This window comes from Microcoleus sp. Pol12B4, assembly GCF_036701385.1.
Classification (GTDB): domain Bacteria; phylum Cyanobacteriota; class Cyanobacteriia; order Cyanobacteriales; family Microcoleaceae; genus Microcoleus.
The window spans coordinates 1-47,958 of sequence record NZ_JAUBQR010000021.1; the positions used below are offsets into that span (position 1 = coordinate 1).

At 45.3% G+C, this 47,958-nt stretch carries 40 protein-coding genes and 1 tRNA gene; 24 read left to right on the top strand and 17 right to left on the bottom strand.

Translation table 11 applies throughout. From position 1 onward, the window contains the following. Nucleotides 1-892 precede the first annotated feature (892 nt). Nucleotides 893-1,042: an isochorismate synthase gene (locus tag QUA38_RS05010; protein ID WP_333049849.1), complete on the bottom strand. Its 150-nt coding sequence runs from the start codon at nt 1,040-1,042 to the stop codon at nt 893-895. Between the two features lie 108 nt (nt 1,043-1,150). On the opposite strand from QUA38_RS05010, the gene QUA38_RS05015 reads away from it, so the two are divergent. The 10 genes from QUA38_RS05015 (at nt 1,151) to QUA38_RS05060 (ending at nt 10,770) form a co-directional block, all read left to right on the top strand. After that, a complete protein-coding gene (locus QUA38_RS05015) occupies nt 1,151-1,330 on the top strand; it encodes a hypothetical protein (protein ID WP_333159745.1) in 180 nt (59 codons plus the stop codon). A gap of 210 nt (nt 1,331-1,540) precedes the next feature. Beyond that, nucleotides 1,541-2,944, top strand: a complete 1,404-nt coding sequence (locus tag QUA38_RS05020; RefSeq protein WP_333159747.1) for a nicotinate phosphoribosyltransferase — start codon at nt 1,541-1,543, stop codon at nt 2,942-2,944. A 94-nt stretch (nt 2,945-3,038) separates the two neighbouring features. Beyond that, a complete protein-coding gene (locus tag QUA38_RS05025) occupies nt 3,039-3,638 on the top strand; it encodes a nicotinate-nucleotide adenylyltransferase (RefSeq protein WP_333159749.1) in 600 nt (199 codons plus the stop codon). Beyond that, nucleotides 3,599-4,348 (top strand): NrtR DNA-binding winged helix domain-containing protein, encoded by a 750-nt coding sequence (locus QUA38_RS05030; protein ID WP_333159751.1) that lies wholly within the window; start codon nt 3,599-3,601, stop codon nt 4,346-4,348. The genes QUA38_RS05025 and QUA38_RS05030 overlap by 40 nt, the downstream gene beginning before the upstream one ends. A 70-nt stretch (nt 4,349-4,418) precedes the next feature. Then, nucleotides 4,419-4,712 (top strand): isochorismate lyase, encoded by a 294-nt coding sequence (locus QUA38_RS05035; protein ID WP_333159752.1) that lies wholly within the window; start codon nt 4,419-4,421, stop codon nt 4,710-4,712. An 87-nt stretch (nt 4,713-4,799) separates the two neighbouring features. Continuing rightward, the gene (locus tag QUA38_RS05040) at nt 4,800-6,530 is read left to right on the top strand and encodes an NAD+ synthase (RefSeq protein ID WP_333159754.1); all 1,731 of its coding nucleotides are present in this window, start codon (nt 4,800-4,802) and stop codon (nt 6,528-6,530) included. 19 nt (nt 6,531-6,549) lie between these two features. After that, nucleotides 6,550-7,479, top strand: a complete 930-nt coding sequence (locus QUA38_RS05045; protein WP_333159756.1) for a DUF192 domain-containing protein — start codon at nt 6,550-6,552, stop codon at nt 7,477-7,479. 43 nt (nt 7,480-7,522) lie between these two features. Next, the gene (gene crn3 / locus QUA38_RS05050) at nt 7,523-7,855 is read left to right on the top strand and encodes a CRISPR-associated ring nuclease Crn3/Csx3 (protein ID WP_333159759.1); all 333 of its coding nucleotides are present in this window, start codon (nt 7,523-7,525) and stop codon (nt 7,853-7,855) included. A gap of 371 nt (nt 7,856-8,226) precedes the next feature. Next, the gene (locus QUA38_RS05055; protein ID WP_333159761.1) at nt 8,227-9,924 is read left to right on the top strand and encodes a calcium-binding protein; all 1,698 of its coding nucleotides are present in this window, start codon (nt 8,227-8,229) and stop codon (nt 9,922-9,924) included. A 234-nt stretch (nt 9,925-10,158) separates the two neighbouring features. Beyond that, nucleotides 10,159-10,770: a hypothetical protein gene (locus tag QUA38_RS05060; protein ID WP_333159763.1), complete on the top strand. Its 612-nt coding sequence runs from the start codon at nt 10,159-10,161 to the stop codon at nt 10,768-10,770. 137 nt (nt 10,771-10,907) lie between these two features. Here the strand turns inward: QUA38_RS05060 and ureC are convergent, their stop codons facing one another. From ureC to QUA38_RS05095, 7 genes are all read right to left on the bottom strand, one after another. Next, entirely contained in the window at nt 10,908-12,644 is a 1,737-nt protein-coding gene (gene ureC, locus QUA38_RS05065; RefSeq protein WP_333159765.1) for an urease subunit alpha, read from the bottom strand. 178 nt (nt 12,645-12,822) lie between these two features. Beyond that, on the bottom strand, nt 12,823-13,950 hold the full coding sequence (locus tag QUA38_RS05070; RefSeq protein ID WP_333159766.1) for a glycosyltransferase family 61 protein: 1,128 nt from the start codon (nt 13,948-13,950) through the stop codon (nt 12,823-12,825). 328 nt (nt 13,951-14,278) lie between these two features. Beyond that, nucleotides 14,279-14,596 (bottom strand): urease subunit beta, encoded by a 318-nt coding sequence (locus QUA38_RS05075; RefSeq protein WP_333159768.1) that lies wholly within the window; start codon nt 14,594-14,596, stop codon nt 14,279-14,281. 33 nt (nt 14,597-14,629) lie between these two features. After that, nucleotides 14,630-14,932 carry an urease subunit gamma gene (gene ureA / locus QUA38_RS05080; protein WP_015179363.1) on the bottom strand — a complete coding sequence of 101 codons (303 nt, stop codon included), beginning with the start codon at nt 14,930-14,932 and terminating at the stop codon, nt 14,630-14,632. Between the two features lie 162 nt (nt 14,933-15,094). Next, nucleotides 15,095-15,970: an urease accessory protein UreD gene (locus QUA38_RS05085; protein ID WP_333159770.1), complete on the bottom strand. Its 876-nt coding sequence runs from the start codon at nt 15,968-15,970 to the stop codon at nt 15,095-15,097. Nucleotides 15,971-16,044: 74 nt separating this feature from the next. Further along, entirely contained in the window at nt 16,045-17,190 is a 1,146-nt protein-coding gene (locus QUA38_RS05090; protein ID WP_333159771.1) for a photosystem II assembly protein, read from the bottom strand. A 160-nt stretch (nt 17,191-17,350) separates the two neighbouring features. Then, nucleotides 17,351-18,271 carry a radical SAM protein gene (locus QUA38_RS05095; RefSeq protein ID WP_333159773.1) on the bottom strand — a complete coding sequence of 307 codons (921 nt, stop codon included), beginning with the start codon at nt 18,269-18,271 and terminating at the stop codon, nt 17,351-17,353. A gap of 557 nt (nt 18,272-18,828) precedes the next feature. Between QUA38_RS05095 and QUA38_RS05100 the strand changes: the two genes are divergently transcribed. Beyond that, a complete protein-coding gene (locus QUA38_RS05100; protein ID WP_333159775.1) occupies nt 18,829-20,604 on the top strand; it encodes an ATP-binding protein in 1,776 nt (591 codons plus the stop codon). A 244-nt stretch (nt 20,605-20,848) separates the two neighbouring features. On the opposite strand, the gene QUA38_RS05105 is transcribed toward QUA38_RS05100, so the two are convergent. After that, nucleotides 20,849-20,933 (bottom strand) — tRNA-Leu (locus QUA38_RS05105). 198 nt (nt 20,934-21,131) lie between these two features. On the opposite strand from QUA38_RS05105, the gene ndhL reads away from it, so the two are divergent. The 6 genes from ndhL to QUA38_RS05135 all read left to right on the top strand — a co-directional run bounded on the left by ndhL (nt 21,132) and on the right by QUA38_RS05135 (nt 27,627). Continuing rightward, nucleotides 21,132-21,347 (top strand): NAD(P)H-quinone oxidoreductase subunit L, encoded by a 216-nt coding sequence (gene ndhL, locus QUA38_RS05110; RefSeq protein WP_193972727.1) that lies wholly within the window; start codon nt 21,132-21,134, stop codon nt 21,345-21,347. Next, nucleotides 21,348-21,653, top strand: coding sequence for a DUF3007 family protein (locus tag QUA38_RS05115; protein ID WP_333159777.1), 306 nt, complete (start codon nt 21,348-21,350; stop codon nt 21,651-21,653). A 295-nt stretch (nt 21,654-21,948) separates the two neighbouring features. Continuing rightward, complete coding sequence (gene trpA / locus QUA38_RS05120) at nt 21,949-22,746, top strand: tryptophan synthase subunit alpha (RefSeq protein WP_333159779.1); 798 nt, start codon at nt 21,949-21,951, stop codon at nt 22,744-22,746. 539 nt (nt 22,747-23,285) lie between these two features. After that, entirely contained in the window at nt 23,286-23,921 is a 636-nt protein-coding gene (locus QUA38_RS05125; RefSeq protein ID WP_333159781.1) for a DUF6658 family protein, read from the top strand. A gap of 832 nt (nt 23,922-24,753) precedes the next feature. After that, on the top strand, nt 24,754-24,963 hold the full coding sequence (locus QUA38_RS05130) for a hypothetical protein (protein ID WP_333159783.1): 210 nt from the start codon (nt 24,754-24,756) through the stop codon (nt 24,961-24,963). Nucleotides 24,964-25,215: 252 nt separating this feature from the next. Further along, on the top strand, nt 25,216-27,627 hold the full coding sequence (locus tag QUA38_RS05135; RefSeq protein WP_333159814.1) for an ATP-binding protein: 2,412 nt from the start codon (nt 25,216-25,218) through the stop codon (nt 27,625-27,627). A gap of 276 nt (nt 27,628-27,903) precedes the next feature. On the opposite strand, the gene QUA38_RS05140 is transcribed toward QUA38_RS05135, so the two are convergent. The 3 genes from QUA38_RS05140 to QUA38_RS05150 all read right to left on the bottom strand — a co-directional run bounded on the left by QUA38_RS05140 (nt 27,904) and on the right by QUA38_RS05150 (nt 32,260). After that, a complete protein-coding gene (locus QUA38_RS05140) occupies nt 27,904-29,235 on the bottom strand; it encodes a serine/threonine-protein kinase (protein WP_333159785.1) in 1,332 nt (443 codons plus the stop codon). A 154-nt stretch (nt 29,236-29,389) separates the two neighbouring features. Continuing rightward, nucleotides 29,390-30,385, bottom strand: coding sequence for a pentapeptide repeat-containing protein (locus tag QUA38_RS05145; protein WP_333159787.1), 996 nt, complete (start codon nt 30,383-30,385; stop codon nt 29,390-29,392). 183 nt (nt 30,386-30,568) lie between these two features. After that, nucleotides 30,569-32,260 (bottom strand): hypothetical protein, encoded by a 1,692-nt coding sequence (locus QUA38_RS05150; protein ID WP_333159789.1) that lies wholly within the window; start codon nt 32,258-32,260, stop codon nt 30,569-30,571. Between the two features lie 70 nt (nt 32,261-32,330). Between QUA38_RS05150 and QUA38_RS05155 the strand changes: the two genes are divergently transcribed. Continuing rightward, entirely contained in the window at nt 32,331-33,830 is a 1,500-nt protein-coding gene (locus QUA38_RS05155) for an NAD(P)/FAD-dependent oxidoreductase (protein ID WP_333159791.1), read from the top strand. A gap of 460 nt (nt 33,831-34,290) precedes the next feature. Here the strand turns inward: QUA38_RS05155 and QUA38_RS05160 are convergent, their stop codons facing one another. Then, nucleotides 34,291-35,301, bottom strand: coding sequence for a leucine-rich repeat domain-containing protein (locus QUA38_RS05160; protein WP_333159793.1), 1,011 nt, complete (start codon nt 35,299-35,301; stop codon nt 34,291-34,293). A 178-nt stretch (nt 35,302-35,479) separates the two neighbouring features. On the opposite strand from QUA38_RS05160, the gene QUA38_RS05165 reads away from it, so the two are divergent. Next, nucleotides 35,480-35,938: an ABA4-like family protein gene (locus QUA38_RS05165; RefSeq protein ID WP_333159795.1), complete on the top strand. Its 459-nt coding sequence runs from the start codon at nt 35,480-35,482 to the stop codon at nt 35,936-35,938. A 26-nt stretch (nt 35,939-35,964) separates the two neighbouring features. Here the strand turns inward: QUA38_RS05165 and QUA38_RS05170 are convergent, their stop codons facing one another. Together QUA38_RS05170 and QUA38_RS05175 are read right to left on the bottom strand one after the other, a co-directional pair. Further along, nucleotides 35,965-36,093 carry a hypothetical protein gene (locus tag QUA38_RS05170; protein ID WP_333159797.1) on the bottom strand — a complete coding sequence of 43 codons (129 nt, stop codon included), beginning with the start codon at nt 36,091-36,093 and terminating at the stop codon, nt 35,965-35,967. Between the two features lie 189 nt (nt 36,094-36,282). After that, nucleotides 36,283-39,204, bottom strand: a complete 2,922-nt coding sequence (locus tag QUA38_RS05175; protein WP_333159799.1) for a GAF domain-containing protein — start codon at nt 39,202-39,204, stop codon at nt 36,283-36,285. A gap of 231 nt (nt 39,205-39,435) precedes the next feature. Here QUA38_RS05175 and QUA38_RS05180 point away from each other — a divergent pair, with 231 nt between their 5' ends. After that, nucleotides 39,436-40,599, top strand: a complete 1,164-nt coding sequence (locus QUA38_RS05180; RefSeq protein WP_333159801.1) for a quinone-dependent dihydroorotate dehydrogenase — start codon at nt 39,436-39,438, stop codon at nt 40,597-40,599. Nucleotides 40,600-40,978: 379 nt separating this feature from the next. Here the strand turns inward: QUA38_RS05180 and QUA38_RS05185 are convergent, their stop codons facing one another. Further along, nucleotides 40,979-41,203 (bottom strand): hypothetical protein, encoded by a 225-nt coding sequence (locus tag QUA38_RS05185; RefSeq protein WP_333159803.1) that lies wholly within the window; start codon nt 41,201-41,203, stop codon nt 40,979-40,981. Between the two features lie 279 nt (nt 41,204-41,482). On the opposite strand from QUA38_RS05185, the gene QUA38_RS05190 reads away from it, so the two are divergent. The 4 genes from QUA38_RS05190 (at nt 41,483) to QUA38_RS05205 (ending at nt 46,411) form a co-directional block, all read left to right on the top strand. Beyond that, nucleotides 41,483-42,121 carry a transaldolase family protein gene (locus QUA38_RS05190; RefSeq protein ID WP_333159805.1) on the top strand — a complete coding sequence of 213 codons (639 nt, stop codon included), beginning with the start codon at nt 41,483-41,485 and terminating at the stop codon, nt 42,119-42,121. A gap of 230 nt (nt 42,122-42,351) precedes the next feature. Continuing rightward, on the top strand, nt 42,352-44,070 hold the full coding sequence (locus tag QUA38_RS05195; protein WP_333159807.1) for a calcium-binding protein: 1,719 nt from the start codon (nt 42,352-42,354) through the stop codon (nt 44,068-44,070). Nucleotides 44,071-44,151: 81 nt separating this feature from the next. Beyond that, the gene (locus tag QUA38_RS05200) at nt 44,152-45,846 is read left to right on the top strand and encodes a calcium-binding protein (protein ID WP_333159809.1); all 1,695 of its coding nucleotides are present in this window, start codon (nt 44,152-44,154) and stop codon (nt 45,844-45,846) included. 49 nt (nt 45,847-45,895) lie between these two features. Continuing rightward, the gene (locus QUA38_RS05205; protein WP_333159811.1) at nt 45,896-46,411 is read left to right on the top strand and encodes a GUN4 domain-containing protein; all 516 of its coding nucleotides are present in this window, start codon (nt 45,896-45,898) and stop codon (nt 46,409-46,411) included. 131 nt (nt 46,412-46,542) lie between these two features. On the opposite strand, the gene QUA38_RS05210 is transcribed toward QUA38_RS05205, so the two are convergent. Beyond that, a partial coding sequence (locus QUA38_RS05210; RefSeq protein WP_333159813.1) for a WD40 repeat domain-containing serine/threonine-protein kinase occupies nt 46,543-47,958 on the bottom strand: 1,416 nt, incomplete at its 5' end.

Genomic DNA, 47,958 nt, shown 5'->3' on the forward strand with positions numbered 1-47,958 from the left:
GGCAGCCACGATCGAGGACTAACCACCTGCATCATTTCGTCGAGGCGTTCCGGTGAAGATAAGCGATCGATCGCTTCAGTAGTGAAAAGTTTGTTTTGTTTTACCTGCATCAGCTAGTCCTTTCGAGAGTGCGATCGCGGCTTTAAGCAGGGGTGTATTTGAAGGGGAAATTCATTGCAAGTTAATTGAGGCCCAAACAATTTCCCAACAAACGTTCAAAGCTTCCGTGCAATTACTTGAATGTTCTCACTCCTGTTTGCAGCTTGCCTGTAAAATCACTTTACGGCAATTAACCCTGGTAATACCCTAACCCGCAGTAGAGTTTTCAGCTAACAAAAAGACCAGCTTGCAGCCGATCTTCCGACGGGGGAATGACCCGAACTTTCGGCTAGGTATCGCCCGCGGCCAGTCCCTACACATTGGTCACCAGTTAAGCTAAAAACACTTTTGTCAATGAGTAGAATTACTCTAAGGTATCGAAGTAGCAACTTAAAATGTGGTGGGATTTGTCCAAGGAGGTGGGGTAAAACATTTACGACTCCTGCAAGGATTGTTATATAGTTTGATTTTTGATAAAATTACTGAACCAACCCTTGTGCAACAAAAAATTCTAGTTTGGCTTGGTGTTTCTCTAATTTATACGCAGTAAACCGGGGGCAAAAATCTTTATTTCAAAAGCTTACTCTACACTGAATATACCTTTTGTCAATTGTGGAAGTTCAATGTAATTGATGATTGGTAATTGTAGATTGGGTAGAACGAAGAGAAACCCCACATACAATTACTATTAACAGTCAAAGTCAAAAGTTAACAGTCAACAGTTAATTTTTAACTGTTGACTGTTAAACTGAATGCGTGTGCCGAACTCACTAGAAAATGCCTGAATGGCTGTTCATTCTCTCGATTTAGAACTTTTGGAGAGCTTACCCTCAAAAGGTTGAACTCCACTATTTGGATAGTTGTCATCGCTGGGGCTAAAAATCCGCACCGCTGCTTCCGAGACGTAACGCATCGCGTTTGCCAAAGATTTAGAAAGATTCATAGAATCTGCCTCTCTTGTCTGGGTTCTGATACTTTTAATATTACTCGAATTTTTGGCCAGTGGATGAGTTTAGCAATATTTATTTGAATTACTTATTGGTCTGCAACAATGAAGCAAGCTGAAGGTTTGAGACATTACGCATTATTGGACGATCGACCTTTTGCTGGTAGATTTTTCCTTGCTCAACTCAAGCACTCGCGATCGCCCTCCGACCCTCAAAAACCGGGTTGTCTCACTCTATTCAAAGGCTGCAACAAAATATTTTCGCACAAAACCCGCAACGCTTGAGTGTTTGTGGTTAATTCCTGAGTTTGTTAAAGTAAGTATTTATATTGATTTTACCATAATATTAATGTATAAATTAACCTAAATCAGGTGTTAAAGGGCATAATCAGCGAATTTTTCCGACAATATCTGGAATCTTTATCAAAATTTTATAGAAAGATATGGTATTATTCACTATAATTAAAAAAAAGAAGTTTGTCCGGGGTTTTTCTTATGGAAACTGCGACAGAAAGCCTGCAGCTCACAGGTTTTGAAGAAATATTAGAAGACCGGGAACTGACGGTTTCTTCAGCAGATTACAGCCTTTTGACCGATCTCTACCAGCTAACGATGGCCGCTTGTTACGTTGGGGAAGGACTCGATGGGCGGGCCGCGAGTTTTGAATTATTCGCGCGCAGGCTGCCAGAGGGTTTTGGCTACGCGATCGCGATGGGTTTGGCGCAAGTTATCGATTATTTGGAAAAATTTCGGTTTTCGCCGGCGCAAATTGAGGCTTTGCAGTCCACTGGAATTTTTGCCGGTGCAGGAGAGCGATTTTGGACTTTACTCGCCACAGCCCGCTTTACTGGCGATGTTTGGGCGGTGCCGGAGGGGACGGCGGTGTTTGCCAACGAGCCTCTGCTGCGAATTGAGGCTCCTCTGTGGCAGGCTCAGTTAGTGGAAACTTATTTATTGAATGCCATAAATTATCAAACTTTGATTGCGACGCGGGCAGCGCGGCTGCGGGATGCGGCGGGCCCGGAGGCTAAGTTGCTGGAATTCGGGACGCGCAGGGCTTTTGGGCCTCAAGCTGCTGTTTGGGCGGCTAGGGCGGCCCTGGCTGCGGGGTTTGATGGAACTTCTAATGTTTTGGCTGCTTTGAAGTTGGGCCGCAAGCCTGTCGGTACGATCGCCCATGCTTTGGTAATGGCTGTTGCTGCCCTCGAAGGCAGCGAGAATCAGGCGTTTGCAGCTTTTCACCGCTATTTTCCGGGGGCGCCGCTGCTGATCGATACTTATGATACTGTGGCGGCGGCGCGGATGTTGGCCGATCGAGTAAACAGCGGTGAAATGCAGTTGGAAGGCGTGCGCCTGGATTCGGGCGATTTGGCGGTGCTGTCGCGGGAAGTTCGATCGATCCTTCCGGGCGTTCCAATTTTTGCTAGCGGCGATTTGGACGATCGAGAAATTGCTAAATTAAAAAGTAGCGGTGCTTGCATTGACGGTTACGGTTTGGGAACGAAGTTGGTCAGCGGTTCCCCTGTGAACGGTGTTTATAAGTTGGTGGAAATTGACGGAATTCCGGTGATGAAAGAGGCAAGCGGCAAGGTAACATATCCAGGAAGAAAGCAAATTTTTAGACATATTGAAAATGGGCAAATTCTCGGAGATTGTTTGGGATTGTCAGCAGAAACTCTTCACAATTGCGATTCTTACTTACCATTAATGGAGTTGGTTGTCAAGGATGGGAAACGAGTGCAGAAGCCGGAAAGTTTGGACGATATCGCGAAACGAACTGCTGCTTCTGTCGCCAGTCTTCGACCCGAAACTCGTCAACTTGACAACCCAATTTCGCCGTCAGTGGAAATTTCTACAGATTTGCAGAGTCTCACCCAAAAAACGAAAAAGAGTCAGTAGTCATAAATCAACGCCGTCAACAGTCAACAGTCAACCGTCAACAGTCAACAGTCAACAATTCCCCATTAACTATTAACAATATTACCGATTCCCTATGCAGAAGATTGCTCTTTTTGGAACCAGTGCCGATCCGCCCACAGCAGGACACAAAACAATTCTGAGTTGGCTTTCCCAACATTTTGATTGGGTAGCAGTTTGGGCATCGGACAATCCTTTTAAGTCACACCAAACTTCTCTAGAACACCGATCGGCAATGCTGCTGTTAATAATTCAAGAAATTAATTCTCCGAGACACAATCTTTGCTTGCATCCAGAACTCAGTAGTCCGAGGACGGTGGAAACTGTGGAACAAGCAAGATTGCTGTGGCCGGATGCAGATTTGACGTTGGTAATAGGTTCGGACTTGGTGGGGCAACTGTCTCGCTGGTACCAATTTGAACAATTGTTAAAACAAGTGGAGTTGCTGATAGTACCGCGACCGGGTTATCCGTCAGAACAATTAGATTTGTGGCAGTTGAGGCGCATGGGTGCAGACGTGGCGATCGCATCTTTGAGTGCTCCCAATGTTTCTTCTACTTCCTATCGGGAAACAGGAGACAGGGAAGCTCTGACTCCGACCATCGAAGATTACATCAATAGGGAGCATTTGTACGCATGGCACGAGGCACGAAAAAGGGCGAAGGTTGCTCATTAGCGGACTTTAAAGTAGGAGTAGATAATGTGATTTTCTCCGTCGATGCCGTGCAGAACCGTTTGTTGGTACTGTTGGTAATGCGGCAAGACGAACCGTTTATCGATTCTTGGAGTCTTCCTGGTACTTTGGTGCGCGAGGGAGAGTCTCTTGAAAATGCGGCTTACCGGATTTTGTCTGAGAAAATCCGGGTAAAAAATTTGTATCTGGAGCAATTGTATACTTTCGGAGAACCGGGGCGCGATCCTCGGGAAATTACCAGGGGCGATCGTTATCTTTCGGTGAGTTATTTTGCTTTGGTTCGCTTTGAGGAAGCTGAGTTAATTGCTGGGAGTGTAGTGGCGGGTGTGGGCCACCGCGTCGGTGGCATTGCTTGGTATCCCGTGCAACAAGTTCCTAAGCTGGCCTTCGATCACAATCAAATTCTCGAATACGGATACCGGCGACTGCGTAACAAACTTGAATACAGTCCGGTAGCTTTTGAAGTTTTGCCGGAGCTTTTTACTTTGAGCGATTTGTATCAGCTTTATACAACTATTTTGGGGGAAAATTTTTCTGATTATTCTAATTTTAGATCTCGATTGTTAAAATTGGGTTTTTTGTGCGATACCGGTGTTAAGGTTTCGCGGGGGGCTGGCCGCCCTGCTAGTTTGTACCGCTTTGATGCGGTCGCTTTTGCTCCTTTCAAAAATAAGCCACTGGTGTTTATCTAGCTGTTTCTTGGATGACATTCGGGGATCAATTTAGTAACATTAGAATAGAAGCTATTAAGGAGTGCAGACTATGAAAGACCCTGATGAATGCGCTAATATTCACGAAGTTCGGGAGGAAATTGATATCATCGATCGAGAAGTGATCGACGCTTTGAGCAAGAGATTTAAATACGTCGTCGCGGCAGCAAGGTTCAAAACGAGTGAAGCTGGCGTTAGAGCGCCCGATCGCTTTCATGCTATGTTACAGCAGCGGCGCGAGTGGGCTTTAGAATCAGGTTTGAATCCTGATGTGGTTGAAAATATTTACCGGGATTTGGTAAATTATTATATTGAGGAAGAGTTGAAACATTTCAAATCTGAGTAAGGTTTCTATACATTCAAATCTAGAACTATAGGAAAGTGAGTCCGCGCGGGCGGACTGTTAGCAATATTTATGAGGTGATTTGGTGATATGAAAATTGCGATCGCACAACTCAATCCTACTATTGGTGATATCTTGGGCAACTCCCATCTAATTCTGGAGGCTGCGAAAAAAGCTGAGGTTGAGGGCGCAAACTTATTGCTAACACCGGAACTTTCCCTGATCGGTTATCCGCCGCGCGATTTGTTAATTAATCCGAGTTTCATTGCAGATGCAGGTGCACAGTTGCAGCAACTGGCGCAAGCTTTGCCACAAAAGTTGGCAGTTATAGTAGGCACTGCCGTACCTAATGCTAAGGCTGTTAAACTCGGTGGAAAATCATTGTTTAACAGCGCTGTTTTGTTGCAAAATGGCGTTGTCAAACAAGTTTTTCATAAACGCTTGTTGCCTACTTATGATGTATTTGATGAAGATAGATATTTTGAACCTGGAGAAAACAGCAATTACTTTTCTATTGGCGAAGTCAAAATTGGCGTGACAATTTGTGAAGATTTGTGGAACAATGAAGAGTTTTGGGGTAAACGCAGTTATGCGGGCGATCCTGTTTCCGATTTGGCAAAATTGGGTGTAGATTTAGTGGTTAATTTGTCGGCATCGCCTTACTGTGCCGGGAAGCGGGGAGTGCGCTCGGCGATGTTGCAGCACAGCGTCATCCGCTGCGCGATACCGATTATTTACGCTAATCAGGTAGGGGGAAATGACGATATTATTTTTGACGGCAGCAGTTTTGCTGTGAATCGAAAGGGTGATTTGATTCAGGTATTAGCTTCTTTTGAAACGGATTTTGCGGTGCTGGAATATGACGCCGCTAAACAAGATTTATTTGGTAGCAATCAGCCAAGTGCAGCAGGAAGTGAGGCTGCGCCGTTGAGTTTTCATCCGGCAGAAGGAGATGCAGAGATTTGGGCTGCTTTGGTTTTGGGAGTGCGAGATTATGTTCGCAAGTGCGGTTTTTCTAAGGTTGTACTCGGTTTGAGTGGGGGGATAGATTCGGCTTTGGTGGCGGCGATCGCCAGTTGCGCGATCGGGCCCGAAAATGTTCTAGGGGTGCTGATGCCTTCTCCTTATAGTTCGGATCATTCGGTTAATGATGCTTTGGAATTAGCCCGCAATCTGGGCATCGCGATCGAACTATTGCCGATCGGCGATTTAATGAAAACTTACGATCGCACTCTCGCCGATTTGTTTATCAATACAACTTTCGGGATTGCTGAGGAAAATATTCAATCGCGGATTCGAGGCAATCTGTTGATGGCAATTTCTAATAAGTTCGGACATTTGCTGCTTTCTACGGGCAATAAGTCGGAAATGGCGGTGGGTTACTGCACTCTCTACGGCGATATGAATGGGGGATTGGCGGTGATTTCTGATGTCCCAAAAACTCGCGTGTATTCGCTTTGTAGGTGGCTGAATTCTGGGAGTGAGAAGATTAAAAATCAGGCTGACTTGGGAAAGGAAATTATTCCGGTTAATATTATTACTAAGCCGCCGAGTGCTGAACTGAAACCTGGGCAAATTGACAAAGATTCTTTGCCGGATTACGATGTTTTGGATGATATCTTGCAGCGGTTTATAGAAACTCACGAATCGGCCCAACAAATTATTGCTGCAGGACACGATGAAGCCGTGGTTAAACGTGTAGTAAAATTAGTGAGGCAAGCGGAGTTTAAACGGCGGCAAGCAGCCCCTGGTTTGAAAATTAGCGATCGAGCTTTTGGTACCGGTTGGCGGATGCCGATCGCCAAATCTTCATTCTATTAAACGCATCATTAAACGCAAAATGGTTAACATCGACGGTACTTTCGGCTTCGATTTTCTCCTGGGAACTCTCAGCAACGATACGATTAGAGGATTTGCGGGTAATGATACTGTTCAAGGTTTGGGGGGGAACGACCGGATTTTTGGCGATCGGGAAAATGATTTGCTGGCAGGAAATGAAGGCGCTGATACGCTGTCTGGCGGTCAGGGAAGCGATACAATCTATGGAGGACAAGACTCCGATTGGATTTTTGGCGATCGGGGTAACGATTTGCTAATAGGTGGCGAAGGCCGGGATATCTTGACAGGAGGGGCAGGCGATGATTTATTTGTGATTGAAAGAACCGCCGCCGCATCTACTATTACTGAAGCCGATATAATTACAGATTTTGGCAACGGCAATGATAAAATTGTCTTGACAGAAGGCATGAAGTTTAGCGATTTAGAGCTTTCTGTTGCCGACAACCAAACTATTATGAAAGATAAAAACTCTGGGAATTATTTAGGAGTTGTTTCGGGAAATTCTAATTTGACTGAATCCAACTTTATTTCGCTGTTTGGCGGAATAGATACGGGTCAGCTTTTGCCAATTTCAGTTAACACGATTATAGCCGATCGCGCGATCGGACTGGAAGTGGCGAAAACTCCCCAAGAACAAGCCACAGGTTTAATGTTTCGCACAGAATTACCGGAGGACAGAGGAATGTTTTTCCCGATCGAACCAGCGCGAAACGTGCGTTTTTGGATGAAAAACGTGTTGATTGAACTCGATATGGTTTTTCTGCGGGAAGGCGTAGTGCAGGCAATAATTCCTAACGTACCGCCGTGTTTGAGCGAAATTTGCCCCAACTACGGCCCGGATGTTCCCGTTGACGGAGTGATAGAACTAAGAGGCGGAAGGGCGGCCCAATTGGGGCTCAAAGTTGGCGATAGGATTCCCAATTTACCCTAAAAGATATATGATTTTATCGCAGCATTCAACATTTGTGCATCCAATGAATCCTATTGAATTAAAAATAATCCCTAATCAAACTCAAGACGGTTTAGCTTACCAACATTTGCGCTTGCGAATTACAACTCAAGACGGTATCATCACACCCGATGATTTACAAGGTTTGAAACTTCCTCAAGACGTTCTATTCAGCCAAGGAATTGTCATTGAAGGTAGAGGAGCAATTTGGCTGTACGGGTATTTAGTGCACGAATGTCATCCTGCAGCTTGGGTTGGATGTTACGATCCGCGATTAGAAGGTGCGGTGGTAGTAGCGACGCACAAGCATGAGGTATCTGTGGGACAGGTATTAAAATTGAGTTTACCGAGCGATTAAAACTCTCCTGAGTTTGAGGTGATAATAAATAAAAATAAAACTTCCCGTGGTGGGGGGCATCTTACCTGCGTTAGCGACACGCTAACACTAATGTTTCTATCACAAATCCAGGAGAGTCGCGATTAAATTAGAGCGTATTAAGTGAATAGTCCGAACTATTGTGTACCAGACTATCCAGCTATGAATGCCGCTCCAGAAATGCAAGTCTTGAACAGGCAGGATGTCTGTGCCACAATAATATAATTTTTGGAGAAGTCTATTCAGAAACATTAGTCGATCGCCCTACAAGCGCGCGAATCTTTTTTGTCAGAAGCTTCGGGCGATCGAACACTCGTGAATTTACCAAATTTGCAATTTTAGTGTGAGGACTTATGACTATTACTCGCGTCTCTGTAGACTCAGCAGGCAATCAGGCAAACGGCTTCTCCAGCGCTTACTCCATCTCAGCCAACGGGCGGTTTGTGGCGTTTCAATCTCAGGCATCCAACCTCGTGCCGGGAGACACCAACAATAAAAACGACATCTTCGTGCGGGACTTGTTAACCAATACTACCACCCGCATCTCTTTAGACTCAGCAGGCACTCAGGGAAACAACGACTCCTCCAATCCCTCAATCTCAGCCGACGGGCGGTTTGTGGCGTTTACATCTTTTTCCAACCTAGTGCCGGAGGATACTAACAATCGCGACGACATCTTTGTGCGGGACTTGTTAACCAATACCACCACCCGCGTCTCTGTTGACTCAGCAGGGAATCCGGGGAACAGCGACTCCAACAATTCCGCCATCTCAGCCGACGGGCGGTTTGTGGCGTTTCAATCTTATGCCTCCAACCTAGTGCCGGGAGACACTAACAATCGGTTCGACATCTTCGTGCGGGACTTGTCAACCAATGCCACCACCCGCGCCTCTGTAGACTCAGCAGGCACTCAGGGTAACAGCGACTCCCTCACCCCCTCCATCTCAGCCGACGGGCGGTTTGTGGCGTTTACTTCTTATGCCTCCAACCGATTGGGAGAGACGAACAATCGCGACGACATCTTCGTGCGGGACTTGTTAACCAATACCACCACCCGCGTCTCTGTAGACTCAGCAGGCAATCCGGGGAACAGCGACTCCTCCAGTCCCTCCATCTCAGCCGACGGGCGGTTTGTGGCGTTTGAATCTCAGGCATCCAACCTAGTGCCGGGAGACACTAACAATTTTTTTAACCAAGCTAAGATCTTCGTGCGGGACTTGTCAACTAATACTACCACCCGCGTCTCTGTAAACTCAGCAGGCATTCAGGGGGACGAAAACTCCTTCAACCCCTCCATCTCAGCCGACGGGCGGTTTGTGGCGTTTACTTCTGCTGCATCCAACCTCGTGCCGGGAGACACTAACAATAAACAGGACATCTTCGTGCGGGACTTGTCAACCAATACTATCACCCGCGTCTCTGTAGATTCAGCAGGTGATCGGGGGCAGTATGACGAGGCGTTATTTCAGCCCTCCATCTCCGCCGACGGGCGGTTTGTGGCGTTTGCATCTGGTGCATCCAACTTCGTGCCGGGGGATACCAACAATACCACCGACATCTTTGTTGCTGACACTCCCAACACTTCAGGCGGCATCAATAACCCTCCTGATAACAACATCAACGGCACTCCCGGCAACGACAAGCTGACAGGCACTCCCGGCAGCGACACCATCAACGGTTTGGCAGGCGATGACGTGCTGACTGGTTTGCGGGGCAACGATATCATCAATGGTGGCGACGGCAGCGATAACCTGTCTGGGGGAAAAGGTTTTGACACCCTCAACGGCGGTTTGGGAAACGATAATCTTGGCGGTGGCGCGGGCAACGATGTATTTGTTTTAGGTACGGGATTGGGAATTGATACCATCTCTGATTTCGGCAACTCTCAAGATACCATTCAATTAATCAACGGCTTGACCTTCGGACAGCTATCAATTTCCCCTGGAACCAACGGCACATTAATTAGAGTAGCCAGCAGCGGTGAAGTTTTAGCTGCTTTGACAGGCGTTGCTCCCAATTTCATTGGCCCAGAAGATTTCGTGTCTGTTTAGATATCTGCAGATGCTCAATTGTCTGCTGTGTCCTTTCACCGAATATCTCACCTTTACTCAAAGAACACGATCGGGAATTACGCACTCCGACAGAGAAACCGAGTTTTTTACCGAATCTGCAGGTCACAACGCAGTATTTTCGTAAAAAACCCGGTTTCTGAACCCCCATACACCAGCCCTAGCAAAAAATGGTTTGACGCGCAATATACTGTTGTTGGCTTTTAGTTATTAATTATGGCAAATTACAGAACTGTATTGTTGTTCAATAGTCTAACTTTAGTGCTAGTTGGGTTAGTGACGGCGTGTCTGATTTTGTTCGGTTCTTCAGTAAAAGGGTTATTTTTGCCGCCTTGCTCTGCCACTTATCCGGGTGCAGGTTTCTTTTTTTTGGCGTTTCAAATGTTATTTTATTTATCGGTAATGGTGTGCGCTTTTACCTTTGGATTGCTGAGAATTATTCAACCAGAGCGCCCAGAAAATCGATTTATTTTATATTCGGCACTGTTTGTAGGTTGCTTTCTGTTCAATGAAGTTTTTCGCACCCACGTTCATCTGGGACGTGCGGGTTTCCCGAAAGTGACAATTGTCATATTTTACGCCGTGCTGGCAATTGCATACGGATTAGCTTTTCGGAGACAAATTCGCTCGACTCCCTATCCTTTAATGCTGAGTGGCGTTGGTTTGTTATTTGTTGCCTTTTTTGCAGAAGCGCTGCCTTTAAAAAACGAAATAATTTCGAGCTTGCTGGAGGGAATACCGAAGCTGTTGAGCGGAATTAATATTGCACTTTATTTTTGGTTCTTGTGTCACGGTTTGATAGTGCGATCGCTCAATTTGTCCAAATAAAATTATATTCAGAATACTTGCTTCACTTCCTGGGAACACCAGGACATTTTATTTGTTAGTAATTACGCTCATTAACCCGGTTTCTACGAGGAATAAGAGGTTGATGAGCGAATCACCTATTTACAAAAGATTGAGCATCAAAACAAAAAGTATCGCTGCGCCATTGGCAAAACTGTTGCCGGTTCGCAAGTTAACAATTCCCCATCCGCCCTGACTTCATAAGTTTCTGGATCGACTTCCATTTGTGGCAAATAATCGTTGAGTTTCATGTCTCTTTTGCTAATTTGTCGCGTCCCGGAAACTGCTACAGTGGGCTTTTGCAAACCGAGCTGTGCGGCAATACCTCGATCGCGCGCAGCTTGGGAAACGAACGTCAGACAAGTCGCCCCAATCGCCCCGCCAAAACTGCCAAACATCGGCCTCATATGCACTGGTTGTGGCGTCGGAATGCTGGCGTTAGCATCTCCCATCTGCCCATAGGCGATCGCCCCTCCTTTAATTACCAGTTCCGGTTTCACCCCAAAAAAAGCCGGCCGCCACAAACATAAATCCGCCAATTTTCCCTCTTCCACCGAACCCACATACTGACTAATTCCGTGAGTAATCGCCGGATTAATGGTATATTTCGCAATGTACCGCTTTACCCTAAAATTATCATTAATTCCCTCTGTTTCTCCCGCTTGGTTAGGGGGAGTTAGGGGGGGTAAATTCCCCCGCTGCACTTTCATCTTATGTGCCGTTTGCCAAGTCCGAATAATCACCTCTCCAACTCTTCCCATCGCCTGAGAATCAGAAGAAATCATACTAAACGCACCTAAATCGTGGAGAATATCCTCAGCAGCAATAGTTTCCCTTCTAATTCTCGATTCAGCAAAAGCCACATCTTCAGGAATGCCTCGATCCAAATGGTGGCAAACCATCAACATATCTAAATGTTCTTCTAAAGTATTGACAGTGTAAGGGCGAGTCGGGTTAGTTGACGAAGGCAAAACATTAGCTTGTCCGCACACTTTAATAATATCCGGTGCGTGTCCGCCGCCAGCACCTTCGGTGTGGTAAGTGTGAATAGCCCGATTTTTAAATGCGGCAATTGTGGCTTCTACAAATCCCGCTTCATTGAGAGTGTCGGTGTGAATTGCAACTTGCACGTCGTACTCTTCAGCGACACTCAAACAAGTGTCGATCGTTGCTGGTGTAGTTCCCCAATCTTCGTGGAGTTTCAAACCCATTGCACCGGCAAAAATTTGTTCGACTAATCCTTGAGGTTGACTGCTATTTCCTTTACCTAAAAATCCTAGATTTATCGGGAAAGCGTCGGCTGCTTGCAGCATTCTGTACATATGCCAAGGCCCGGGAGTGCAAGTAGTCGCGTTTGTACCCGTTGCAGGGCCAGTGCCGCCGCCGATCATTGTAGTGATGCCGGAGGCGATCGCCACTTCTATTTGCTGCGGGCAAATAAAGTGAATGTGAGTGTCAATTCCCCCGGCGGTGAGAATCATTCCTTCACCGGCAATTACTTCAGTACCAGGCCCGATAATAATATCTACCCTATCTTGAATATAAGGATTTCCGGCTTTACCAATTTTGTAAATTTTGCCGTCTTTAATGCCGACATCTGCTTTAACAATTCCCCACCAGTCTAATATTAAAGCATTAGTAATTACAGTGTCAACAGCGCCATCTGCATTAGAAATAGGCGACTGTCCCATGCCATCGCGAATGACTTTGCCACCGCCAAATTTAACTTCATCCCCGTAGGTTGTGAAGTCTTTTTCAACTTCTATGAATAATTCTGTATCGGCTAACCGGACGCGATCGCCCACAGTCGGCCCGAAGGTTTCCGCGTAGGCGCGACGATCCATTCTGTAACTCATGCTCGCTCCTAATATTAATAAATTTTTAGTTAGCAGTTGAGACCCACTTGAATTATAGTATGTGACGAGTTCCTCAATCGGAAACAGTAAAAAAAATACAACATTAGGCAAGCTTTAAAACCCCGATAGTCATCAATTCTTGCCAATCGCAAATCTAAAATGCTATGAAGGGACAAATTTAGTCCAGCATTTTCTGGATTTCCATTTTCAAAATCTCCACATCCACCGTCATATCGATGCCAATTAAACTCCAATCTTCCGCTACATTGTTGTCATCAACCATACGAGAGTATTCTAATCCCAATAGCTGGCAAATGTAATAGAAATATGGCGGAGTGTAGCCTCCATAAAAGCATTCCAATACTTTCGTTCCCGGCTGACACCACAGCAAATTTGTAAAACCAGCCCCGTGAGGGCCGACAACCACCGCCGCTTCTGCAAACAGACAAATTTGTTCATCAACAGTGCGCGAGATATCTTCCAAAATTTCAAAATCAAATTCTTTCAAAACCTCTCGCACTTGTACTTCATTTTTAACCTTGCGCCGGCCGCTTCTAGACAGATAAAGTTTTCTATAAGGCTTTACCTTTTCCTTAAGACAGAATTTTTCCCGCAAAAGCTCTATATCGTAAGGACTGGGAAAATACCAGTCTTGATTGTTTCCCACCACCAGACTTTCTGCATGATATCCCGTATCTCTAGCCCGAGTGTCAATTAGTGAACTTTCAGGAATACCGAGTTTGGTCATAAAGCCCAACTCAAAATCTGTATGTCGTAAAGGATAACAAATTTTGGCTTCTTGCCAAATTTCCTTACCTAAAGCCTCCTCAATTCGACAAAGTTTAGCCAGCACAAAAATGATAAAATCATAATAACTGCACCACAAATGCGACCAAGGAGCAACTACCAGCGGATAGGTAATTTTATTAGGTTTGTAAGGCCATTCGAGAATGCCCGCACCGCTAATCCGAAAATCCAAGTCTAAAAGCAACTTGTTATTCACCAGCGTGTTGCCCGACGTACAAATAGTTAGAGAATTTATTTTTTGATTCAGGGAAATCTTCCACACATAATCTGGGTCAAAAGACACGGTTTTTTCCGTGGCAAAAAACCGAGAAGGCACTTTGTTTACCGAGGTTAATGCGGGTATGTTGATAGGTTGGTGCTGCTTTTTATAAACGATGCTGTCATCTAACAGTTTGATGCTGGTGCGTCTGTCTAACGGGGTTCTCCAGACACGCCTTGATGTTTCCAGCAAGCTCTGCTTCAATGCCTGTTTTATCTGGTCAACTAATTTTGGGTTCATCACGCACTTTTGCTGTATATTCTTGCAGTTTTAATAACCACGCTATATCCCAAACAGCAGATTGTAACTAGCTCAAAAGTCTGAGATTGAACTAACAAAAAAAAGGCAGAAGAAACTTATACAGAAGGCAGAGAAAAAGTTGTGATATGGCTTTGTCACTCTTCAGGCATAGGGCTAGAAGTGATACCATTTTCGATTTGGGATTGGGATGGCTGATCACTCTCATAGTGTGGAGAGGACCTACCGTTGCATTCTTTTTTTAAACTGCTTTGACTTTTAAGTTAAAAAGTTTCAAATTAAAAGCTCAATCGTGAACTACCTTCTGGCTTCATACTTCAGCATCCAGATGACCGTTAACTTTTCCATTAAAGCCGTAGACTTGACGACTACCAACAAACGGCACTAATTGAACTTCCCTTTCATCTCCTGGTTCAAACCTGACTGCTGTACCTGCGGGGATATCCAACCGCATTCCTTTTGCTTGTTGTCGATTAAATTCTAAGGCTTCGTTTGCCTCATAAAAGTGATAGTGTGAACCAATTTGGATGGGTCGATCTCCTTTATTTCCTACCAGCAATCGCACCGTTGGGCGCTCGGCATTTAATTCTATTTCACCTGCTGAAACAATCATTTCTCCTGGAATCATTTTTTCCTCCTCTGAGTCTCTGTGGTTGATTTTTTAACGGATCGGATCGTGCACTGTTACCAACTTAGTTCCGTCGGGGAAAGTCGCCTCAACCTGGACTTCATGCACCATTTCTGGTATCCCTTCCATCACATCTTCCCGCGTCAGGAGAGTTGTTCCATAACTCATTAAATCAGCGACGGTAAGGCCATCTCTGGCTCCTTCTAAAATGGCGGCGGAAATGTAAGCTAGTGCTTCTGGATAGTTTAATTTTAAACCTCTTTGTTTCCGGCGCTCTGCTACCAGGGCGGCGGTGAAAATCAGCAGTTTGTCTTTTTCTTGGGGGGTGAGTTGCATTTTTATTCTTGTAAGTGCGATCGCATTATTTGGTTATGATATCGTTTGCGGTTGTTTCTGAATGATTAAACCGCAAAGGGCGCAGAGGGCGCAGAGGAAGAGAAGAGAGAGATGAATAATCTAGTTAGGAGGGCAACTCTACATTGAAACTCAAAGATCATCCTATTTTATCCAAACTCTGGGCAAACAGCAAGGGCGTTCTGAAAAAGATAAGCGCAGCAAGTGCCAAATGCTGACGAACCAGTCTCTCGCTGCGGTGGTGGATGTACCGCGATATCGGCACAGCAAACCGTTAGGAATACGAGTCACGCCTACGGTGGAATTACCAGGATAAATTGTTGCCTCAGATGGCAAATTTCGCACTTTTTCCACGAACTCTGTGGTGACTGGTTCGCCTACCCAAGCGAGGGTGGCGACTACCGGTTTTCCTCCGAGCCCGTGAGGACTTTCGAGCATTTTTTCTCCACCTTTGAGCAATTGTCTGTCAATCCATAAAGGGCTGTTTTGTTGCCAGACTTCGGTGTGCGAACGCCATTCTCCAGACAAGAACTTTTCGCCCCTAGCACTGCGTCCAAATCGGGTAATTTCCCACAGTAAAATCCTCGCTGTTGATGCTAATTCTACCCGCAAATTTTGCCGATATATTGCGCCGTCAAAAACTATTGTTTCCTGTGGCAGCCATTCTAAAATAGCACCGGTATCTAACTGAATGTCAATATTTTGTTGTGATTCTAGTCCGTTGCTGCGATAGATTTTACCAGCGGCGGCCGTGGTAATCAAGGCTTTGGCGTTTGGTTGGAGGTGAAAATGGCTGGAAAGTCGATCGCCCCCAACCACTCCCCCAGCCGTGTGCAAGATGACGGTGTGGCAAATCTCTTTACCTTCAGGATAAAACGGGCGCTGCACCTTCATTGGTGCTTGCATTTGATTATGAATGATTTGAGTTGCACCGCTGCGGTTAGCGTAGGCTAAATCTAGGCGGCCGTGCCATCCAGTTTGGATGTTATTTGTAGGTGTATCAGTCGATGTTTGAATCACAGATTTTTATAATTAAGTTTTTGAAAATTTACTTTTTAAAGAATTTTCTGATTAATTTGCCTCTTTTTATAAATTCATTTTTTTGCCAAAATTACATAGTCATCAAGCCCATAATGCGGATCGTAAGGTAATTTAAAGTGTTGGCGGAAAAGTGGACTTATGAATTTTTGTACTGGTAGATTTTCTCTAGCAAACTTTCCAAAGTTAGGATGGGATGTCCTGCTGCCGATTGAACTTAAATATTTATACCAAATTAAGTTTAAGCCCAGCTCATTAACAAATTTTTGTACTACACTTAACTCCTGTTGGCAATCCTCAACTCGACGAACATTGTATGGCATTAGCAACTTTTTATCTTGAATAATTAGCAAAACGTAACCCGAATCGCTCAGGCTATTTGTAAATACATCCTTGTAAATTTGAAATGATTTTTCTCTTATCTCCTCATCGTTAAAAAAACAGTGACAAATCACAATAAAATCAAAAAATTTTTTCGGCAGTGTTTTAGATTGATTGGCCCTGTCAAAGATACTAGAAGTGTCAAAGCGAAAGTAAGCATTCATCGCCTGGGGTTCCATGTACTGCCGCCAAAACTGGAGTCCGCGATATTGAAAAGCTTTTTGCTGTTCCAGAGAGTAGTAGGATATGTGCATTGGCGGCATTGAAAAAAAATCGCTACTGCTTTGCAGCAACAAACCGAGTCCGTAAGCAACAGTACCCGGCCCCGCCGCTATATCAAGGATATTAACTTTAGTTGGTAATAATCCAGCCTTGTAAATCAGGAACCAAGCTAGATATGTACAATAGACGTTATCGAGGAAATACCTCATTAAATAGATGTGAGGACTTAGTTCAAAACTGTATTGAGGATCTTGCCCTTCTTTCAGCCTTTGTATGTCCTCAACAGCTTCTTGAAGTAAAGAATCAACATTTGTTTTTTGACGGCTCAAGTTATTAATTTCGTTCTTAATGAAGCCAGCCAAATGTTTTTCAAAATCAGTAAATACCTTGTCATCAATGCCAGTGCATTGAATCATACTTTCATCGCAGTCTATCAATTTGAAAGATTTTGAAATATATTCAATAAACTTTGGGTGGGGAAACAAGGTTAATTCATCAATCCGACCCAGCGAATCGTCAAGCTGCCCGAAGCTTAGTTGCATTTCTAATTCTTCTAAATGGCGATCGGCTTCTTTGATGCGGTCATTTTTTTTCTGCAATAACTTCTCAAGCTGTACCCGCTCTTTAAATAGCTTCTGCTGCCATGAGAGTTTTGCCCCGGAATTTTCTATTTGTTTTAACAGTTGTTTGGCAACTCGATTATTTTGACTTTTAACGGCTTCGTTAAACTTATGGGAACGCCACCAATTGACTAGCGGATTACTCATAGCCAAATCCTTCTTTACCTTCCATAATCTCTACTCCCGGAAGCATCGCAATTAATTTGTTTTTAAACTTGCGATAACTCTGTTGTTCGCTATTGTACCACCAAGCGTACTTTTGTTTAAGAGCTAATGCTTCCGCTCGCGTTGACGCAATGAGCGATCGATCGTTGCTGGCATGAAAATCCTGAATCACCACCCGATCTACAACTTCCAGCTTGCTAATAAAATTAGCTTCATCTTCGGGTAAGGTAGGGAGTAGTGGCGTCAGAGTTATAGAAAATCTGACTTCGCAATTTTCTTGGTAAGGAAAGCTGTATTTCAGTTTCGCAATAGCTTTGAGTCTTGCAAGAATACTCGGCGATTTAGGCTCAAAATCTTTCCTCACTTTTTCGCTACCCGTGGGAATACTCATGTTAATTCGCAAGCGCTGAAATTGCTGTAAAATATCGATATCTCTAGTTATCATAGGACTGCGAGTTTGGATCACTAATGTCGGTTGATAGGGAATCATCACTTCTAACAAGTGTCTAGTTAGTTGTTCTTTAGATTCAATGGGCTGATATGGATCAGTGACACTACTCATGTAAATGCTAGGTGCTCGACCGGGTTGTTTTTTGTACCATTTTTGCAGCTCTTTATTTAGAAGTTCCGCTGCATTTTGCTTAATGATTACCCAATTTCCCCAATCCTGCCGCATCTCTGAATTAGGGCTAAAAGCAGCAGCATAACAATAGCTGCATCCATACTGACAACCCCGGTAGGGATTTAGCGTAAAATCGTAAGCATTGATAAATCCAGTAGCTTTGTTAAGCACTGACTGTGCATTTTGTGCATACACTTTGGCACTGCCAAAGTTTTCTCGGAGTAAAACGGTGTGTTTTTCGGCGGAATATCCCTCATACTTAGACTTGACCATGATTGAACCTGCTACCGTATTAAAATCGCAAACGTTTAGGAATGAGAAAGGCGATCGCGCTTCGATATTACTACTTTACCGCACTAAACAACTGTTAGTAAAGGAGTGGAGGATTACTCTAATTTATAACATTTTATTAATGAGCCAACAAGTCAACTTTATAAACTTCATGCTAAGCTCGATCGCGAATGTAATGCAGCTTACGGAGTTACTGACAGCGACGATATTTTAGGAAAAGTGCTGGAATTAAACCTAGAACTGGCAGAAAAAGAAAAACGGGGAGAACCCGTAGTTGGGCCTTGTGTCCCAACTAACTAAAAATACTAATCGCTGTTACCATAATTTTTGTAAATCTGGGTATAATCACATAAATAGTTGATATAGATCACAAACACTCTACTCTAAAAACAGAGATACTAGGGGAAGAGTTGAGTTTTGAGTTAAAAATTTCAAAATTCACTATTAATAAACACTCAAAACAGTTTTCCGCCTTCAGCATAAGTGCATTCTGCTTTTATTCGCTCAATTACTCCTAATTTGTTTGGGAGGAACTTCCCATGTTATTATTTACCCACAGTCATTCCAAAAATAGCAAGGTAGAGCAAAAGCACTATGCTCAAAAACATTTGTTACCGACTTCAACTATTAATCTAACTGGGCTAAAGGCAGAATGCAACCATTTGCGGATAGGCCAAAAAATTAGCTATGGCTATGCTTTAGCTATCGGCATAGCGATTTTGGGGACTGGTGCGGGACTGAGATTGGGAGACTACTTTCGCAAGCAAGCTTTAGTTCAGGTGAATGTTGCTGGGCAGCAGCAGCAACTGCTGCAAAATTTGCAAAATACCGTATTTGAAACCCGATCGCACGCGGCGAGATTGCCAGTCGTTTTGGGAAACACTGTGGCGCTGAAATACGAAAAAGATCGATTTTTTGGGCAAATCCATCAGGCGAAAATCTTGATTTCAGAAATTGAATCTTTCGCACGAGAACATCCCGATAGACTAGCAACAGAAGAGGCAGCATTGCAGGATCTATTGAAGAAATCTGCCCTCGTCATTGATTACTACGGTAAGCTAATTAAATTGCAGTTAAAAGAAGCGGATGTTTGGAACTTGCCACCCAATAGCATTGAGTCCGCACAGCTACAAATGTTGAGGACTAGCAGCGGCCAAGAGGCGATCGTACTAGATCACCTTGCTCAAAGTTTAACTGACCTAATTTCTACCGTAGAAATTCACAAACAGCAAGGAATCCAAGCATTAGAAGAAGCTGGAAGTTTGCGAAACCGAATTATTCTCGGAAGTATGCTAATTTCAGCACTCATCGCCGCCACCCTAGCGGAGAAAACCAGCCGCGCGATCGCCCAATCCCTCGAAACTCTTACTAATGTCGCTCAGCAAGTCGCTCGCGAATCGAATTTTAACCTCCAAGTACCAGTCACAACAGACGACGAAATCGGAGTTTTAGGGGCCTCTTTCAATCAATTGATTCAGCGAGTTAACGAGTATACAAAAGAACTCAAACAAACTCAATCCCTCTTAATTCAGACCGAAAAAATGTCATCTCTCGGTCAAATGGTTGCAGGGATAGCCCACGAAATCAACAATCCTGTCAACTTCATCGGGGGCAATATTGACTATGCCAACCAATACATCGAAGATTTGGCAGGTTTGGTAACTCTCTATCAAGAATATTATCCCAATCCACCAGATGCTATTCTAGAGCGCATCGAAGACATTGAACTCGAATTTCTCAGAGAAGATTTGCCAAAAACCCTCTCTTCGATGAAAATGGGAGCCGATCGCATTCGCGAAATTGTCGTATCCATGCGGAATTTTTCGCGATCGGACGACGGAAAAATGAAATTAGCCGACATTCACGAAGGAATTGATAGCACCCTCGTAATTCTCAATCATCGGCTCAAACAAGGTATCCAAGTTATTAAACAATACGGCAAGTTGCCTGCGGTTGAGTGCTATCCCGCGCAACTGAATCAAGTATTTATGAATATTATTTGCAATGCAATAGATGCGCTGGAGGAAGTGAAAAAAGCAGACAAAGGCTATTCGCCAACGATTTGGATTAGCACGGAAATTACAGCCGACAATACTGTCACCGTCAAGATTAGGGATAACGGGCCGGGAATTGCCTCCGCCAGCGCCCAACAGATATTTGACCCATTTTTCACAACAAAGTCGATCGGCAAAGGTACTGGATTGGGATTGGCTATTTCCTATCAAATCCTTGCCAAGCATCACGGCAAAATTGAGGTAAATTCTCAAATAGGACAAGGCACGGAATTTGTGATTACTTTGCCAGTTGCTGCTTAATATCACGCGGGGCGATCGGGATGAACATAAAAAATCGGTTCCGACTGTCGCAGAATTCCCCAAACCAGCCGATTTGCTCAACCAGTTGAAGACCCGACGTAAAAAGTCGGGGGCGAACTGGGCAGATATAGAGAGAGGCGCTTTTGGACATAGTAGAAAATTATTAGCGCGAAAAATGAACGGATAACAGAACTCTTGGTGACAAGAAATCTGAAACCGTTGAATCACAAATCATTGAAGTGGATGGGGGCGGAGGGACTTGAACCCACACGACCGTTTCGGGTCAACGGATTTTAAGTCCGTAGCGTCTACCATTCCGCCACGCCCCCCTTTGGTCAAGCTGCTGTGGTTTTGAGCCACTAAGAGCAACAGCCTTTTATTCTACAGCCAAAACCCCAATTTACGCAACCCCTAATCAAAAAATTCCCAAAAGTCGCGCTGGATCTCCGCAAGCGGTACAATAGTTAACCAGCTAACGGAGCGTGTCAACCGACTTACCCGTGTTATTATTCCCCTAAAGCAAATCTATGTATATTACCTTACTGCTTTACGCCGTCTTGGCAGGAGCCTACCTCCTAGTAGTACCCGCGGCCACCTACGCTTACCTGAACAGTCGCTGGTACGTCGCTACCTCTTTTGAGCGCGGCTTCATGTACTTCTTGATGTTCTTCTTCTTCCCAGGTATGTTTCTCCTAGCTCCATTTTTGAATTTTCGGCCCAAACGGCGGCAGATAGAAGCCTAAATGCGACGTATTGACGTAATTGGAATCAGTGTCGGCTTTTTTGTAGCAGGTGGGTTTGTCTACTTGCTACTGCAATTTGCCGGACTCGACAGCATGAATGCAGGGATTTGGAGTCAGTTATTTTTGGTCGCCGGCTTGATTGGCTGGCTGGTGACTTATTTATTTCGAGCAGTGACTCAAAATATGACCTACAGCCAGCAATTGCAAGACTACAAAGAAGCTGTCTTGCAGAAGCAGCTAGATGCACTCACTCCTGAAGAATTAGCCAAACTTCAAGCCGAAATTGAGCAGGAAAAAGATAATTAGTCAATAGTCATTAGTTCTCAGTTATTAGTTATTAGTGAGCTATTAGTGATTAGCAATAAACTCTGAACTAATGACTGGGGAATAACAACTCATCAATAGTAATATTGACTGCTAATTTAATGACTGATGATTGAGATCACGTTCCCTAAAATAAGCGCGATAGGTTTGTAGTGAGGACTTCAGTCCGAGGGAGTTTTATGAGGAATGAAGTCCTCACTACAAACAAATTTAATTGCGCTCGATCGAGGGGACATCCTATGATGACTGATAACCAATGACTGATGACTAATAACTAATGACTATTTCTAATTGTTTTGAAACGTTGCGAAAAAGCAACCAATGTGCATTGATTCCTTTTATTACTGCTGGCGACCCAGACTTGGAGACAACGGCTAAAGCACTGCAAATTTTGGATGATAACGGTGCAGATGCGATCGAGCTTGGCGTTCCCTATTCTGACCCGCTAGCTGACGGGCCGGTGATTCAAGCCGCTGCTACAAGGGCTCTACAGCGGGGAACGCGGTTAGATGCGGTGCTGGAAATGGTAGCGAAAGTTAGTCCGAATTTGCGATCGCCCATCATTCTCTTCACATACTACAACCCGATTTTGTACCGAGGTATAGAAACGTTCTTGCAGCAAATCAAAAGTGCTGGAGTTCAGGGATTGGTTGTACCAGACTTGCCCTTAGAAGAAGCAGACAGTCTCATCCAGCCTGCCAACAAATTAGGAATTGAACTAACATTATTAGTTGCTCCGACAAGCCCCAAAAGTCGCATAGAAGCGATCGCTCGTCAGTCTCAAGGATTTATTTACTTAGTCAGTGTGACGGGGGTTACGGGAGTACGCGAAGGCTTAGAAACTAGAGCAAAAGAGTTGCTGCAAGAACTCCGCACCGTCACCGACAAACCCATTGGCGTCGGGTTTGGTATATCGCAACCCGAACACGCTCGCCAAGTGAAAGAATGGGGTGCAGATGCTGCGATTGTTGGCAGTGCTTTTGTCAAACGCTTGGCTGAAGGAACTCCAGAACAGGGTTTAGAGGCGATAGGCGAATTCTGCAAGAGTCTAAAAACAGCGATTCAAAATGCTTAGCAACTGTGCAGATACTTTCAGCCATTAGACAGATGTGTGCGATCGGGATGTGTCGCCACAATTGCGATTAAAGACCTTGTTGTACTTGAGATCATACACCACCTTCCTTCTAGTTCCTGACTAGAAGGTTTTTTTTGAACCCAACACGCACAACATTTCAACATAGTGCGCGCATGGAGAACCAAACAGCTATCTAGGGAAACGACTTTGCCTTGTCCGGTGCGGGGTGCTGCGACTTTTAATAATTGGTACAAGATTGAGGATGATTCATTCCTTCTTCCTGATTGCTGATTTCTATCCGCTCGTAAAGCCGAAGAGCCTTCTTCGTTCTTCGTTCTTCGTTATTCGTTCTTCGTTCTTATTTCTGCCTTCTTCCTTCTGCCTTCTACTATAACTTGAGGAATGTAACTTGGGATAGATGAAAAGCTACGGTTTCTATTCGTATACTTAAAAAGTGTTTAAGTGCCTAATTTGGTAAGGCTAGACATCTACAAAGCCACAAGGCATTTGAGCATCTCACAATAGAAAGGAGCATTTTTATGAACAGACTAACTGCATTTGTGAAAAAAATTCGAGCTGTACAAATTTTAACAGTGTTTCTGGCTGGCATTTTAGTATTAGTGAGTACGGCCTGCAGCAACGGCCCTGAGATGATGGCAGGAAAAACTGATGTGATGACAGGAAAAGGAAAAACTGCCGACCAAATTAGAGAAGAAGTGCCTTCAGGGGCTGTAACGTCCGAATTCAAAGGCGGCATGAACGACTACCCCGATGTCGATCCCAGAAACAAAAAGATGACAACAACAGAAGCAAAAGCTGAGCTTCTCAAAGAGCAAGCGCAGCACCGCATCGATACCAAATCTAGCAACAATGTAGGCGAAAATGTGCGGCGGGTAGCGGATGACGCGCCTGACAAACTCGGCCAAGCTGGTGAAAAGGTGAAGGAGGATGCTCGCACAGCCCAGCGCAAAGCTGATGACTTTGGCGACAAAACCAAACAAGGCTTTGCTAATCTTAAAGAAAACACTCGCGAAGGCTTGAAGGGAGCAAAAGATATTGTTAAAGAAGCCACGCAGGGAGCAAAAGAAAGAGCAGCAGAGGGTACAGAGTCTCTGAGATATGGTACCAGCGGTGGCCAAGAAAATATCAATGATGCAGCACGAGATGCAAGATAAAACGCTCAAGATGCCTCAGACAATATTTGCTAGAAAGTGAATCTAGATATTGACTGAACTCCACGAACGGCAGAAAGAGCGACAGACGACTAATCTCAAATAACGCTGTTTCCTTTTGTGGAAGCTACATTCCGACAGGGGTTAAAACCCCTGTCGGAATGTAGGTAAAGTCAATGGATTTTAGATTTTAGATTTTAGATTTTAGATTTTAGATTTTAGCATTGACCCCACGGAGAAATTCGGGGGGCAAGTTTCATCGGATACAGGTTTTTGATTTCTGGACGGATGAATCCGGGCGCTTGCATCCTTGATGTTTTCGGTCATGTGAAGACTACTGAGTATTAATATTTGATTTGGTTTTAACCCCTGGGAGGGCTATTAGGCCGGAAGTAGAGTGGAGGAGGGTTTCACCACAATGCAACGGCCCTGTCATTTTCTAGAGGGGACTGGAATGCCACTTTTTTCACCACAGATTCTTTATAATTTCTATACATTATATTTAGATTTTTTAAGGTAATAACTTTTTGACACGCTTCGCGGAAATTTGGGCGATCGAGCTATATTAAATTTAATTAATTAGCAACTGTATTTTTTAAGACATAATACGGCAGTGTTTTTACGGTATTTCGCGTTCATTTAATCGCATTTGAGATTAACAACAGAAACTTATACGTAAGTAAAAAGCTTTAATCGCGATCGGCAACGTATAAAATGTTGTTTTTTAACAGATAATGGGATTTTTTGATCTACATCTCGAAAATTATGCTGTTTATGCCCTAAGATATATAGACTAAGTTTTGTCAAGTTAATGTCTGGGTTGAGGTCAGCCGATATGGACAAAATAATAAATGCAGTAGATTTGAATACGGTAATACCGGGCTATCGCGCGATCGCTCAATCGTACACAGATTCTCGATCGGCGATCGATAGGTTCATGCGCGGCAAAGACCGACAACCTGCCGCGGAAATTCTCAAACCTGCGCCATTGTCGCGGAGGATTTGCGGGAGGCAGTTCTGCCACAATCCCAAAAAGTTGCATTAGCTACCGTTAATTGCATCGGTAGAAATAGTCCTCAACCGAACAGACATTCTCGACGAACTCGAACGCAGACCGATTATTTACAAATACATTAAACCTTCCAATCTTTCAATTGATTTTACCTGTTACCTGCTAGATGGAGGAGTATAAATTTTAGCAAAAAGAGGCCACGGATTCGGGATATATTCGAGCCGTAATCCGCAGCCTATCGACAGGCGAAATCGAGGCAAACCTTATCTTGGGAATTGTGTTTTGATGCTAGTAACGATGATGCACGACTTTTATGATGCACTGGCACATTTGGCAATCTATGCAGATGCCGCACCGGCGGAGCGCCAACAAATCCTGAAGCGCGTTGGGGCTAGTCAGAAAAAACTCAAAGAATTCGCGCACCATACGCCGATCAATTACCAACACAAGTTCGATCTGGTTGAGGCAGAATTGCTGGGTGTTTTGGGACAGGCAGCAGAAGCCATGGAGCTTTATGATCGAGCTATTACAGGAGCTAAAGCTAACGAATATGTCAATGAAGAAGCTCTTGCTTGCGAACTCGCTGCTAAGTTTTACCTGTCATTAGGAAGGGAAAAAATTGCCAGACTCTACATGATAGATGCCTATGATTGCTATGTCCGTTGGGGAGATAGATCCAAAATAGATGACTTAGAAAAACGTTATCCTCAATTATTAAAACCGATTTTAGAACCCGCAAAACTCCCTGAACATCCATTAACAAATTTTCCAACACCTGCTGGGCAAAATCAATCGCTTCATCAATCCATTCATCCATCCATTCATCCGTCTGTTTCGGCGAGCGTCTCAGATTTCGGAAACTTTTCAACAGTGCTCAAAGCTTGTCAAGCGCTCTCTAGTGAAAGAGAACTCGATCGACTAATTGCCAAACTGATGAAACTGGGAATGAAAAATACAGGAGCTGACAAAGGAGCACTGATTTTGTCAAACGGCAATCAATGGGAAATCGCGGCTACCAGCTCGCTCGACAATTCGGGACTCGAGTGGGCGATCGACTTATCATCGGCAACACTCAATGAAAATAGCGATATCTTGCCCCTCAAAATTGTTGACTGCGTTAAAAATTTATTGAAACCTGTGATTGTTCGGGAGCTCGCTCAACAACGTGATTGGGATTCCGACTCCTACATCCTCAAATACCAACCGCAGAGCCTGTTGTGTTGGCCGATTCTCGATCGAGGCAACTTAGTTGGCATTTTGTATCTGGAAAATCGCTTAACCGCAAAAGTTTTTACCCGCGATCGCCTGCAACTTCTCAATCTCCTGTGTTCCCAGGCCGCCATCTGTTTGCAAAATGCTCTGCTATATAAAAAATATCAGGATTACAACCAACAATTAGAGCGATCGCTAGTACAAATTAGCAGAACCGAAGCTCAGCTTGCCGATCAGAAAAAAATGCTCCAAGCGATTCTTGATGTCGCTCCGATTTGGATTTGGATGGTTAATCCCAGTGGTAAAGTACAGTTTTTGAACAAAACCTTTTCTCAAAATGTGGGCGTGCCTGTGAGCGCTTTCCTTGCTGTCGAGCATTACAAAGATATACTGGGAGAGGATGCAGCCGGGTGTCTGGTTTCAGATGCCGCCTGCCTTGCCCAAGATTTGCCGCATTACTCCAGCGAATCTCTCAGATTTGTTGATGGTAAACTACACTATTTAGAAGTCACGAAAGTGCAGCTAAAAAATTGCCAAGGTGAGACGATCGGGATTATTGGTTTGGGTGTTGATGGCACCGATCGCAAGCGAGCAGCGGAACTTTTGCAAGAGCAAAACCAACAGCTAGAACAAACTTTAAAAGATTTACAGCAAGCGCAACTGCAACTCGTGCAAAACGAAAAAATGTCGGCTTTGGGCAATTTAGTCGCCGGAGTCGCCCACGAAATCAACAATCCGATTGGGTTTATTTCTGGGAATTTAAGCGAAGGTAAAAGAAGTTTAGAAGATGTTATAGGACACTTAGAATTGTATCGCTCCGCTGCATCGCAATCGGAAATAGCAGACCACGCCGAAGAGATAGACCTCGATTATCTTTTGGAAGATTTACCGAAGATGATTGATTCAATGCAACTTGGGTGCGAGCGCATTTGCAGCATCAGCAACAGTTTGCGTACCTTCTCCCGAGGCGACAAAGACTACAAAGTTCCTTTTAATATTCACGAAGGCATTGATAGCGCTGTTTTAATTTTGAAACACCGCCTCAAAGCAAACGAACACCGCCCGCAGATCGAAGTGATAACTAAATACGGCAATCTCCCTAAAATCGAATGTTTTCCCGGTCAATTAAATCAAGTTTTCATGAACCTGCTCGCCAATGCGATTGATGCCTTAGAAGAGTCAAATTTAGGACGCAGTTTTAGTGAAGTTGTCGCAAATCCAAACCGTATCACGATTGGCACTGATGTACTGGACAAAGGACATATAAAAATTAAAATTGCTGATAACGGTATCGGGATGAAAGAGGAAGTTAAACAGCAGATATTCGACCATTTGTTCACGACGAAAGGTGTCGGCAAAGGAACTGGATTGGGGTTGGCAATTGTCCATCAGATTGCGGTAGAAAAACATGGCGGCAGCATCGAGGTGAATGGCGAGCCTGGAGTTGGCACTGAGTTTGCGATCGTTTTGCCTGTGAAGGGATAAATTTGAATTAAAATTTAATGTTTTTTGGGCGATCGGGTAATTAAGATATACTGACTTTGATTGGGGTCTTTTTTTGAAAGCCTTGGCATAACGATTTTAAAGTAGGATCATTTTTTTGATCAAGCAGTCTGGTTTACAAGCTGTTGCTACTGTACTTAATGAACCTGGAATATGCTGTATTTTAGACACCCTATAAGTGAGCGCGTCACCCATTTTTATTTGGGAGGTGTTTATTATACAAAAAATTTAATCACGAAGGCTTCGCCCTACAAAAATTTATCTTAAATTTAACCAATCTTGAATTTCTTGCGCTAACCAAGCCGCCTCAACCTCTTTCAAATTTGTTGCTAAAGTATAAAAGTAAGTTCCCCTCTCGTTACCTGAACGAATCCTGATTTGATTTCCCTGATAAGTATTGTATAGAAAAGCACCCAAGATCTCAGAAACTTCCCCCCTTTGTCCTAAATAACTCCAACCAAATATCTGATGTTCCAGTTTAAAGTAGTTCCGGTTAAAGGTAATTTTAGTACCATTGCCCAAAATCTTAAGTAACATACTTGCTACCAGCGGAAAAAATCCTAATCCCATACTGAAATTTACTTGCAAATATGCTAAGACTATCGGCCAAGATAGCAGTATAGTTAATATTCCTATAAAAGCACCTAAAAAAGGCTTTCTGGCTAAAGTAGACGGAATTTTAATGTTTAACTCCGTTGCTGATTTGCTAACTTGAATGCGACAGTGAGGTGGTTTAGCAATTTTCCAAACAGTCGGAATTTGAAGATTAGCCCCTTGTATTTTTCCCGATTTAGAAGCTGCTAAAGCCTCTCTAGCCTTGCTGAAACGCTTTTCTAAGGCGATTTCCGTCATCTTCTCAATCCAGCTTACCAAAGTGGGATTCACACTCACGCGATCGCTAAACTGAATCCGAGAATCTTTCTGTGGCAAATCCGCCGGAGTCATCCCCGTTAACAAATGAATTAAAGTAGCTCCCAAAGCATACAAATCCGAAGCCGCCACCGCCCGCCCCCAAAACTGTTCTAAGGGTGCATAACCACTCGTTCCTACCACTGTAAACGTTACACCTGTCACCGCCGCTTGAGCTTGTACCGCACCAAAATCTACTAGATAAACGTGCTGATCTTCCCCCCAAATCAAATTACTAGGCTTAATATCTCGGTGCAAAACTGGGGGGCTTAATTCATGCAAATAAATTAAAATTTCCAGCACTTCAGTGGCAATCTTTCGTACTTGTTTTTCTGAAAACTTCTTGCCTTTTTCTAACAATTCCTGAAGTGAAAATCCCGGAATATAATCTTGCACTAAGCCAAACCAAGGCAATCCTGCTCCGGCTTCCCGCTCTAGGGAAAAATAATCTCGATAGCAAGGAATGCGGGGATGATTTAGCGCCTGCAAAACTTGTGCTTCTCTTTCAAAAAGCTTGAGCTCTTCCCAGTGCATTTCCGGGCTAAAAGCTAACATTTTCAGCGTAACCTGTTCTTGAGACTCTAAATCCACTGCTAGCCAAGTTTGATGACCGGCGGCTGTGCGTCCTAAACGCTGTTGCAATTGATAACGTTCTTGTAAAATTTTTCCTGTATCTAACACAGCATTGCCCTCCTGCTTTGAATTCTACAAAATGGCCTTAACTATGAAATTAATGACGGCTCTCCTACCCCGCTCATTTTTACTCATAATTGTTAAATCACACGGTCGAAGATTAACTATTTTGGCGACAGCATTAAATTGCTAATACAAGTAATTAGAGGTGCATTTCTCCATTCGGCATGATTGTACCGCGCAATTGAGCACCCGCTAAATTAGCCGTGCTCAAATCTGCCCTAATCAAAATTGTGCGGTGCAAAATTGCCTCCCGCAAATCTGTTCTAGCCAGGTAAGCATCAGTTAGATCGGCTTCACTCAAATTTGCCTGATTAAAATTAGCTCGACTCAAATCAGCCCTCACCAAATTAGCTCGACTTAAGTCAGCCATAACTAAATTAGCATTGCTCAATTTAACATCAGGAAGAAATGCACCCCGCAAGTTAGCGCCAGCAAATTCAGCATCAAGTAACACAGCTCTTTCCAACTTAGCATTTGTCATTACAGCCCAGGAAAAATTTGTTTCTACCAAAGTTGCTTCAGTCAAAAATACGCCATCTAAAATAGCTTCGCTCAAATTCGCCTGAGTCAGATTTGCTTCCCCCAGTGATGCTTCTGTCAAATTCGCGTGACTGAGATTAGCTTTAGTCAAATCTGCACCTTGCAAATTGACGCCCCGCAAATCTGCACCTTGCAAATTTGCACCCCGCAAATTTGCACCCTCAAAAAGCCGCACCTCCTTCCGCAAATTTGCAGCCCGCAAGCACGCACCGCGCAAATCTGCACCTTGCAAATTCACACCTCGCATATCTGCATCGCTCAAATTTGCATCAATAAAAACTGCCAAAGAGATGTTAGCTTTGCGAAAGTCTGCACCTTGCAAAGTCGCTCCGTGGAAGTCGGCATCGGACAAATTTGCTCCGCTCAAGTTCGCTTGATTTAAGTTAGCACCGCACAGCTTTGCATTAGTTAAATTTGCACGCTGGAGGTTAATTCGGCTTAGATATGACATCGCTAAGTTTGCACCGCAGAGGTCAGCACTGCTTAAATTGACGCCAATTAAATCGGCACCGCTCAGGTATACGCCTCGGAGATTCATACCTTGAAAATCTAGTTCTCCTGATGTATATCGCCTTAAAATTTCGCTGGCATTCATATTGGTTTTTGTTGTTAATTAGGTACAATCTGCTATTTCTAGACTGCTTAAATTTCTGTTCGCGCAGGCGGACTTAGTTTTTGTAGCCCCAGACTTGAGTCTGAGAAATTTGATGAAATTTCTTGAATTTCAGTTGACGCAGGCCGACTTAGTTGGTGTAGCCTCAGACTTGAGACGGGGCATTTAATGAGTTTGATTGACAAATTCTTGAGTCCAAAAAACTGTTTTGCTACCTAACTGTCGCCCGTGAATTTTCACATGAGTAAGATATTTTGATTTTAAAGTACACAGTTTTTTGTGAATGTAGGTAGCTGTCGCCTGTTGGTTTGGTACTTCAGTAGACTCCAGAATTATATGGAGCCAACCATCTTTAAATCCCGCTGTAGCAACAATTCCTTTAGGCTGTAGCAATTGATTAATCAATTGGGCTATCGCCTTGGGTTTGCCTTGCTTTGCCATTTCCAGAAGCTGATACTGATTTGTTTTATGGCTAGAGTTTTCCGGCGGTATTTCTGAAATATCGTCGCTCAGGTTTTCTGGGATTTCCGAAGGATATTTACCGCTTTCTTTTGACTCCAATTCGCTCAAAATCTCCAGCAATTTATCGGTAAACTTCTGAACTTTCCCTACATACCCTCTGAGATTTTTATATTTCCAGTACAAACGCTCCTCTACACTTCCCGTAGAAAATTTTCCGTTCAAAGCAGCTTCTAACTGGGTGAATATATTTTCTATTTGCGCCGTTGCGGAGTTAGCACTTTGACTGACTAATTCTGTCATTTCTTCTTCCAATTCCAACTTGCGTTTGATGGAATCGCTAATATTTATAATAACAGGAGCCGCCGGTTCTAAAATTTCGATAATAGTCGGCATTTCTGCAACTGGGAATGTTTCTACCATTTCCGGTCTGAAATCAGTAGCATAATTATGGCTGGTTTCTGGTTTTTTAAACTGTACATTTTCGGCCGTGTCCGGCACTAAGTAACTCTTTTGGGGGTCATAATGATAGTGAGCTGGAGCAGCTTGAAGGATGTGAGTAATCTCGCCTGGATCAAAATAATCGCTGCGCCTTTCCACCAGCTCGCTCTCTTCATAAACACTGTTGTTTAAATGTGTCTGATCGTAATCTTCACTACCCGAAGATTCGGCTTCATAGGATTCTTCCTGTTGCATTTTTGCATAACAAGGATTCATCGCTTTGATGATTACGCTTGCAGCTTGGTCGTTTTCATCTCTGTTGTCGAGATTGCTAGCAGTTGTGTACAATCGAGATTCGAGTTCGGCTAGGCTGCCACAGACATTAAACAGTTGTCGCAGTAGATTGTCAAGTTCTTGAGTTTTCAGCAGTAGCCAATCGCGATCGCTAAAAGTAAACTCGTGATAAAGAGTAGAAAAAATTAGGATTTTCGCCCTCAGCGGATTTGTTTGCTGCAAAATTTTTTGTCTGACATCAAATAAGTTTCCGGGGTTTCTTGCCCTTTCTTCGCTGCTGGGTACTTCCGAACTAAAGTGCTCTTCAAATGCGGGAGCTTCCTGACCGCCAAAACTAGATATGTTTATTTCTAATTTGGTAAAATCTTCAAATTCATACAGCCTGCTAAGTTGACAGACTATGAGGTCTGCTACTAAAGCATACTCGGTTTTTTTATTAACCTTAGAGACTATATTATTTAAAACTGCTTCAATATCTTCTAACCTGCTGTATTTGGCGCACAGCTCTTCAATTAAAAGTCTTACATCTGCGCTGGCGAGTTGGGCAGGATCGTTTTCCCAGGACTCTTTACAAGCAAAAAATATTATTTTTTTAATGCGCGAAAGATTCACGTCTTGTTCTAATTCGCGAACAACTTCATCTAAAATAGATAAAGCTTTCATAGTTTTCCTCCCATAAAAATACCCTGTCAACACTCAGCAAGAAATAATACAATTATACCACATTTGATAAATGCAAGACTTTGATGCGATCGTCATTGGCAGCGGTATTGGGGGCTTAGTCGCCGGCTCGATGCTAGCTCGCTACGGCAAGCGGGTGCTCGTCTGCGAGAGCCACATCATAGCGGGCGGGGCAGCTCACAGCTTTTCGCGCCGGAGATTTCACTTTGATTCGGGGCCTTCTTTTTATTGCGGTTTGACTGACCCCCGGTCGTTTAATCCTTTGCGGCAAGTTTTTGATGTTTTGGAGGAATCGATCGCAGCAATTCCCTACGATCCGCTGGGGCATTACCATTTTCCAGAGGGAAGTTTGCCGATTTATGCTGATGCGAGAAGTTACTTAGATGCTGTAGCTAAGTTCGCACCGCAAGGTGCTGTAGAATTACAGCAATTTCAACAAAACTTATTAGTTTTGTATGAAGCTTTGCGTGGAATTCCGGCTTTAGCGCTGAGATCCGACTGGCAGTTAATACCTGTTTTGCTGTCTCGGTACTCTCCTGCTTTGCTGAAGCTGTTGCCGCTAGTAGGTGCGATCGCGGGTTCAGCAGGTTCCTTGATGGATCGGGACGTGCGTGACCCTTGGGTGCGACGTTTGATCGATTTGGAGTGCTTTTTGCTGTCGGGTTTGAAAGCGCACGGAACTGTCGCGCCAGAAATAGCTTTTATGATTGGCGAACGATCGCGCTGTGCGATCGAATATCCTGTAGGTGGCAGCGGTGCGATCGTCGATGCTTTAGTCAGAGGTTTGCAGCGCTGGGGAGGAAAATTGCGCCTGGGCTCTCCCGTCGAGCAAATATTAGTTGAATCCGGCAAAACCACCGGCGTTCGCTTGAAAAATGGCGAAGTTATCCGCGCCTCCATTGTCATTTCAAATGCCACCGTCTGGGATACTTATACAAAATTACTGCGCCCTGAAGATTTGCCGGAAAGCTACCGAAAAAGCGCTTTGTCGATGCCCGCAGTAGACAGTTTTATGCACCTCCATTTAGGAATTAAAGCCGAAGGACTCAAAGGTTTGACCGGCCACCACGTCGTCGTTCACGATAGCAAGATTGACATTACAGTACCCGGAAATACTTGCATGATTTCGATTCCTACAGTGTGGGATGCAACTCTCGCGCCGCCCGGACATCACGCCATTCACGCTTATACATTGGAACCTTACGAAGGTTGGAAATATGGCGAATTGTATCAGCAGAAAAAGCAAGAGCGATCGCAATCTCTGTTTCAAGCTTTAGAAAAAATTATACCGGATTTGCGATCGCGGATAGTCTTAGAGTCGATCGGCACACCGCTAACCCACGCCCGATTTTTGCGCCGATATCAAGGAACTTACGGGCCTGCAATTGCCGCCGGAAAAGGCACATTTCCTGGGCCGCAAACACCAGTCAAAGGCTTGTATCGGGTGGGAGACAGCACCATGCCAGGAATTGGCGTCCCCGCCGTCGCAGCATCGGGTATTTTGTGCGCGAATACTTTGGTAAATTCGGATGTTACAGCACAATTTTTGTAAGGGAAGGAAGTTCGGCAACGGATTATGTAACGGATGTAACGGATGTTAGGAAGAAGGAAGAAGGAAGAAGGAAGAAGGAAGAAGGAAGAAGGAAGAAGGGAGAAGGAAGAAGGAAGAAGGAAAATTAACTGGTTCCCTGCCTCTGGCTGGGAACCGAGATCCAGAGGCTCTGCCTCGCTTGCAAAAAACAGGAGGCAGAGCAATAGTGAAATGCGTTCCCAGCCAGAGCCAGGAAACGAGGAAAACGAGGAAAAAACTACTTTTTACAAAATCTGCCTGCTGCCAAAACTGATTATCCACCAGCGGCAAAAGCGCCCATAATTGCGATCGACAAAGCCAAACCTGGCAACAGCAGCAATCCTAACATCAAAGCATCGTGTCCGCTCATCACTTTCTCCTGATATTTACCTTTGACATTATACTCTATAAACCGCCATCTTGCCTCGACCTTAATAATTAATTAAAACCGACATATAGATTCAGGATTGACAGGGCAAATTTTATTAACAATGGGATTCCCGCGCAAGTCCAGCGTAGTTAACTTTTGCAAAGATTGCAGGGAACTGATCTCAGAGATTTGATTGTTGTACAAGTCAAGTAAAAATAAGTTATTTAAAGCTTGTAGCGCGCTGCTATCCGAAATCGGATTGTTGAACAGATAAAGTTCAGTCAAATTAGTTAACGATCTCAGCGGACTGATGTCTGATATTTGATTGTTACCGAGGTTGAGTTCAATTAAATTAGTTAGCGATTTCAAAGGACTAATATCTGATATCTTATTTTGGAATAAAACCAATTTGTTTAAGTTAGTTAGAGATCCCAACGGAGTAAGGTCAGATATTTCATTTCCGAATAGAAACAGCGTAGTCAGATTTTTTAAGGAAGCCAGCGGGGTGATATCCGATATTTTATTATTATAAAGGTAGAGTGTCTGGAGTTCAGTTAAATTTGCCAGAGGCGCGAGTTCGGAAACTTGATTATTGTAGAGAATTAGCGCATTTAAGTTAGTTAAATTTTTCACCGGAGTGATGTCGGAAATTTTGTTGTCAAACAAGACAAGTGCGCTAAGATTAGTTAGAGCTTCTAGGGGACGGATGTCTGAGATTTGATTGGTATCTAGAACGAGTCTACTCAGATTTGTTAAACATGAAAGCGGACTGATATCTGATATTTGATTGACATCCATAATCAAAGTTTTCAGATTGGTTAAAGATTGCAGGGGAGCGATGTCAGATATTTGATTACTGCCGAGGATGAGATTAGTAATTTGAGTGAAAGATGAGAGGGGATTGATATCGGTAATTTGAAGATTTTTGAGGTTAAGTTCTGTTGTATTAGAAAGCAGCTCGTTGGCTCGATCGCACTCAGCAGTGTCTGATATTTGCAACAGTATTTCTACCGTATGTTTGGCGCTGGTAGAGAGATTTTCTTTGTGCTTGCACCACTCAGAAAAGTTATTATAAGTTGTCATGGGCTGTGCTGCCTTAATCGATTTTAGATGCGAGATTTGAAATTTTAGATAAGTATAGCAATTCTATTTCATTTGTGAATGACATTTTTTTCGGCTTTTGAGAAATTTCGGCAAAAATTGTGTAAAGTAATCTTAACATCCTTAATTGAATTGCATTCGTAGGAGCCAAGAGCCAACTATGACACCAGAACTAATTTTTAATGTCGGTAATCTGTTCGTTGTGCCTTTCTGGGCAATTATGATTTTATTACCAAACTGGGGAATTACCCGAAAAGTGATGAATTCCTTCATTCCGTTTGCGATGCTCGCCGCTTTGTACATATATTTGTTTGGTAGCAGTCTGACTGCGGAAAATGCGGCAGCTTTGTCCAATCCCAAGCTAGCAGATATTGCTAAGTTTCTGGGGGAGGAAACGGCGGCAGCTACAGGATGGATACATTTTTTAGTGATGGACTTGTTTGTCGGGCGCTGGATTTATTGGGAAGGACAGCGGACAGGAGTTTGGACGGTTCATTCTTTGGCTTTGTGTTTTTTTGCGGGACCTATGGGATTGCTTTCTCATATTGTAACTGCTTGGATTACTCAAAAGTTTTTCCCCAGTTCTGAGGCGGCGGAAACTGTTAGTTCATCGGTTTAGGCAGAGGGTTTTTAATACCTTGGATATTAGATCGCATCAGATTGCATCGGAATGATTAAACCGATGATTAAACCGCGAAGGCGCAAAGTACGCGAAGGAAGAGAAAGAAGAAAATGCAGTTCTTCCTTCGCGCTCTTGGCGTCTTCGCGGTTCATTTAATCTTACGACCTAACAGAACTCGATCTAATACAAACGGAGTTAATATTAATCATCCACTCTTGGACGCAGAACCTAATTATATAAGTTGGACATGAAGCACTTTACCGCTAGAAGTTGGGTGGGGGCTGGTTTATAACTACCTCGTATGTGAATTGCAGATAGAGTGAACTCGCCCGTACAGAATTTTAAGAATTGGCTATGGGCAGGACTAAACGAGCCACAATTAAATTGTTTTCTAACATTTCTATAGAAAAGTTTCCCCCCATTAAGCGTACTGCTCGCTGACAAATTAAAAGATTTTGTACGATCGACCTATTGGAACTAGAAACCGCTAATATATCGGGTTCGGAATCGCCGTTGAAGGCTGCAATTAAGTGTCGATCGCACGCGCCGCTATCGGTCACAGACAATTCTAGCCAATCTTCTCCCAACAACTGAGAGCGAACCTCAATCTTGGCGCCAACAGCAGAGCGCCTGCAAGCCGCCGCCAGCAATTCGCACAGTATCAAATCGAGCTTGATGCTGTCGCCGCGAACGCTCAAAGTCTGGCCGGCCGGCATCGACACAGCAGTCTCTCTGTGTACTTCCAGCAAGACTTTCGACTGTTTGACCAGGGAGGCCGTTCGATCGAGCGATCGCCTCAGCCAAGTGCTCACAGGCACCGCATCTTGTGCGAATTGCAGCCGCCAATGTTCCTGTTTCAGCAGCAAATGAGTTGATCCCAAAGCATTGCCCATTTGCCGCAAAACCTGTTGGTAGCGCAAAATTTTCAGAGCATCCTTTTGTTCCTTCGCCGACTGCAAAATCGACTGACTCAACTCCCCCAACTCCTTCACCCCCGCTCCCACAGTGCGGTAAAACTCCTCAAAACGGCGCTGTTTGTACCAGTTGAGCAACTCCAGATCCAATCGCTGCGACTCCTGGAGCGATTGCACCGCCAAATACCTGCGCCACCAAGCCAACTGAGGGGCCATTGAGCTGAGTAAACTCACCGACAACTCCGACCACTGGCGGCCCGGAGCGTCCGCAGCCACCACAATGCCCGCCGGAGCGTGTTCTGGGGCAGTCCGCAGCGCCACCGTCAGAATCTCGCCAATTCCCGGACTGCGGAGCCACCGCTTCGTCGCCAGTGGGAGTTGGCTCGTGCTCTGTTGCACCACGCTGTTAGCAGCCAGGGTTTGTTGGATCAAAGCATCTGTTTTGACAGGAATCACCGCCTCGGGATTGAGGGCAAATACGGGATTGGCAGCTACCGTCGCCACGATGGAACCTTCCTCGTCACCGGGATTCCAAGTAATTACGGCTACTAAAGGACAGGAAAGTGTCTGGGAAACGTGTTGAGCAAAGTTACGATCGAGCTTTTGTAGCGGCAACTCTGGAAACATCGTCGGTGAAGCAGCAGATATCTCTTGCTCAGATTGCTCATCAGGAGAATGGTGCAAAACCGCCAAACCCGATTTGAGCGAGCGCTCAAATTGCTGATATTTGTCGATTGCCGAACTCTGCTGCCACGAGTGCAGGATCAATCCGAGTTGTTGGCCCACTAGCCGAACTAATTCTTGCTCCGATCGCCTCCAAGTGCGAGTTGCATTGTGTCCGACAACCAGCAAACCCTCGATCGATTTGCCATTGGCGATTTTCGATTTTAGATTGGGGTTTTCTCCCTCTTTCTTTTTCCCCCGAGTGCTCGATGCCAACAGCGATCGCACCCCCGCCTCCCCCAACACTTCCCGCCAAGCGCTCAACCGCCCGTCTTCCTCCCAATTTTCAATAGCCACAGGTTCGCTTTCTTGCAACAGCCCCACGTCAGCCACATCGAGGGCGTTGAGCGGCGACGGCACTGACCTGCGGTTGCGGGGCAGATTTTGGCAGACAATTTCAAAGCGATTTTGTTCTTCGCCGTACAGCAGCAGCAAAAAGTATTCGCATTTGAGCCGCTCGCACAACTGTTCGGCGGTATTTTTCAAAGTCGCCTCCCAGTCAGCATCGCTGTAGATGGCGCGAGCTATTCCCGCAGTTAAATCTCGATCGATCTCAATTTGCTGAATCCTCTCCTCCATCTCCGACACAGGAGCCGTCAGAGCCACTAACTGCGCCACTCCCCGCAGGTAATGCTTTTCATTGTCTTGCCAAATCCGGGGTTCGCCGGCTTCGACTGCCAAAAATCCCAACAATTCCCCTTCTGAAACAATCGGCGCAGCCAAGAGAGAGCGAGCGCGGATTTGCTGCATCAACCGCCCCGTCAGCTCAGTTTTCAGAGAACTTTGAGATTCACCGATCCAAACCATTTCTTCCCTGCCCAAAGCCTGATAAAATTCGCCCAAGTCTTGAACGGTGATGCCCGAAGCCGCTCGGCTCGGCCCGCCCAAACCCGGAGCAACTTCGCGGTTGCTGACTCGGCGCCAAAAATAGCGCCGCTCTCGCTCGAACCAATAAACATTGGTGCGCGTCGGCTCGATAAATTCATGAGTTTGTTCGACCACCGCTTGCAAGTATTGGTCGAGCGATCGCAGTTCCCCCAACTGCGAAATCAGCGCTAAAAGAGACTCATCTGGGTGTTTAACTTGTTGTCGCTGCCAGTCTTTTTCTATTTGGTAAAGAGCAGTTGCCAGCGCTCCAAATACGATCGCCAACTGCGTTTTTTCCCCCGACTTGGGCGATGCTCCCCACACGTCAGTGCCGAGCATAATCACGCCGTAGCAGCGGTCTTTGTAGCGGAGCGGAAACAGAGTCGTGCCTTGAATATTGAAAGTTTGAGCTGCTTTGCGCCATTCTCCGGCTCTACTTTCCGATCGCAAATCCGGGACTCCCACCGGCCGGAGCTGAATCACCACTTGTTCCAGCAAATCCCCCGGACTGAGGGCAAACCGCTGTTTGAGAAAAGACAGGTCGCCGTTAGGAGTTATGCCACCTTTGCCGAATAATCTGTGGGCCTGTCGATCGTACAACCCGATCCAAATCAACCGCCAGTCAAATTCCGTTTCCAAGTAACCGAGTGTGGTCGAAAGTAGCACTTCCACATTCTCCTCTTCTCGGAGAGTCTGGAGAACGCGCTCTAGGGTCGCGATTTGTTCGTCTAAATCCTTTGGTCTTTGCTGCTGCCCCATTTCCAAGCTTCCCCGCACCTTTGTCTAATTTAAAATTACTAACTTAAATATTCAAAAAATTAAAATGCAAAAGAATCAACTTATAATATAATCGTCTCACTTATCCCTCAATCTAAAACAGTGGATAAAGTCGATCGAAGTTGAAGTAAAAACTTCGCCTTCACTGTCTGCTCCTGAATATTTTTATTTCCCTTCTCATTTCTAATTTGTAAATTGCCCCCGTACAAATCATTGGATATTTATCAATCAAGTGTACGCCCGCTGTTGTTTTCCGTATTGAAAACCGATGCCGAGTGGCTGCACAACCGCACTCTCCAAATTCTCGAACTCGCAGCCAGAACCCAGTCAAACCCGGCAACCTGCCAAATGCTCTCCCGATTGCAGAAATCTTTGGGAGTCCAAGATTCTCGCCTCGAACAATCTTTGTGGGGACTGAGCTTTAACAATCCTGTCGGCTTAGCTGCGGGATTTGATAAAAACGGCGTAGCTGCTGACATTTGGGCAAATTTTGGCTTTGGCTTTGCCGAACTTGGCACTGTCACTTGTCAACCACAGCCCGGAAACCCCCAACCTCGGTTGTTTCGCTTGACGGAGGACAGTGCAGCCCTCAACCGCATGGGATTTAACAATCAAGGAGCTGCGGCAATGGCAGCCCGGTTTCAGGCAGCACAGAAACAGTCAAAATTCGATGCCTCGCGCCCTATGCCTCAGTCTCGGTTCCCCTTGGGCATCAATCTCGGTAAATCTAAGGTAACACCGTTAGAGCAAGCGGCAGCCGACTATTTGGAGAGTTTTAAGCTGCTGAAAGATTGGGGCGACTATTTTGTAGTGAACGTTTCCTCTCCGAATACACCTGGGTTGCGATCGCTCCAAGATGCTGCTGGACTCAGCACAATTTTGGAAATTTTGCAACAAGAAAATCAGGGAATCAAGCCAATTTTAGTCAAGATTGCGCCGGATTTAGAGTCGGAGGCGATCGTATCAATCCTCGACTTAGCAAAAACCTACCAACTAGCAGGCATTATCGCCACAAATACCACCATCCGCCGCGATGGATTGAAAACACAAATATTGCGAGAAACAGGCAAACCAATCGCCGAAGAAGCTGGGGGAATTAGCGGGGTTCCAGTGCGGGAGCGATCGACAGAAGTAATCCGATTTATCTGGCAATATACAAAAGGCGAATTACCCATAATTGGAGTTGGCGGCATTTTCACCGCCGAAGATGCTTGGGAAAAAATAGCCGCCGGTGCGAGTTTAATTCAAGTCTACACCGGCTGGGTTTACGAAGGCCCTTGGATGGTGCGCCGGATTCTCCAAGGTTTGCTGCAAAAGTTAGAAGAAAAAGGATTTAATTCGATTTCTCAGGCAGTAGGTTCGGAAAATATTAAGTAGCAGATCCGGACACAACAGTATTGTGTCTTTGGGGCGGATTTATAGCAACCCCTAAAACGGTTGATATAAATAAAAGTTTGATCTTGGGAATTGGGCGAAGCCCAGGGATGAGGCATTGAGTCCCATCCTATTGGGAAATGGGCAAGCCTGTACTATAAAAAGCACAGGCGAGAGATTAGGAATTGAATGTTAAAACTTAAAGATTCATAGCACTCTGGCAGAATACCAGTCTGTATTACCAATAACCAATAATATCAATTCCAGTTACACTCTTTATGATGGGGAGTGGGGAGTGATCCGTGGAGGAATGTGGAATTGTGCGACCTTGACTTGATCGTTCCCATCCAACCGGAAACGATATAACCAATAACCCAAAAATTTACTTGCGTTTAGAAAGTCCTGCCAGTGACCAAGTTAGACTCACCATCATTAAGCGTGCTAGAGCCTTCAAACCATCTTCACCGTGATTTTCAAATGCTTGAGAGTCGGTTTGAGAATTATCATTTTCTGGCAAGTCTTGAGTGGGTGCTGGTTGTTTCAAGTCCGCTTTGTCACAAGATACCTCAAGACTGACTTGTGACTTATGATTTTCTTTTTCTCTCATTTTATGAGTCACCTCCTTGAGTTATTGCATACATAACCCATACTACAAATATAAATTGTTTGTTTCCGGCATTTGGCGATCGAAGTTTGATTAAGTGACGATCGTAATCAGCAAGTGAAGTGATACCCATCACTTAATTGTTATTTTTACTTACTAGCGATGTTTTCACAAATCTGCTACAGTTAATACCTAACAATCACTTTGACGCTCAGTGACATCAAATTGAAACTAAGCCTCGGAAAAGTCAGAATAAACTAAGAAAATAAAGGTGTAGAGCTGATGGGAATTTATCTCGATACTGCAATTGTAGCAGAAGCAAAAGAAGCGAGCAAGTTCGGCTGGCTTTCGGGTATTACTACTAATCCAACCCTCCTGGGAAAAAGCGATTTATCTCCAGATGTGACGCTCACACAACTGTCGAAACTTATTCCGGGGGAAGTGTATTATCAGCTAATGGCATCTGATGTTGATGGCATGGTAGCAGAAGGAAAAGCGGCTTTTAAATTAATTGGACAGCAAACAGTGTTGAAAGTTCCAGCAACGGCGGCTGGTTTTCAAGCAGTAGCGCATTTGTCACCGGAAATTCCTTGCGCGGTGACGGCAATATACAGCGCATCACAAGCAGTTATCTCAGCAGAAGCGGGGGCCAAATATGCGATCGCCTACGTGAATCGCGCCACCAGACTCCTCGGAGACGGTTTTGCTTTAGTGCGGGATATGGCAAATGTGTTGCAGAGAACTAATACTGAGATTTTGGCAGCTAGCATTAAATCGCCGGAAGAAGCGGTAAAAACTTTATTAGCTGGCGCCCATCATTTGACATTGCCTTTTGACGTTTTGCAAGCAATGACAGTTCACGAACTTTCGCAGCAAACTGTTGATGAATTTGCCAATAACGGGCGGGGAATTAGTTATTAGATTTTGCAATACAGAAAACTTCCTTAATTCTGGGGCAAGTATCATTCGCTCGCTGACTGCATATGAGTTTGGCTATTTTGTCTACTGTTGGTAACATTTGTTGATAAATATGACTTTTATGAAGTCAAGGTTATGAATTTTATGAATTGACTTTGAGAGCTGCTTATTGAATGATGTCAATCAACCGCACGGCATCTCCAAACTTCTACTCTTAATAAATATCAGGGCTTATGACCATTACTCGCATCCCCGTAGACTCAACAGGCATCTCTGACCCAGCAGGCGATGTGCAGGGCAACCGCTACTCGGTCTCATCATCCATCTCCGGCGATGGGCGGTTTGTCGCGTTTACACTTCAACAATCCATCTTCCGAATCGGAGCTCCGAACAATAATACTAACAATAGCGACGACATCTTCGTGCGCGACTTGTTAACTAATACCACCACCCGCGTCTCTGTTGACCCAGCAGGCAATCCGGGGAACGAGATATCCTACGACCCCTCCATCTCTGCTGACGGAAGGTTTGTGGCATTTCAATCTGATGCCACCAACCTCGTGCCGGGGGACACTAACAATAGTGGCGACATCTTCGTCCGCGATTTGTCAACCAACACCACCACCCGCGTCTCAGTTGACTCAGCAGGCAATCAGGGAAACAGCTTGTCCCGGCGCTCCTCCATCTCAGGTGACGGGCGGTTTGTCGCGTTTGCATCTGATGCCACCAACCTTGTGCCGGGAGATACTAACAATAGCACCGACATCTTCGTCCGCGACTTGTCAACTAATACCACAACTCTGGTCTCTGCGAGTTCCAGCGGCGATCGGGGGAACAACGACTCTGAATTACCCTCCATCTCAGCCAACGGCAGGTTTGTGGCATTTCGCTCTTTGGCCACCAACCTCGTGCCTGGGGATACTAACGACAGTCGCGACATTTTCGTGCGCGACTTGTTGACAAATACCATTACCCTCGTCTCTGTGAGTTCCAATGGCGATCGCGCGAACGACTCCTCCTCCCGCTGCTCTATTTCTGCTGACGGGCGGTTTGTGGCGTTTTCATCTGATGCCACCAACCTCGTGCCGGGGGACACTAACTTTAGCGACGACATTTTCGTGCGCGACTTGTCAACCAATACCACCACCCGCGTCTCTGTTGACTCAACAGGCAATCAGGGGAACGAAGACTTCTACACTCCCTTCATCTCTGCTGACGGGCGGTTTGTGACGTTTTCATCTGAGGCATCCAACCTCGTGCCGGGGGACACTAACGATAGCGAGGACATCTTCGTGCGCGACTTGTCAACCAATACCACCACCCGCGTCTCTGTTGACTCAACAGGCAATCAGGGGAATAGCGACTCCGAGTTCCCCTCCATCTCCGCCAACGGGCAGAAAGTGGCGTTTTCATCTTTTGCGGCCAATCTCGTGCCGGGAGATACCAACAACGGCCCAGACCTCTTTATTTCTGACACCGGCAACACTTCAGGCGGCATCAATAACTCTCCAAACCTCATCAACGGCACGAACGGCAACGACAACCTGACCGGCACAAACGGCAGCGATAATATCAACGGTTTTGACGGCGATGACGCACTCACCGGCAGACAAGGCAACGATATCCTTGTCGGCGGCGGCGGCAGCGACAACCTTTCTGGCGGCAAAGGTTTTGACACGCTCAACGGCGGTTTGGGAAACGATATTCAAGTCGGCGGTTTGGGCAACGATGTATTTGTTTTAGGTGCGGGATTGGGAGTTGATGCAATCTCTGATTTCACCAACTCTCAAGATACCGTGCAATTAATCAATGGCTTGACCTTCGGACAACTATCAATTTCCTCTGGAACTAACGGCACATTAATTAGAGTAGCCAGCAGCGGTGAAGTTTTAGCTTCTTTGACAGGCGTTGCTCCGAACCTCATCGGCTCTGAAGATTTCATCTCTGTTTAGAGATAGACCGATTCTCATCGGAAGTAGTTACTTTGTCGCACAGAATCTCCAAACTTGTACTCTTAATAAATGTGAGGACTTATGACTATTACTCGCGTCTCAGTTGACTCAGCAGGCAATCAGGCGAACGGCCGCTCCGACGATTTCTCCATCTCCGGTGACGGGAGGTTTGTGGCGTTTTCATCTTTTGCCGACAATCTCGTGCCGGGAGACACTAACAATAGTCGCGACATCTTCGTTCGCGACTTGTCAACCAATACCACCACCCTGGTCTCTGCGAGTTCCAGTGGCGATCGGGGGAACGGTGAATCCGATTTCTACTTCTCCATCTCCACTGATGGGCGGTTTGTGGCGTTTTCATCTGAGGCATCCAACCTCGTGCCGGGGGACACTAACAATACCGAAGACATCTTCGTGCGCGACTTGTTAACCAATACCACCACCCGCGTCTCTGTAGATTCAGCAGGCAATCAGGGGAACGACTTTTCCTACGCCCCATCTATTTCCGCTGACGGGCGGTTTATCACGTTCTCATCTTTTGCCGACAACCTCGTGCCGGGGGACACTAACGATAGCTTAGACATCTTTGTGCGCGACTTGTCAACCAACACCACCACCCGCATCTCTGTAGATTCAGCAGGCAGTCAGGGGAACGATGCCTCCTACAGCCCCTTCATATCCGGGGACGGGCGGTTTGTGACATTTGTATCTGATGCCAGCAACCTTGTGCTCGGTGACACGAACAATAGCAGCGACATCTTCGTGCGCGACTTGTTAACCAATACCACCACCCTCGTCTCTGTAGATTCAGCAGGCAATCAGGGGAACAACGGCGTTGGCTACGGTGCTTCCTCGATCTTAGCCAACGGGCGGTTTATCGCATTTGAATCTGGTGCCACCAACCTCGTACCGGGGGACACGAACAATAGCAGCGACATCTTCGTGCGTGACTTGTCAACCAATACCACCACCCGCATCTCTGTTGACTCAGCAGGCAATGAGGCGAACAGCTTTTCCTACGCCCCCTCCATCTCCGCCGACGGGCGATTTGTGACGTTTTCATCTGATGCCACCAACCTCGTGCCGGGGGACAGTAACAATGCAGACGACATTTTCGTGCGCGACTTGTCAACCAACACCACCACTCGCGTCTCTGCTTTAGAGGCAGGCAATCAGGGGAACGGGTCTTCCTATAGCTCCTCCATCTCCGCCAACGGGAGGTTTGTAACATTTTTATCTGATTCCTCCAACTTAGTGTCGGGGGATACCAATAGGACCACTGACCTCTTTGTTGCTGACATCGGCAACACTCCAGGCGGCACCAATAACTCTCCAAACGCCATCAACGGCACTCCCGGCAACGACAACCTGACGGGCACAAACGGCAGCGATAATATCAGCGGTTTAGACGGCGATGACGCACTCACCGGCAGACAAGGCAACGATATTCTCAATGGCGGCGACGGCAACGATATTCTCAATGGTGGCAAAGGTTTTGACACCCTCAACGGCGGTTTGGGAAACGATATTCTCGTTGGTGGCGCGGGCAACGATGTATTTGTTTTAGGTGCGGGATTGGGAGTTGATACAATTTCTGATTTCGCCAACTCTCAAGATACTTTTCAATTAATCAATGGCTTGACCTTCGGACAGCTATCAATTTCCCCTGGAACTAACGGCACATTAATTAGAGTAGCCAGCAGCGGTGAAGTTTTAGCTTCTTTGACAGGCGTTGCTCCCAATCTCATCGGCTCTGAAGATTTCATCTCTATCTAAAGATAGATGGTAAACTGATTACTTGTTCAATCACTTTTACTCAGGGAACATGATTAAACTTGGCAAACAATCACTCGCATTAATAGGCACATTTTTTGCAGTTTTGCAACCAGCAGTTACCGCTCATTCACAAGAAAGTACCAGCGAATTCAGTAAACTTCAATCATTATTAGAAGCGAAAAAATGGTACGAAGCAGATCAAGAAACAGTCTCTCTGATCCGCAACAACTCCGCCAATCTGTCTTGTCCGAACCTCCGCGCGATCGATGGGATGTGGATCCAATCGAGCAATGGCAAATATGGATTGACTCCACAGTTAGAGATTTGGCAGAAAGTGGGCGGTTCTAACTGTCGCACTTGCGAAGGTCAAATTCAAGATTTTAGCAAGCAAGTAGGATGGAACATGAGCTCGCAAGTAAGTCCTATACCAGGGGAGTTTCCTGCCCAGTATCCAACTGTTGCTTCATTAAGTTGCCCAAGTTATGTTGACAGCGATAAAAGCATAACTAGGTACAGTCTTTTTGCTGGCGCGCAGATATCAAGCGTGGAGGGTTACAGAATTTAACCTGTTTTATACTTTTGCCAATTGTGGCAAGTAACAGTTTTAGGACGGGCAATGCCCAGACTTCCATGTCGGAGTCGGGATGGGATTTCTCGTCGCCTCGACTCTTCAATCTAAAATCTAAAATAGTAGGACTATGGCATTCGCCAAATCTTAATAGTGCGATCGGGACTGCCGCTCACAAAAGTCTTGCTATCTCTGGCAATAGCAACAGAACTCACAAACTGACTGTGACCAGAAAGAGTGTTTCTTTCTTTTCCCGTCTTCAAATCCCAAACTATAATATCTCCGCCTCCGCTGATCAAAGTGCGGCTGTCCGGGCTAAAGGCGATCGTCCTCACCCAGCCCGAATGCCCTTTAAAAGTGCGGGTGCGCTTCCCGTCTTGCACGTTCGACAAACGGATCGTATTGTCGGTGCTAGCACTAGCCACAATTTTCCCGTTCGGGCTAAAAGCCACAGCAGTAACCGGGCCCCCGTGACCTGTGATAATTCTTCTGACTTCTCCGGTGCTGAGATTCCACAAACGTAGAGTCTTGTCCTCGCTGCCGCTAGCCAGAGTTTTACCGTCCCGGCTCAAAGCGATGGCGTTTACTCCTCCGGCGTGGCCGCTCAAAGTCCGCAACCTGCTGCCGGTTCTGACATTCCACAAGCGAATAGTTTTGTCATCGCTGCCGCTAGCGAGAATTTGACCGTCCCTGCTAAAAGCGATCGCCTTGACGGCGGCTTTGTGAGCGGGAATCGTCCGCATCCGTCGCCCCGTCTTCAAATCCCAGAGAATCACATTCTTGTCGCCGCCGCCGCTGGCCAAAATCGAACTGTCCGGGCTCACCGCCAGCGTGTTGACCGATTTTTTAGAATGCACCGAATTGAGAGTCCGCACCAGGCCTCCCGTCCTCACCTTCCAAATTTTAATCGTCCCAGAGCTTGAGCTCACCAAAGTTTGACCGTCGGGGGACAGGGCGATCGCATTTACACTCCCGACATTATCCAAACTTCTTTGCAAAAACTGAGTGCTAGGTAAAGTAGAAAGCAGCCACACCGGGTTTGCTGGAAACACCCCATAACGCAGCGAACCGTAAATTTGAGACGCGCCAATACTCACCATCAAAACAGCCGTGCCCGCCAGCAACTTCTTTTTCCAATCAAAAACATCTTTCTCGGGCTTGTTCAATCCTGAATTCAGAGGTCTGAGGCGGTTCATGGAACTCTGCTTCTTCGCCCCAGCCTCCCCGGCAGTTGTGCGAATTTTAGTTTGCCCCGTCGTCGGCAACTGAGTAGGCAACTGACTTTCCGCGCCCTCAAGATTAATTTCCTCCAAGCACTGCAAAACCATCTGCGGACTTTGAGGTCGATTGCCTGGAAAAGGCGCCATCAGATAATCGATTACATTAGCCACGGCGTCGGAAACCTGAGGAGCTCCTTTGCGCCACATTAATCTGCCCGTGCGCGGGTTCTCTGGAAACGCAGTCGGTGGCTTTCCAGTCAGCAAATAAACAAAAGTGCGCCCCAGAGCAAAAAAATCTGACTGCGGAACAGCCTTGCCATTAGT

Bases quoted from the DNA above. Each gene is read 5' to 3' on its own strand.
- QUA38_RS05010 (WP_333049849.1), bottom strand. From the start codon at position 1,042: ATGAATCTTTCTAAATCTTTGGCAAACGCGATGCGTTACGTCTCGGAA.
- QUA38_RS05015 (WP_333159745.1), top strand. From the start codon at position 1,151: ATGAAGCAAGCTGAAGGTTTGAGACATTACGCATTATTGGACGATCGA.
- QUA38_RS05020 (WP_333159747.1), top strand. From the start codon at position 1,541: ATGGAAACTGCGACAGAAAGCCTGCAGCTCACAGGTTTTGAAGAAATA.
- QUA38_RS05025 (WP_333159749.1), top strand. From the start codon at position 3,039: ATGCAGAAGATTGCTCTTTTTGGAACCAGTGCCGATCCGCCCACAGCA.
- QUA38_RS05030 (WP_333159751.1), top strand. From the start codon at position 3,599: ATGGCACGAGGCACGAAAAAGGGCGAAGGTTGCTCATTAGCGGACTTT.
- QUA38_RS05035 (WP_333159752.1), top strand. From the start codon at position 4,419: ATGAAAGACCCTGATGAATGCGCTAATATTCACGAAGTTCGGGAGGAA.
- QUA38_RS05040 (WP_333159754.1), top strand. From the start codon at position 4,800: ATGAAAATTGCGATCGCACAACTCAATCCTACTATTGGTGATATCTTG.
- QUA38_RS05045 (WP_333159756.1), top strand. From the start codon at position 6,550: ATGGTTAACATCGACGGTACTTTCGGCTTCGATTTTCTCCTGGGAACT.
- crn3 (WP_333159759.1), top strand. From the start codon at position 7,523: ATGAATCCTATTGAATTAAAAATAATCCCTAATCAAACTCAAGACGGT.
- QUA38_RS05055 (WP_333159761.1), top strand. From the start codon at position 8,227: ATGACTATTACTCGCGTCTCTGTAGACTCAGCAGGCAATCAGGCAAAC.
- QUA38_RS05060 (WP_333159763.1), top strand. From the start codon at position 10,159: ATGGCAAATTACAGAACTGTATTGTTGTTCAATAGTCTAACTTTAGTG.
- ureC (WP_333159765.1), bottom strand. From the start codon at position 12,644: ATGAGTTACAGAATGGATCGTCGCGCCTACGCGGAAACCTTCGGGCCG.
- QUA38_RS05070 (WP_333159766.1), bottom strand. From the start codon at position 13,950: ATGAACCCAAAATTAGTTGACCAGATAAAACAGGCATTGAAGCAGAGC.
- QUA38_RS05075 (WP_333159768.1), bottom strand. From the start codon at position 14,596: ATGATTCCAGGAGAAATGATTGTTTCAGCAGGTGAAATAGAATTAAAT.
- ureA (WP_015179363.1), bottom strand. From the start codon at position 14,932: ATGCAACTCACCCCCCAAGAAAAAGACAAACTGCTGATTTTCACCGCC.
- QUA38_RS05095 (WP_333159773.1), bottom strand. From the start codon at position 18,271: ATGGTCAAGTCTAAGTATGAGGGATATTCCGCCGAAAAACACACCGTT.
- QUA38_RS05100 (WP_333159775.1), top strand. From the start codon at position 18,829: ATGTTATTATTTACCCACAGTCATTCCAAAAATAGCAAGGTAGAGCAA.
- ndhL (WP_193972727.1), top strand. From the start codon at position 21,132: ATGTATATTACCTTACTGCTTTACGCCGTCTTGGCAGGAGCCTACCTC.
- QUA38_RS05115 (WP_333159777.1), top strand. From the start codon at position 21,348: ATGCGACGTATTGACGTAATTGGAATCAGTGTCGGCTTTTTTGTAGCA.
- trpA (WP_333159779.1), top strand. From the start codon at position 21,949: ATGACTATTTCTAATTGTTTTGAAACGTTGCGAAAAAGCAACCAATGT.
- QUA38_RS05125 (WP_333159781.1), top strand. From the start codon at position 23,286: ATGAACAGACTAACTGCATTTGTGAAAAAAATTCGAGCTGTACAAATT.
- QUA38_RS05130 (WP_333159783.1), top strand. From the start codon at position 24,754: ATGGACAAAATAATAAATGCAGTAGATTTGAATACGGTAATACCGGGC.
- QUA38_RS05135 (WP_333159814.1), top strand. From the start codon at position 25,216: ATGCTAGTAACGATGATGCACGACTTTTATGATGCACTGGCACATTTG.
- QUA38_RS05145 (WP_333159787.1), bottom strand. From the start codon at position 30,385: ATGAATGCCAGCGAAATTTTAAGGCGATATACATCAGGAGAACTAGAT.
- QUA38_RS05150 (WP_333159789.1), bottom strand. From the start codon at position 32,260: ATGAAAGCTTTATCTATTTTAGATGAAGTTGTTCGCGAATTAGAACAA.
- QUA38_RS05155 (WP_333159791.1), top strand. From the start codon at position 32,331: ATGCAAGACTTTGATGCGATCGTCATTGGCAGCGGTATTGGGGGCTTA.
- QUA38_RS05160 (WP_333159793.1), bottom strand. From the start codon at position 35,301: ATGACAACTTATAATAACTTTTCTGAGTGGTGCAAGCACAAAGAAAAT.
- QUA38_RS05165 (WP_333159795.1), top strand. From the start codon at position 35,480: ATGACACCAGAACTAATTTTTAATGTCGGTAATCTGTTCGTTGTGCCT.
- QUA38_RS05170 (WP_333159797.1), bottom strand. From the start codon at position 36,093: ATGAACCGCGAAGACGCCAAGAGCGCGAAGGAAGAACTGCATTTTCTT.
- QUA38_RS05175 (WP_333159799.1), bottom strand. From the start codon at position 39,204: ATGGGGCAGCAGCAAAGACCAAAGGATTTAGACGAACAAATCGCGACC.
- QUA38_RS05185 (WP_333159803.1), bottom strand. From the start codon at position 41,203: ATGAGAGAAAAAGAAAATCATAAGTCACAAGTCAGTCTTGAGGTATCT.
- QUA38_RS05190 (WP_333159805.1), top strand. From the start codon at position 41,483: ATGGGAATTTATCTCGATACTGCAATTGTAGCAGAAGCAAAAGAAGCG.
- QUA38_RS05195 (WP_333159807.1), top strand. From the start codon at position 42,352: ATGACCATTACTCGCATCCCCGTAGACTCAACAGGCATCTCTGACCCA.
- QUA38_RS05200 (WP_333159809.1), top strand. From the start codon at position 44,152: ATGACTATTACTCGCGTCTCAGTTGACTCAGCAGGCAATCAGGCGAAC.
- QUA38_RS05205 (WP_333159811.1), top strand. From the start codon at position 45,896: ATGATTAAACTTGGCAAACAATCACTCGCATTAATAGGCACATTTTTT.